Here is a 57671-nt window from a genome sequence, read left to right as displayed (position 1 = left end):
AGCTGACGGTCGCCTTCACCGGCGGCCAGACCGCCAAGCTCAAGGTCGCGGCGATCACCAGCGACGAGGGCAACCTCGACAAGGGCATGAAGTACGTCAGCACCGCCGTCGCCGAGGCGAACCTGCCGGCCGACAAGATGCCCCGGCCCTTCATGGTGCTGGCCACCGCGAAGGACGGCCAGGACGACGCCGCCTACGCGGCGGTCAAGTCGGCGCTGGCCGAGTACCCGCAGTACCAGGTGCTCAACCAGACGGACTACAAGCAGGCGCTGAAGGACCAGGTCGGCCAGCTCCTGAACGTGGTCTACGCCCTCCTCGCCCTCGCGATCATCGTCGCGGTGCTGGGCGTGGTGAACACCCTGGCCCTCTCGGTGGTCGAGCGGACCCGCGAGATCGGCCTGATGCGCGCCATCGGCCTCTCCCGCCGCCAGCTCCGCCGCATGATCCGCCTGGAGTCCGTGGTCATCGCCCTCTTCGGCGCCCTGCTGGGCCTCGGCCTGGGCATGGGCTGGGGCGCCACCGCCCACCAGCTCCTCGCACTGGAGGGCATGAAGATCCTCGAGATCCCGTGGCCCACCATCCTCGGCGTGTTCGCCGGATCCGCCCTGGTCGGCCTGCTGGCCGCCCTGGTCCCCGCCTTCCGGGCGGGCCGGATGAACGTACTGAACGCGATCGCCAGCGAGTAGTCGCCGGCCGGTCGTACGGGGGAAGAGCCCGGCCCCGCCTCACCCGAACGGGTGGGGCGGGGCCGGTGTCGTTCACACGCCCATGACGGGCACGTCGTAGAGCGGGATGTCCTTGTCCCGGGTCACGAGGGTGAGTCCCTCGGTCACTCCAGCGGGGGACCCGAATCCCACGCGCGGGTGTCGGACCCGCGTCGTAGGGTGGGAACCCCCGGCCCGTTCGACGTGTCGGGTCCTTCGCGTTGCCGCCTCGCGGGGACGCACCGCACCTCATCGGATGGAAAGCCGCCTTCATGAGCCTGCACGGACTGCTCGACGCCGTCACCCGGGACCCCGCACTCGCCGAGGCGGTCACCGCGGCCGGGGACGGCAACCGCATGCACGTGGACCTCGTCGGCCCGGCTGCCGCGCGGCCCTTCGCCATCGCCGCGCTGGCCGCCCGTACCGAGCGGACCGTGCTCGCGGTCACCGCCACCGGACGGGAGGCCGAGGACCTCGCCGCCGCACTGCGTTCCCTCCTGCCCCCCGACGAGGTGGCGGAGTACCCCTCCTGGGAGACGCTGCCGCACGAACGGCTGAGCCCGCGCAGCGACACCGTGGGCCGCCGGATCGCCGTACTGCGCAGGCTCGCGCACCCGAGCAAGGACGACCCCGCCGCGGGACCGGTCTCCGTGGTCGTCGCCCCGATCCGCTCCGTGCTCCAGCCGCAGGTCAAGGGGCTCGGCGACCTGGTCCCGGTGAGCCTGCGCCAGGGCGAGAGCGTGGACCTCGGCGCGGTGACGCAGGCGCTCGCCGCGGCCGCGTACGCCCGCGTGGAGCTCGTCGAGAAGCGCGGCGAGTTCGCGGTGCGCGGCGGGATCCTCGACGTGTTCCCGCCCACCGAGGAACACCCGCTGCGCGTGGAGTTCTGGGGTGACGAGGTCGAGGAGATCCGTTACTTCAAGGTCGCCGACCAGCGCTCCCTGGAGATCGCCGAGCACGGCCTGTGGGCCCCGCCCTGCCGGGAACTGCTCCTCACCGACCAGGTGCGCGAGCGCGCCGCGGCCCTCGCCGAGCTCCACCCCGAGCTCGGCGAACTGCTGCACAAGATCGCCGAAGGGATCGCCGTCGAGGGCATGGAGTCCCTGGCCCCGGTCCTGGTCGACGACATGGAGCTGCTGATCGACGTACTGCCCGCCGGGTCGATGGCCGTCGTGTGCGACCCGGAGCGGGTGCGGACGCGGGCCTCGGACCTGGTGGCGACCTCGCAGGAGTTCCTGATGGCCTCCTGGGCCGCCACCGCCGGCGGTGGCCAGGCCCCCATCGACGTGGGCGCGGCCTCGCTGCGCGGGATCGCCGACGTACGGGAGCACGCGCGCGAGCTCGGCATGATGTGGTGGTCGGTGTCCCCGTTCGCGGCGGACGAGGAGGGGGCCGTCGGCAGCGACACCCTCACCCTCGGCATGCACGCCCCCGAGGCCTACCGCGGGGACACCGCCCGCGCGCTCGCCGACACCAAGGCCTGGCTCGCCGACGGCTGGCGCACCGTCTACCTGACCGAGGGCCACGGCCCGGCCGCCCGTACCGTCGAGGTGCTCGGCGGCGAGGGCATCGCGGCCCGCCTGGAGGCGGACGTCACCGTCCTGGAGCCCTCGCTGGTCCACGTCTCGTGCGGCTCCCTCGACAACGGCTTCGTCGACCCGGTCCTCAAGCTCGCCGTCCTCACCGAGACCGACCTGACCGGCCAGCGCACCGCCACCAAGGACCTCGGCCGGATGCCGACCCGGCGCCGCAAGACGATCGACCCCCTCACCCTGGAGGTCGGCGACTACATCGTCCACGAGCAGCACGGCGTCGGCCGCTACATCGAGATGGTGCAGCGCACCGTGCAGGGCGCCACCCGCGAGTACCTGCTCGTCGAGTACGCGCCGGCCAAGCGCGGCCAGCCCGGCGACCGCCTCTACATCCCCACCGACCAGCTGGAGCAGGTCACCAAGTACGTCGGCGGCGAGGCCCCGACCCTGCACCGGCTCGGCGGCGCCGACTGGACCAAGACCAAGGCGCGCGCGAAGAAGGCGGTCAAGGAGATCGCCGCCGACCTGATCAAGCTCTACAGCGCCCGCATGGCGGCCCCCGGACACACCTTCGGGCCGGACACCCCCTGGCAGCGCGAGCTGGAGGACGCCTTCCCGTACGCGGAGACCCCCGACCAGCTCACCACCATCGCCGAGGTGAAGGAGGACATGGAGAAGTCGGTCCCCATGGACCGCCTGATCTGTGGCGACGTCGGCTACGGCAAGACCGAGATCGCGGTGCGCGCGGCCTTCAAGGCGGTCCAGGACGGCAAGCAGGTCGCCGTCCTCGTCCCGACCACGCTGCTGGTGCAGCAGCACTTCGGAACCTTCTCCGAGCGGTACGCGCAGTTCCCCGTCAAGGTGAAGGCGCTGTCCCGCTTCCAGAGCGACACCGAGTCCAAGGCGACGCTGGAGGGCCTGCGCGAGGGCTCCGTGGACATCGTCATCGGCACGCACCGGCTGTTCTCGCAGGAGACCAAGTTCAAGGACCTGGGCCTGGTCATCGTCGACGAGGAGCAGCGGTTCGGCGTCGAGCACAAGGAGCAGCTCAAGAAGCTGCGCGCCAACGTCGACGTGCTGACGATGTCCGCGACCCCCATCCCGCGCACCCTGGAGATGGCGGTGACCGGCATCCGCGAGATGTCCACCATCACCACCCCGCCCGAGGAGCGGCACCCGGTCCTGACCTTCGTCGGCCCGTACGAGGAGAAGCAGATCGGCGCCGCGATCCGCCGCGAGCTGCTCCGCGAGGGCCAGTGCTTCTACATCCACAACCGGGTCGAGTCCATCGACCGGGCGGCCGCCAAGCTCCGCGAGATCGTGCCCGAGGCGCGCATCGCGACGGCGCACGGCCAGATGTCGGAACAGGCCCTGGAACAGGTCGTGGTGGACTTCTGGGAGAAGAAGTTCGACGTGCTCGTCTCCACGACGATCGTGGAGTCGGGCATCGACATCTCCAACGCCAACACCCTCATCGTCGAGCGCGGCGACAACTTCGGCCTCTCCCAGCTCCACCAGCTGCGCGGTCGCGTGGGCCGTGGCCGCGAGCGCGGGTACGCGTACTTCCTGTACCCGCCGGAGAAGCCGCTGACCGAGACGGCGCACGAGCGGCTCGCGACGATCGCCCAGCACACCGAGATGGGCGCGGGCATGTACGTGGCGATGAAGGACCTGGAGATCCGCGGCGCGGGCAACCTGCTCGGCGGCGAGCAGTCCGGCCACATCGCGGGCGTCGGCTTCGACCTCTACATCCGGATGGTCGGCGAGGCCGTGGCCGACTACCGGGCGGCCGTGGACGGCGGGGTCGAGGAGGAGCCGCCGCTGGAGGTCAAGATCGAGCTGCCGGTCGACGCGCACGTTCCGCACGACTACGCGCCGGGCGAGCGGCTGCGCCTCCAGGCGTACCGGTCCATCGCGGCGGCCAACTCCGAGGAGGACGTCAAGGCGGTCCGCGAGGAGCTCACCGACCGCTACGGCAAGCTGCCGGAGCCGGTGGAGAACCTGCTGCTGGTGGCCGGACTGCGGATGCTCGCCCGTGCCTGCGGGGTCGGCGACATCACCCTCCAGGGGCCCAACATCCGCTTCGGGCCGGTGGAGTTGCGCGAATCGCAGGAGCTGCGGCTGAAGCGGCTCTACCCGGGCTCGGTGATCAAGCCGGCCGCCTCGCAGGTGCTGGTGCCGCGGCCGAAGACCGCCCGGGTGGGCGGGAAGCCGCTGGTCGGACGGGAACTGCTGGGCTGGACCGGGGAGTTCCTCGCCACGATCCTCGGCTCGTAGGCGCCGCGCCCGTAGAAGGCGTGGGCGCTGCGCGCGTGGACACGGCGACGGCCGCGGCGGGGACCTTCCGGTCCCCGGTCGCGGCCGTTCGCGTTCCCGCTGGGGTTACTTGTTCGGGTCGTCGTCGATGCCGAGCTTCTCTTCCATCTGCTGCTGTGCCTTGTCGACTTGGTCGGCGTACTTGTTGCCGGTCTTCTCGTTGACCTCTTGCTCGAGGTTGTCCGAGATGTCCTTGCCCTTGTCCTTGAACCTGTCGAAAATCCCCATGCTCGGGCTCCTTCCGCTCATCCCGTTTGCGACGCTACGCCCGTTTGGGGTGGTTCGCTCGCTGGAGCGTCGGAACGTCCCGTAAAGGCATGGAGTTTATGATCTTGTCCTATGCGTCCCCACCTGCTGTTTCCCGCCCTGCTGCTCGCCTCGGCCGTCGCGCTCTCCGGCTGTACGGTGCTCCCCGAGCCCGGCGCCGGAGCGGGTGCGAACGCCCCGGGACCGGCCAACGGCCCGGTGGCCCTGGCCTCGGTGGACGGGCTCGCGGTCAAGGGACGGGCGCCGAAGACGGGGTACGCGCGCGAGCGGTTCGGCAAGGGCTGGCTGGACACGGACGGCAGCGGCTGCGGGACCCGCGAGGACATCCTCAAGCGGGACCTCGCCCGGACCACCTTCAAGGACGGTTGCAAGGTGCTGACCGGGGTGCTGGAGAAGGACCCCTACACCGGGGCCCGCATCACGCACGAACGGGGCCGCACCGGCGTGGACATCGACCACATCGTGGCCCTCTCCGACGCCTGGCAGAAGGGAGCCGGCGGCTGGGACAAGGGCAAGCGGATCGCCTTCGCCAACGATCCGCTGAACCTCCTGGCGGTCGACGCCGCGGCCAACCGCAAGAAGGGGGACGGCGACGCGGCCACCTGGCTCCCGCCGGACCGCGGGTACCGCTGCCGTTACGTCGCGGCCCAGATCGCGGTCAAGCAGAAGTACGGTCTGTGGATCACGGCCGGTGAGCGCGACGCGATGAAGCGCGTGCTGACCGGCTGTCCCGGGGAGCGCCTGCCGACCGGTGGCAACCCCACCCGCCCGCCGGAGCGGCTGCGCTGATCCACCCCCGGATCGGGTCCCGGGCCGCCCTGTGGGCCGGGCCCGGAACACCCCCCTGCATCAGGTCCTGGGCCGCCCTGCGGGTCGGGCCCGGACCACCCCCTGCATCAGGCCCGTGATCAGGCCTTCTTCCAGTCCTGGCAGTCGACGGTCGTGAAGAAGCCGTCCCCGGCCTCGATCGTCACGACGGCCTGGCCCTCGGGGTTCTCGTTCGCGATGATCGTGTCGACGCTGCCGGACGCGTCCTTGGTGCGCTCCCAGTAGCAGCCGGTGCCGTCCTCGGTGGAGCCCGCGGACTTGTAGGTGCCCGGGGCGACGTCGACGCCGACCTTGAGCATGCCGGCCTTGCCGGACATCTCGGCCTTCGGGGTGCCCGTGGCCTTCGGGTCCACGAGCTCCCAGCCCTTGCAGCCCTCGGTCTTGAAGATCTTGTCGGTGGCGGCGATGGCCACGTACGTGGAGCCCACGGCGTTGGCGTTGTCGATGAGCGATTCCGCCTCGCCCTTGGAGTCCTTGGCGCGCTCCCAGTAGCAGTTGTCGTCGGCCTTGTTGTCCGTCGAGCGGTAGAGGCCCGGCTGGACGTCGGAGCCGACCTGGAAGGTGCCGCTGCCCTTGATGGCCGACTTGGCCTTGCCGGCGTCGGGGGCCGGGGCGCTGCTCGCCGCCGCCGGCTTCGAGGCGGCTGCGTCGGCGCCCTTGTCGGCGGTGGTGTCCGCGCCGCTGCACGCGCTGAGCGTCACGAGGGCGAGGGCCGCGCCGCAGCCCGTCAGGACCTTCATGCGGGCGGTGCGGGCGATCCAACTGGTGCGCGTGGTCTGGGACATGGGGGAGGCTCCTGCCTGATCTGACGGTCTGTTCGACGTGATCATCACAGCAGAGCCTGTGAACCGAGTCAACGAGTTTTTGAGGGATTGTTAAATTCACGCTGTGAATGGGTCTCTCCTCTTTGCAGCGGTATGCTCGCGCACATGCCGGAGCAGAAGCCCCCCACCGAGGCCCCAGCCACCCCCACAGCCCCTACCGCCCCCGAAGCCCGCGAATCACCCGAAGTCGCCCCCGAGGTCACCGCCGCGGAGATCGCCCGCCTCGCCGGAGTCGGCCGCGCCGCCGTGAGCAACTGGCGCCGCCGCCATGCCGACTTCCCCCGCCCCGTCGGCGGCACCGAGACCAGCCCCTCCTTCGCGCTCGCGCAGGTCACCGACTGGCTCCGGGCCCAAGGGAAACTCGCCGAAGTCCCGCTGCGCGAGCGCGTCTGGCAGTACGTGACCGCCCACCCCGGCGGCTCCGTGGCCGCGCTCGTCAAAGCCGGGAGCGCGCTGCTCCTCGTACGCGACCGGCCCAGGGAGTGGCTGGAGGCCGCGGCCGTCTCCGACGAGCGGATGGCCACCCTGCTGGCGCCCGCCCTCGACCGGGTGCTCGCCCTGCGGTTCGGGCCCGTGCACCCGCTCGGAGCCACCGCCCCGCTGTCGGCCGCCTCGATGCCCTTCCTGCGGGCCGCGGCCGAGCTCGCCGCCGAACTCGGCACCAGGGGAGCCTTCGAGTTCCTGCTCGGCCGCCACCTCGAGGCCAACCCCCGTCAGTACACGCTCACTCCGGACGGCCTCGCCCTCCTCATGGCCGCCCTGGCCGGCCCCGCCTCCGGCGCGAGCACCGGCTCCACCGGAGCGGCCGGCGCCGCGCCCTTCACCGTCCTGGACCCGGCCTGCGGCACCGGCACCCTGCTGCGGGCCGTCCCCGGGGCCACCACCCGCTATGCGCAGGACAGTTCGCCCGAGCTCGCCTCCCTCGCCGCCCTGCGCCTCGCCCTGCAGTCGGACGCCCCGGTCCGCGCCGCCGCCGCCGACAGCCTGCGCGCCGACGCCTTCGCGCGGCCCGCCGCCGAACCGGTCGACGCCGTGCTCTGCCACCCGCCGTTCAACGAACGCAACTGGGGCCACGAAGAGCTGGCCTACGACCCGCGCTGGGAGTACGGACTGCCGGCCCGCGCGGAATCCGAACTCGCCTGGGTCCAGCACGCCCTGGCCCATCTGCGCGAGGGCGGCACCGCCGTCCTGCTCATGCCGCCCGCCGCCGCGGCCCGCCGCTCCGGCCGCCGGATCCGGGCCGACCTGCTGCGCCGGGGCGCGCTGCGGGCCGTCGTCGCCCTCCCGGCCGGCGCCGCGCCCCCGTACGGGATCCCGCTGCACCTGTGGGTGCTGCGCAGGCCCTCCCCGCAGGTGGCGCCCCCCGCGGGGCTGCTCCTCGTGGACACCGCCGCACTCGCCGACGGGCCCGGGCCGGGACCGGGGCGGGCCGGGTGGGCCGCCGTGCACAGCGCGGTGGAGGAGGCCTGGACGGCGTACGAGCGCGGCGGCACGGCCCCGGACGTCCCGGGCGTGCGCCGCGTGGTGCCCGTCGTGGACCTGCTCGACGACGACGTGGACCTGACCCCGGCCCGCCACCTGCCGCCGCCCGCCGCGGGCGGCGGCCTGGCCGAGCTGACCGCCGTACGGGACCGGCTGGACTCGACGCTGACCCGCGCGGCCCGGCTCACCCCGCCCGCCCCGCCCGCCGACGCGGAGGACCGGCCCGCCGCCGCGCCCGCCCGGCTGCCGCTGACCACGGTCGGCGAACTCGCCCGCGCCGGGGCCCTGCTCCTGTACACGGGTACCGGCAGCGGGGCGGGCCGGGCCCCCGTCCTGACCGAGTACGACGTGAGCGCCGGCACCGGGCCCTCCGGCACCCTGGCCGCCGCCGCGGAGCAGCCCCTGCTGACCGCACCCGGTGACGTGGTCGTCCCCCTCACCGGGGGCGCCGGCGTGGCCCGCGTGGTCGACGCGGCCACCGCCGGGGCGGCGCTCGGCCGGGGCCTGCAGCTGCTGCGGCCCGATCAGGCCGCGCTGGACCCCTGGTTCCTGGCCGGGTTCCTGCGCGCCACCGCCAACAACCGCCGCGCCAGCAGCCACGCCTCCACCACGACCCGGCTCGACGTGCGCCGCCTCGAACTGCCCCGGCTGCCACGGACCGAGCAGGAGGTCTACGGGGCGCGGTTCCGGGCGCTGGCCGAGTTCGAGGACGCCCTGAGGCTGGCCGCCCGCCTCGGGGAGCAGCTCGTGCAAGGGCTGTACGACGGACTGTCGGACGGCACGGTCCGCCCCGACTGAGCCCGCGGCGCCCGGCCGGGCTGCGACCGTACAACGGTTGAGCGCATCCCCTCACTCCCGGCCGGGAACGCTGTATACCCTCAGACCCGGAATCCTTCACCCTTCCTCCGCACGGCCCGTCAGGAGCAGCGATGCACGGCCCCGGCACCCCGCCGCCCCACGGTCACCAGCCCAGCACCGGGGGCGTGGTGGCGCTCCGCGTGCTGTTCGCGCTGCTCCCCGTCCTGAGCTGCGGGCTTCTCGCCTGGGGGACGATGCTGCGGCTCGCGCTGGTCACCCGCAAGCCCCGGGACTGGTGGCTGCTGGGCGCCTCCGTGGGAGCCGAGTTCCTCTGGGTGCTGCTGAGCGGGCTCGACCCGACTCCCGACAACAGCGGCTGGCAGGCCAACACCGGCGCCGCCTGCACGATCCTGACCGGTCTGGGCGTCACCGTGTACTTCCTCGCGGCAGACATCCGCCACCACGCGGCCCGCCGGGCGGGGATGCCCAACGCCTGGTACCCGGCGCCGCCCGCGCCGTACGTACCGCAGCAGCAGCCGCCGGCTCCCGCGTACGGGTACCCGCCCGCACCCCAGCAGCCCGCGCCGCAGCAGGCCCCCGAGCCCGCGCCCGCCCCGACGCCGCCCCCGCGCATCGGGCAGGTCCGCGCCGAACTCGACGAGCTCAGCGAGCTCCTGCGCAAGCAGCAGCCGCCCCACAACGGGGACCCCCGCCCGTGACGGACCGGCTCATCGGGGACCGCTACCAGCTCGCCACCATCCTGGGCCAGGGCGGCATGGGCCAGGTGTGGACGGCGTACGACCGGCGCCTGGACCGCCGCGTCGCGGTCAAACTGCTGCGCCCCGACAAGGTGGCCGGCCCCGGCTCCGTGGCCGAGGAGCTGCGCCGCCGCTTCGTGCGCGAATGCCGGGTCACGGCCCAGGTCGACCACCCCGGGCTGGTCACCGTGCACGACGCGGGCAGCGACGGGGACGAGCTGTACCTCGTCATGCAGTACGTGGAGGGCGCCGACCTCGCCGACCACCTCGCCGAGCACGACCCCTATCCGTGGCCGTGGGCGGTCTCGGTGATCGCGCAGCTGTGCTCGGTGCTGTCGGCCGTGCACGCGGTGCCGATCGTGCACCGGGACCTGAAGCCGCGCAACGTCATGGTCCGCCCCGACGGGACCGTGCTGGTCCTCGACCTCGGTGTCGCCTCCGTGATGGACACCGACACCACCCGCCTCACCAGCACCGGTTCGCCGATCGGCAGCCCCGCGTACATGGCCCCCGAACAGGCCATGGGCGGGGCCGTCGGCCCGCACACCGACCTCTACGCGCTCGGCGTGGTCCTGTACGAGCTGCTGTCCGGCAACGTCCCCTTCGCCGGCTCCACGGCGCTCGGGGTGCTCCACCGGCACCTGTACGAACCCCCGCTCCCGGTGCGCCAGTTGCGCCCCGAGGTCCCGCAGCAGCTGGAAGCCGTACTCCTGAAGCTGCTGGCCAAGGACCCGCAGGACCGGCCCGCCTCCGCGCAGGCGGTGTACGCGGCCCTCGCGCCGCTGCTGCCCCACCACGGCTCGGGCGCCCCCACCGGCCCCCTCGACCCGACCCGCCCCTTCCTGCGCCCGCAGGCCCCCTGGCCCGACCGCGCCACCGTGATCCCGCCCCGGCCCGCGACCCCGCCCCCGCCGCCGAGGCCGGACGTCCCGGCGGCCGTCGAGGAGGCCAAGAAGCTCCTCGACCAGGGCATGCTCACCCAGGCCGTGGACATCCTCGGCGGCATCCTCCCGGCGGCTGCCGAACAGCACGGCGCGCACTCGCCGGTGGTCCGCTCCCTGCGCAAGCAGTACGCGGCCACGCTGATGGACGACGGCCAGTACCGCCGGGCCCTGCCCGAACTGCGCCGGCTCGCGGAGGAGTTCCCGGCCGGCGACCCGCAGTCCCTGCGCTTCCGCTACGACGCGGCCCAGTGCCTGGAACAGCTCGGCGAACCGGCGGCCGCCCTCGCCGAGTACCGCGCGCTGCTGCCGCTCTTCGAGAACCACTACGCGAACCCGGACCCGGGCCTCCCGCTGGAGGTCCGCCGCCGCATAGCGCACCTGCTGCTCTCGCTCGGCGACCGCCCGGCGGCCCACGACACCCTGGCCCGTCTCCTCTTCGACGCGGAACGCCTGCACGGCCCGGCGCACCCGTTCTCGGCGGAGGTCCGCCGGACCCTCCAGTGGCTCGGACAAGTGCGCTGACGGTGAGCGACGTCGCGATCAAGGACCCGGGAATGAGGGCTTCCGGTTCGCGGTGTACCGTACGGCGTCCTGTCCGCATCCGTATGCGTCACCGCGTTCCCGAGAGGTAGTCGATCGTGAAGGACACCGTCGCCGTCGAGAGTGCGCCCCCGCCGCGCGCGAGGGCTCTTCCCGGACTGCTCCCCAGGGTCCTGCTGGCGGCCGTGCCGGTGCTGAGCCTCGGGGTCCTGGGTGCGGTGCCCTCGCTGGTCATCGCGTGGCGCCGGGGCGCGCGCGCCGACCGGGCGGCCGCCCTCCTCTTCGGCTGCGTGACCGTCGCCTGGTGGTTCCAGATAGCCCTCACGCCGGAGGAGACCCACGGCTGGCAGTTCGGCGCCGACGCCCTGCTGCTGTTCCTCTCCACGGCGGGAGCCGCGCTGCACTGCCTGTTCGCCAAGAGACTGGCGGTGGAGCCGAGATGAAGACCCGACGTACATGGAGGAACCGGACGGATCACCCTGAATCCGGGAGCGGGACGCTCCTCGGAAGGGTGCTGGCCGGGGTGAGCGGCGCGCTGCGCGGCCGTGCGGGATGGACGCTGGGCGGCATCGCCGTGCTGGTGCTCGCCCTGGTGGGCGTGTGGGTGTTCGCCGGAGGCGGGCAGGACGGCCCGCCCGACTCGAGGGCGCGCCAGTACAAGGATTTCGACGCCTGCCTGCTGACGGACGAAAAGGGCATCGTGGGCGGTGCGCCTGCCGCTCCGGTGTGGGAGGGGATGCAGGCGGCTTCCACGGAAACCCGGGCGCGCGTCACGTACGTTCCGGTCGTGGGGGAGCCGTCGGTCGACAACGCCCGGCCGTTCTTCAACAGCCTGATGCAGCGCAAGTGCGATGTGGTGCTGGCCGTCGGTGCCCCTCAGGTGGAGGCGGTGCAGGCGGGGGCGAAAGAGCATCAGAAGGCCCGTTTCGTCGTGGTCGACGGTGCGAAGGCGGCCGGGAACGTCACGGTGCTGAAGTCCGGTGACGGGCTCAAGGAGGCCGTTGCGGAGGCGGTCGAACAAGCCGTTAAGGCATCGGGTGCGTAACGTCGAAGCATCGGTTCCGCGTGTCGGGTAAAGGTCAGATAAAGTGACGGATCTCGGCTAACACTTATGTTCGGGAATCGGGCAGTCTCGCGAAGATTTTATTGGTTTTCGCGTAAGTAAAGGCTCGCCCATGCGTGTTCGCCGGGTTCGTAGCTCTCGCCTCTTTCCACCGGGTCGTACCGGTAGGCGAAGAGCGAGGGCAACTGCTCTGTCTGTCCTGATTTTCTTCACCTGCATGCTGACCACCGAGACGGCGGCGGCCAGTGGCGCCACGCTGCCGGCGCTGAGCATGCCCCGACTGTCCCTTTCCAGCCTGATCGGCTGGGCCACCAAGTCCCCGCTGGACACCCCCGACCAGCAGGGCGGTACGGCCCGGGGCAAGGACCACAAGGCCTCGGCCGACGCCACCAGCGCCGACGGCGGCGCCGGCCGTGCGCCCGGCAAGGGCAAGGGCGAACTCGATTCGTACAAGCGGTTCACCGATGAGCCCGGCACGGCCACGACCGGCACGGCCAAGGCGACGGCCAACAGCTTCGACGCCCGGACCAGCAAGCGGGACGCCAAGAAGTCCACGGCCACGTCGGACCACTACGTCAACGCCGACGGCTCCACCACCGTCCGTCACTTCGCCGGCCGCGCCAACTTCAAGGCCGACGACGGAACCTGGAAGCAGATCGACACCGCGCTGGTCGCGGACACGGACGGCCGGCTCCAGGAGCGTTCCAACTCGCTCGACGTCGAGTTCGCTCCGAACGCCGCCGACCAGCAGCTGGCCTCCATCGACTTCGGCTCGGGCCGTTCCCTCGCGTACGCCCTGAGCGGCGCCGCGAAGGCCGCGCCCACCGTGGCGGCCAACGGCACCGCGACCTACGCCGGAGTGCTGCCCGACACCGACGTACAGCTGGTGCCGCTGAGCGAGGGCTTCAAGGAGAACCTCGTCCTGCGCTCCGCGAAGGCGGCGAACTCCTGGACCTTCCTCCTGGACGGCAAGGGACTGACGCCGCGGATCGCTGCCGACGGCGACGTGGAGTTCACCGACGCCGAGGGCAAGGTGACCGCCACCATCCCGCACGCGTTCATGGAAGACTCCAAGATCGACCCGCGCTCAGGCGACGCCGCGCAGTCCCGGGCCGTCACCTACGAGCTGACCACCGTGGACGGCAAGCAGGCGCTGCGGATGACCGCGGACCGCGCCTGGCTGGACGCCCCCGAGCGGGTCTACCCGGTGACCGTCGACCCGACCGTCACCTCCAGCAACTCCACGTACAGCCAGAACACGATCGCCGGTGACCACTCCACCGAGAACCAGATCAAGGTCGGCTCGTACGACTCCGGCACCAACAAGGCGAACTCCTTCCTGCAGTTCTCCTCGCTGGGCAGCACGCTCGCCGGGCAGCGGGTCACCGCCGCCACCCTGAACGTGTACGCGCTCTGGTCCTCGACCTGCACCCCGGAATCGTTCTCCGTCAACCACATCACGCAGTCGTGGACCCCCTCCGGCGTCACGAGCTACCCGGGTCCGAGCTTCGGCGCGGCCATCGGGTCGACCACTCCCGCGCCGGGCGCGTCCTGCACCAACACCACCGGCGCCACCAACGTCGGCGTGAAGATGCCGGTGACGCTCCAGACCGCCTGGTTCGACCAGGTGGCCCTCGGCGGAGCCAACTACGGCCTGGCGCTGACCGCGCCGACCGGCGACGCGCTGCACTGGAAGAAGTTCCACTCCGACAACTCGGCGACCGCCGCCTGGCGCCCCGCCCTGGACCTGACCTACTCGCCCAACACCAAGCCGCAGGTCGACGCCCAGTACCCGCCGGAGAACTTCCAGGCGCACACCCTCCAGCCGGAGCTGCTCGTCAACGCGAGCGACGCCGACAACTGGCCGGGGGCGCTGTCGTACTCCTTCGAGGTGTACGACGCCGACAGCACGAGCACGACCGCCGTCGCCACGTCCGGCCTCACGGCCGACCGTGCGTGGAAGGTCCCCGCGGGCAAGCTCAGCTGGAGCAAGAACTACAACTGGTACGTGAGCGTCACCGACGGATACGACTCGGTGATGTACTCGGCGAGCCGCTTCTCCACCGCGGTGCCGCAGCCGCCCGTCACCTCGCGCCTGGCCCAGAACAACGACGGCCACGAGTTCGACCCGTCGGACGGCAACTACACCACCGACGACACCGACGCGGACGTACCCGTCGTCGGCCCGTCGCTCCAGATCGACCGCTCGTACAACAGCATCGACCCGCGGATCGACAGCGCCTTCGGTGCCGGCTGGTCCACGGTCGTCGACATGAAGGCGGCCGAGACCAAGGACGGCGCCGGTACGGTCACCAGCGTCGTGATCACCTACCCGGGCGGTGAGCAGGTCGCCTTCGGCCGCAACACCGACGGCACCTTCGTACCCCCGCTGGGCCGCTACGCGCGCCTGGAGACGGTCAGCGGCGGCTACAAGCTGACCGACAAGGACTTCACGGCCTACTCCTTCACGCAGGCGACCGCGAAGACCGGCGTCTACGCGATATCCGGCATCGTGGACTTCGCCGGCCGCGCCGAGACGTTCACGTACAACGCGTCCAAGCAGCTGACGAAGATCAGCAACACCACCGCCGGCCGTTCGCTGGGGCTGACCTGGGCCACTCCGGCCGGCGCCACCGTCCCGCACGTGGACACCGTGTACACCGACCCGTCGGTGCTGATCGACCCGAACACCGCCCAGACGTGGAAGTACACCTACACGGGCGACCAGCTCGCCACGGTGTGCCCGCCCGCGGACTGGTCCAAGTGCACGCAGTACACGTACGCCACCGGCAACCACCACCGCACGACGGTGCTCGACGCCGACCCGTACGCGTACTGGCGGCTCGGCGAGGCCTCGGGCGCGACCGTCACCAAGGACACGGTCGACACCAACCAGGGCAAGTACAACGCCCTCTACCGCAACGTGACCCTGGGCAGCAGCGGCCTGCTGGCCGGTTCCACCCAGAAGACGGCCACGTTCAACGGCACCACGTCGTACGTCGAGATGCCGAGCGCCCCCGGCGCCACGCCCTCGTACACGACGATCTCGCTGTGGTTCAAGACCACGCAGGCCGGCGGCGTCCTCTTCTACTACGGTGACAAGCCGCTGAGCATCACCGACCCGGTGCCCAACACCTGGTACAACACCCCGGCGCTCTACGTGGGCACCGACGGCAAGCTGCGCGGCTGCCTGGCCACCGGCTCCTGCACCACGACGATCACCTCGGCCGCCTCCGTCAACGACGGACAGTGGCACCAGGCGACCCTCACCGGTGCGGGCACCATCCAGACCCTCTACCTGGACGGCGTCTCGCAGGGCACCAAGACCGGCCAGATCAAGGACTGGAACACCCCGTACATCGCACTGGGCGCGGGCGTGAACAACCGCGGCTGGCCCGCGATGAACGCGAGCGACCAGCTCGGCCACTTCTCCGGCCAGCTGGCCGAGGCCGCGATCTACACCGAGCCGCTCACCCCCGAGGTCATCGGGGCGCAGTACCAGGCCGCCAAGCGGTCCGCCGGTCTGCTGCAGAAGATCACCACGCCGGGCAGCAAGACCCAGGCGTCGGTCACCTACGGCACCACCGACGACCTGGTCCAGCAGGCCACCGACGGCAACGGCGGCACCTGGAAGCTCAACCCGGCCACCGTCACCGGCTCCTCGCAGGTCTACCGCTCGGCCGTGATGGGCTCCGCCCCCGGCGGCTACTGGCGGCTGGACGACACGCAGGGCGCGGCGCAGGCGGCCAACGAGCTGCACACCGGCTTCGGCACGTACAACACCGTCACGCAGGGCGTGGCGGGACCGTTCGGTGCCGGTGACGTGAGCGCGGCGCAGTTCAACGGCACCAGCTCCTTCGTGGAAGTGCCCTACGGGCCGCTGCACACGAAGGCGGACCGCTCGGTCGAGCTGTGGTTCAAGACCACCAAGCCCGGCGTCATCATGAGCGACCAGTCCAAGGCGCCCAACGATCCGACCGGCGTCGGCGGCGACTGGAGCGACCTGCTCTACGTCGGCGCGGACAACAAGCTGCGCGGCCACTGGTGGACCGCCACCTGCAACGGCAATGCGAACGTCGCCTCCACGGCGACCGTCACCGACAACGCCTGGCACCACGCGGTCCTCTCGGCCACCGGCACCACGCAGACGCTCTACCTCGACGGCGCCAAGCAGGGCTCCTGCACCGGCGCACCGGACGACCAGCGCACGAACCGGACCTTCATCGGCGCCGGCTTCAGCAAGTGGTACAGCTCCCCGGCCGACGTCAGCTTCTTCAACGGCTCCATCGCCGAGGTCGCCGTCCACGCCAAGGGCCTGAGCGACGCCGAGGTCGGGCAGCACTGGTCCGCGTACAAGGCGTCCTCGGGCGTCGCCCCGGTGCGTACGGTCACACTGACCGACCCCACCGACAAGACGCTGACCTACGTGTACGACGCCGAGCTGGGCAACCGCATGCTCGCCACCGTCGGCACCGACGGCAAGCGGACCACGTACGGCTACGACACGGCGGGCTTCCTGCACACCGTGACCGACGCCAACGGCAACCGCAGCGTCACCGGCCACGACATCCGCGGCAACACGGTCTCCCAGACCGTCTGCCAGGACACGGCCGCCAACAAGTGCTCGACGTCCTACTACAGCTACTACCCGGACGCCACCACGGCGTTCCCGCCGATGGACCTGCGCAACGACCTGCTCCTCACCGAGCGCGACGGCCGTTCCTCGGGCCCGACGGACAACACCTATCTCACCAGCTACGCCTACGACACGGGCGGCAAGCTCACCGCGGTGACCACCCCGCCGGTGCCCGGTTTCCCGAACGGCCGCACGGCCAGCACCACCTACACCACGGCCACCACCCCGGCGGCCGAGGGCGGCGCCGCCGTGACACCGGCCGGCCTGGTCAACCAGGTGACGACGGCCGGCGGCAAGAAGACCTCGTACAGCTACTTCGCCAACGGTGACCTCGCGGAGATCACCGATGCCAACGGCGCCAAGGCGAAGGTCACGTACGACAACCTCGGCCGGCAGCTGACCCGGACCGAGATATCCGACGCGAACCCGGCCGGTCTCGTCACGTCGCAGACGTACGACAAGAACGACCAGGTCGTCACCGAAACCGGCCCCGCGGTCACCAACCGGGTCACCGGTGCGGTGCACCAGGCCAGGACGACCACCGGGTTCGACGCGGACGGCAACATCCTGTCCCAGACGGTCTCGGACGTCACCGGCGGCGACGCGGCGCGTACGACGACCATGACGTACGACCCGTACAACCGTCTCGCGGGCCGCACGGACCCGGGCGGCGACACCACGTCGTTCGAGTACGACGGCTACGGCAACAAGGTCAAGGAGACGGACCCCGCGGGGAACGTCAACACCTACACCTTCGACGGCGAGAACCGCCCGCTCACCACCAGCCTCCTGAACCACGTCGGCGACCCGAACAACCCGTCGTCGCCGAGCACCCTGGTCCAGGAGTCGCGGGCCTACGACCCCGCCGGCCGCCTCGCGTCGATCACCGACTCGATGGGCTGGGTGACGGCGTACACCTACACCGACGACGGCCTGTCGGCCACCGTGGTCCGCAAGGACCCGCAGACCGGCAAGTCCTTCACCCAGCAGGCCAACACCTACGACGCCGCCGGAAACCTCATCCAGCAGGTGACCAACGACGGCAAGACCACGACCGCCTTCACGGTGGACGCGGCCGACCGCACGACGAAGTCCGTACTGGACCCGGCCGGGCTCGCCCGGACGACGAACGTCTCCTACGACCCGGACGACAACGTCGTGACGGAGACGGAGACGGACCCGGCGACGGGTGACGTCAGCACGAAGGACACCCTGTACGACCAGCTCGGCAACGTCACCGGGAACACCGCCCACGACGGGACGACCGCTCCCGTGGCCCGCTGGAAGCTCGACGAGGCGAGCGGCACCACAGCCGCCGACTCCTCCGGCGGATCCGCCAAGGCCACTCTGACCGGCACGGTCACCCGCTCCACCGAGCACGGTGGTGCGGCGGTCTTCGACGGCACGTCGGCAAGCTACGGCAAGACGGCGGGGCCGGTGGTCAACACCAACGGCAGCTTCACGGCCGCGACCTGGGTCCGCATGGACGACACGGCCGCGAACCACTCGTTCCTGGCCCAGGACGGTGCCTACGGCAGCTCCTTCCAGCTGTACTACTCCACCGCGTACGGCTGGACCTTCAACCGGCTCTCGAAGGACGAGGCCGGAGCCACCATCGTCCGCGCCTCCTCCGGCACCGCCGCGGTGACCGCCGGAGCCTGGACCCACCTGGCCGGCGTCTACGACGCGGCAGCCGGGAAGATCCGGCTGTACGTCAACGGCGCACTCGCCCAGGAGACCGACTACAGCAGTTCCTGGGCGGCCAACGGCCCGGTCCAGATCGGCCGCCGCAAGGGCGGCGGGACCTACGGCGAGTACCACAAGGGCGCCCTCAGCGACGCCCAGGTCTACCAGGAGGCCCTGAGCGCCTCCCAGGTCTCCGGGGTCAAGGGCGGCACGTTCCCGGCAGCGGGCAGCTCCGTCCGCACCAACTCCTGGAAGCTGGACCAGCGCGGTCTGCCGCTGTCGATGACCGATGCCAACGGCAGCACCACCGACTACGGCTACGACGAGGCGGGCCAGCAGACCACGGTCACCGAGCCGACCGTCAACACGGAGCAGAACGGCGGGACCCCGGTCTCCGTCCGTCCCGTTTCGATGACCGGCTACAACACCTTCGGCGAGCCGACCGAGTCCTCGGACCCGCTCGGCAACGTCGTGGTCACCGCGTACGACGCCGAGGGCCAGGAATCCTCGACGACCTCGCCGAACTACACCGCACCGGGAGCCTCGACCCCGATCACGGCCACGAGCTGGAACGAGTACAACAAGCTCGGCCAGGTCACGGCGGAGGTCGACTCCTTGGGCGCCCGCAGGACCTACACGTACACCCAGCTCGGCGACCTGGCCTCGGTCACGGACCCGGGCGGCGGTACGACGAAGTACGTCTACGACACCAACGGCGACCAGCTGTCGGCCACCCGGCCGAACGGCGCCAGGCAGGAGACCACCTGGGACTTCATGGAGCGTCCACTCACCAGCACGGACATCGTCCGCCAGCCGACGCAGCGCGCGTTCACGGCGATCAACGAGTACGACGCCCCGGGCGGCAACCTGTCCCGGACCGTGAGCCCGACCGGCGTCACGCAGTCCTACAAGTACAACAACGTGGGTGAGGTCACGGAGGCGACCGACGCCGCCGGTGCCAAGTCCACCTTCACCTACAACATGGACGGCCAGGTCCTCACTTCGACGGACCCGGACGGCACCAGCACCAAGAACACGTACGACGGGTTCGGCCAGCTCACCACGACGAGCGACCTGGACACGAACGGAGCGGTGCTGCGCACCAGCAGCTCCGCGTACGACCGTGCGGGTCGTCCGCAGTCGATCACCGACTACCGCGGCCACACCAGCACCTTCACCAACGACGCGAGCGGCCTGATCACCAAGGTGGTCCAGCCGGTCTCGGCGACCGAGTCGATCACCACGACCTTCGGCTACGACGCCGCGGGCCACCGGACGCGTTTCACCGACGGGCGGGGCAACCCCTTCCTGACCACCTACAACACGTGGGGGCTGCCGGAATCGGTCATCGAGCCCTCCACCCCGACCCACCCGAACGCGGCGGACCGCACCTTCACCACGGTGTACGACGGCGCGGGACGTCCCAAGGAGCAGCGCTCCCCGGGTGGTGTGGTCGCCACCAACGAGTACGACGTCAAGGGCCGGCTGATCACCCAGGCCGGCACGGGCGCGGAAGCCACCACGGTCTCCCGCACCTACGACTACGACGCCGACGACCGGGTCACGGCCGTCGCGGGCACCGGCGAGGACAAGAACACCTTCGCCTATGACGACCGCGGTCTGCTGCTGTCCGCGGCGGGTCCCTCGGGTGCGTCCTCCTTCGCCTGGAACGGCGACGGGGCGATGACCTCCCGGACGGACGCGTCCGGCACGTCGAGCTTCGGCTACGACACCGCCGGCCGATTGAAGACGGTCAACGACGGTGCCACGGGCAGCACGCTGACCTACGGCTACAACGTCAACAGCAGCGTCACGTCGATCGACTACGGCGCCGGCAAGGCGAAGCGCTCGTACACGTACGACGCCCTGCAGCGGGTCACGAACGACAAGCTGACCTCGCCCTCGGGCGCGCAGCTGTCGTCCATCACCTACGGCTGGGACGAGAACGGCAACGAGACGTCGAAGACGACGGCAGGTCTCGCGGGTTCCTCCGCGAACACCTACACGTACGACTGGGCGAACCGTCTGTCCTCCTGGAACAACGGGACCGCGACGGAGGCCTACGGCTACGACGCTTCGGGCAACCGCACGCGCGTCGGCGGCGACACGTACACGTACGACGCCCGCAACCGTCTCACCTCGGACGGCCACAGCACGTACGCGTACACCACGCGCGGCACGATGAGCTCGGTGACGGACGAGGGCGGCAGGACGACCTCGATCAAGGCCGACGCCTTCAACCGCGTGATCAACGAGGGCGACCGTACCTACGCGTACGACGGCCTCGACCGCGTGCTGAGTGCGAGCGACCCGACCTCGGGTCCGCTGTTCCAGTTCCAGTACAGCGGCGCCGGCAACGACGTCGCCTCGGACGGGTCGACGACCTACAGCCGGGACGCGGACGGTTCGCTGCTCGGAGTGAAGTCGGGCCTGTCGGCGGTTCTGGCGCTGACGGACCTGCACGACGACGTGGTGGGGCAGTTCACCGCCACGGGCGAGGCACTGACCGGTTCGACGACGTACTCGCCGTTCGGCAAGGTCCTCTCGACCCAGGGCATGGTTGGCCAGCTGGGATACCAGTCGGGCTGGACCGACCCGCAGACCGCCAAGGTCAACATGGCCGCGCGGTGGTACTCGCCGCAGACCGGCCAGTTCAACAGCCGTGACACGGCCGACCAGAGCGCGCTGCCGGCTTCGGTCAACGCGAACAAGTACGCGTACGCGAACGACAACCCGATGACGGGCGTGGACCCGACGGGTCACTGGTTCGAGTGGGCGAAGAAGGCGGTCAAGAAGGTCGCGGCGAAGGTCACGCAGACCGTCTCGACGGCCTGGCACGCGACGGTCGCCACCGTTCAGCACGTCGCCGTGGTGGTCAAGCAGGCCGCGAGGCAGGTCAAGGCAGCGGTCAAGAAGACCGTCTACCGGACGTACCGGGCGGTCAAGAAGACCGTGCGCTACGTCAACGACAGCGTCCGGAAGGTCAAGAGATACGTCAAACGGACGTACAAGGCCGTAAAGAAGGTCGTCCACAAGGTCGTCAAGCACGTCAAGAAGCAGGTCCGCAAGGTCGCCAAGGCCGTCAAGCACGTGGCGAAGAAGGTGGTCAAGGCAGCCAAGAAGGTCGGCACGGCCGTCAAGAAGGCAGCCAAGGCCACAGCCAACTTCGTCAAGCAGCACGCTTCGACCATCGCCTCGGTGGCGGTCGGTGTCGCGGTCTTCGCCGGCTGCACCGCCATCACGGCAGGTGTAGGCGCGATCGGCTGCGCGGCCCTCGCGGGCGCGGCGGCCAATGGCGTCGGCTACATGATGAGCGACGGTCCGAAGACGCTGGGCGGCTTCGCCATGGCGGTCGGCGTGGGCGCTCTGACCGGAGCACTCGGCGGCGCGGCCGGCGGTCTCGCCTCCGGTGCGGTGAGCCGTCTGCTCGCGGGCGTCGGAGGGAAGGCGCTCCAGGGCGCTGCCATGGGCGCCGCGGGTGGTGCCGCGGAAGGCGCGGTCGGCTACGGCATCTCCTGCGTCAACAGCAAGGAGGGCTGCAGCGTCGGCGGCGCGGCCACGGCCACGGCCTTGGGCGCGGCTACGGGCGGCGTCTTCGGCGCTGCGGCGGGCCGGTTCGGTCCGAAGCAGAAGCGAGGGCAGGAGGACGGCCCCTCGGGCGGGCAGAGCCAGTCGGGCTGCCCCACCCGGCACAGTTTCACCGGGCTCACCGGCGTGCTGATGGCCAACGGAACGACCAAGCCGATCTCAGAGGTCAAGGTCGGCGACTACGTCCTGACGGCAGAGCCGGGCAAGAAGGAGAAGGAGAAGCATCGCGTCAAGGACGTGATCGTCACCAAGACCGACCGCGAATACGTCGACGTCGTCGTCGCCACGCAGTCCGGTCCGAAGACGATCCAGACCACCAAGCATCACCAGTTCTACGAGGCCACCACCAACACCTGGATCCAGGCTGGAGACCTCAAGGCAGGCCAGAAGCTGCAGGACGGCGACGGCGTCCCGGTCGAGGTCGTCGACACCCGTGCGTACACCGCGGAGCGGGTGACCTACGACCTGAGCGTCGAAGGTCTGCACACGTACCACGTGATGGCGGGCGAGGACACCGCAGTCCTCGTCCACAACATCAACACGCCCATCGCGTGCACGATCAACGGCCGGCACGACGTGTACGACATCCCGGCTGGTTCGTCGGGCGGCCAAGGGGCGGGAGAGACCATCCCGGCAGCCCTGCTCGGTTCCTACGACGTGGGAGTAAATGCCACTCCGGGTTCCACTCCGCCGATTTGCTCGTACTGCCGCGTGAATCCGGCCCAGGCGATCGACCACGTCGAGGCAAGGATCAACGGCGGAGACCTGACCGACGCGAACACGATTCCCGCGTGTAAGCGGTGCAATAGTTCGAAGCGTGAGCGCGTCGCACCGAAGACACCTCCGGGGAACTACAAGGGAGATTGGCCACCACCGTGGTGGCCCGTGAATATGAGAACCGGCTGGGCGACGACGTACGGTCTGACTCCGTACAAGGTTCCTTAGCCACGCAACGCCGGACGCCCCGATGGATGTCGGGGCGTCCGGCCCCTCTATGCTGCGCTCAGTCCTCTGGAAGTACGGTGATTTGGTGCCCAAGCAATACATTGTTCATGACGACCCCGCGATCATGTCCGATCGGCAGCGCATCGCCATGGCGGATCTTGCACCCTTCGGATTCCCGGATCAATGGGAGCAGATTTGGCTCGGACATCGCGAAGACGGTCTCTTCGTGATGCAGTGCATTCCGTTCCGTATCTACGGGATCTCCTTGTTCGACATCGTGCGGCTCGACGCGGACGACATGTTGGTGGAGGTGGCGGCGCGAGGTGGGCACCGAACCTTGCGCGCCCTGATCGTGCCGGGCCTGACGGACGCGGAAGTATCCGGGATCACCGGACGGGTGAACTCGATCGCAGAGACCGAGGGATTCGTCCTGGAGTGGAGCGGTGACCGGCACGTTGCCGTGAACATTCCGGATGATCGCGATCCGGCCCTGATGCTGGCATTCATGGCCGAACAGCGCGCAGCCCAGAAGTTGTTCTGGGAATGGAGCGATGCAAAGCCGTTCCAGACCCTCTGACGGCAGGGAGAGTGCAGAGAAGGACCGCGAGACCCCGGGAGGGTGTCGCGGTCCTTTGCCGTCTCTGGCCCGGCCACCCTCAGTGGGCCGGGCGCCGCACGGCCTTTGGTGCTCTGCTGCCGGTCCTGCGCAGCAGGGTCAGCAGGAGCACCAGCCCCGTCAGGCCCGTACCTGCGGCCGCCAGGCCCGGCGTCAGGCCCGGGGGGCGGAAGGTGCAGGTCACCGTCGTGGTGTGGCCGTTCAAGGGGATGGCGACCAGGCCCAGGCGGTCGGCCGCCGGGCGGTCGTTGCAGGTCCAGCCTGCGATCGCGGGGACGGAGAGGACCGCCGTGCCCGTGCTGCCCGGCGGGAGCTCCGCGCGGACGCCCGCGGAGGTGACCCGGATCGAGGTCGCCGCCGTGGCGCGCAGCTGCGCCACCGCCGCCTCCAGGCGGGGGCGGTCCAGGCAGGACAGCTGCCAGTGCGCCGGGGCGGGGGCGTCGAAGACCAGTTGCGAGGGCGGGCCGTGCGAGACGCCCATCGGCTGCAGGGCGGCCCTGTTGCGCGGCGGGTTGGCGTTCAGCCGGAAGGCCGGTCCGTCCGCGAGGCGGGCCGTCCCGTTGTACTCCGGCGCCGACAGGAAGGCCTCCGTCCCCGCCCGGCAGACCCCGGGGGAGAGCGGATCCTCGTACACCCGGGCGCCCAGCAGGAGCTCCTGGTTGGCGAAGGGGGACGGGCCGAAGACCGGCTCGGGCCCCGGCGGGCGGACGGTGACCAGCGGCGGGACCTCGGCCCGCGCGACCGTGCCGTCCGGCCGCAGCCGGGCGCCGACGGAGAACACGGCGTCCGTCACCGGGTTGTCGAGGCTCTGCACGTTGCGGCCGCGCGAGGTCCAGCCCGCCCCGAGGGCCACCATCGTCCGCGTGAACAGGTCCGGGGTGTGGCTGCTGTAGTACGCGCCGCCCTCCCCGCCCAGCAGCATCGGGTCGTTGCCGGTCAGCGCGGGCCGCCCGGCGTCCGTGCGGTACGCGGGCCAGCCCTCGGCGCCCTTCAGCGCATCGGCCCGCGCGGTGTGCGCCGCCCCCCACACCGGGTAGTCGTCCAGGCCCGCCAGTTTGCCCCGTTCCCCGTGGGCGGTGGTCGCCGCCGCCTGCGCCAGCAGGACCAGCGCCAGGACGGCCGCCGCCGGCAGCACCAGGCGCCGGTGGCGCAGCGCCCACCAGGCGGCGCCCGCCAGGGCCAGGCCGCCGCCGAAGAGGGCGAGCCCCCACGGGGTCGCGAGCCGGCTCCCGCTCGCCGCGAGCAGGACGGCCGCCAGCACCGCCGCACCGCCCGCGAGCGCCCACGGCCGGGGCGGGCCGGCCGACAGCCCCGCCCAGGCGGCCATCACCACGATCCCGGCCAGCACGAAGGTCTGCCGGTAGGGGCTGCCGTTGGGCGTCGCGAAGAGGTGCCAGGCCAGGTGCGTCGGCATCCACTGGAAGGACAGCAGCACCAGCAGGACGAGCCCCGTCCACACCAGCCGCTCCCGCCCCGGCACGGCCCGGTGGAAGGGCAGGGCCGCCACGAGCAGCAGGGTCCCGGTGCCGACGAAGAGAGCGGGGGAGGAGAAGGAGTAGGTGGCGGGCAGCAGCCGGGCCAGCAGATCCTCGGTCGCCACCGGCACGAAGGGCTTGAACCACCCCGGGTAGGCCTGCTTCGAGCTGAGGAAGAGGGGCAGCAGCACCGGCATCGACAGGGCGACGCCCAGGACGGTGGTCAGGGCCGCCCGCGCGAGGACCCGTAGCCGATCCTTCGAACCCTCCCGGGTGAGGAGCAGCCGGACCAGCAGCACCAGGACCGCGCCCAGCGTCGCCATGTAGGCGGTGTAGAAGTTCGCCGTCCAGCAGAGCGCCACCACCACGACGGCCGCCGCCGGCCGGCGCGAGCGCAGCGCCCACTCACCCGTCAGACACAGGAGCGGGAAGGCGATCATCCCGTCCAGCCACATCGGGTTGTACGAGGCCTCGATCACCGACCAGCCGCACAGCGCGTACGAGGCCCCGAGCAGCCCCGCCGCCCACACCGGCCCGCGCCGCTGGGTGCGCAGCAGCCAGGCCATCGCCGCCGCCGCGGCCGCCGTCTTGAGCACGGTGACCACGTACACCGCGAGGTCGATGTCCTGCCGCGGGAACAGCCCGACCAGGACCGCGAACGGGCTGGTCAGGTAGGTCCCGAAGTCGGGCAGGAAGCTGGTGCCGTAGCCGGACTGCCAGTTCAGCAGCAGCCCGCCCCCGGCGCGTCCGTGCAGCAGGTCCCACAGGTGCGCGTGGTAGGGCACGAACTGATTGCCGAGGTCGTTGATGCTGCGGTGGCGGGGCCCGTACGGGAAGACGCGCGCCACGGCGTCTCCGGCACCCACGGCCACCACCGTGACCAGGGCGGCGAGCGCCGAGCCGAGCAGACCGGGGCGGCGCGGGGAGCGGTGCGGTGTCGACATGGTGGGCCGACCCTGGCACCCCCGGTGGGCCGAAGGGTGGCCATCGGTGGACGCGAACCCCAACACCCCCGGAATCGTTGGTCGAACCAGTGGCTCTGATCACCTCGACTGCATAACATCGATCACCGCACGGCCCTTGTGCACCGAAGCACAATCTCCCGGCCCTGGAGGCTCCTTTGCACCGTCGCACAGCGCTCTCCGTTTCCGCCGCCCTGCTCCTGGCGGCCCCTCTGCTGTCCGCGTGCTCGGGCGAAGCCCGCCCCGGCACCGCGGCCGTGATCGGCGGCGAACGGATCACCACCTCCGCGCTCCAGGCCCAGGTGAACGACGTCCGCACCGCGCAGAACCGCTCCGAACACGCGGCCGAGCTCATCGCGGCCGTCCCCCAGCTCGACCGGGTCAAGCTCAGCACGATGCTGCAGAGCCGGATCCTCGACCGGATGGCGAAGGACGCCGGGATCACCGTCACCCCCAAGGAGCTCCAGGACGCCCGCAAGGCCTACGACGAGGGCAACCGCGGGGCCGCCGCCTTCGAGGAGGCGATCCTGCAGAAGGCCGCCGTCGCCCCCGACCAGATCGAGCGCTGGGTGCGCGACCAGGTGCTCTTCGAGAAGCTGAACGCCAAGTTCGGCGAGGGCAAGCTCGCCGAACCCGCCGCGAAGGCCGCGGCCGGGCTCGGCATCGAGGTCAACCCGCGGTACGGCGTCTGGGACCCCCAGCGGGTCACCCTCGGCGAGCACTCCACCCCGTGGATCACCCAGGTCACCCGCCCCGAGCAGCCCCCCACCGGCGCCTAGGCCGCCTCCCGGGGGAGGTAGGTTCGGAGGGTGACTGACGACGTGTCCTCCGAGCCCACCGGCCGCATCGTGCTGCTGACCACGAGCCACCGGGTGGCCCCCGGCGTGCTGTCCTGGCCTGCCTGGCAGACCCTGCAGACCGCCGACCGGGTGCTGTGCGCCGACCCGGCACACGTCCAGCTCCCCTACCTGCGCGAGGCGGGCGTCGAGGTCACCCTGGAGGCCCCCGACGCCCAGGCGCTGATCGAGGAGTGCGCCGGCGGGCACACGGTCGTCGTCCTGCTCAGCGGTGAGGGAGACCGGCGGCTCACCGACGGCCTGGCCCGGTTCGCCGGCTCCGGCCGGGTCGCCGTACCGGACCTGGAGCTGCTCCCGGGCTCGTACGACCTGCCCGGCGCACGCCTGCTCGACCTCGTCCAGGTCATGGACCGGGTCCGGCGCGAATGCCCCTGGACCTCGGAGCAGACCCACGAGGGGCTGGCGAAGTACGCCATCGAAGAGGCCTACGAGCTGGTCGAGGCCATCGAGGCCGGGGACCGCGAGGAACTGCGCGAGGAACTCGGGGACGTCCTGCTCCAGGTGGTCTTCCACGCGCGCATCGCGGAGGAGGGCGGTCCCGGTGAAGAGGACGAGCCGTTCTCCATCGACGACGTGGCCGGGGCCCTCGTCGAGAAGCTGATCCACCGGCACCCGCACGTCTTCGGCGACGCCACGGCCAAAACCCCGGAGGACGTGCACGCACACTGGCAGCGCACCAAGCAGGTGGAGAAGCAGCGGGAGTCGGTGACCGACGGGATCCCGCTCGGCCAGCCCGGTCTCGCGCTCGCGTCCAAGCTGGCGGGCCGCGCCCGCGCGGGGGCGGTGCCCGTGGAACTGCCCCGCGGAGAGGGCGTCGGGTACGAACTGCTGGAGCTGGCGGCGCGCGCCGAGGCGGCGGGGACCGACCCCGAGACCGCGCTGCGCGCTGCGGCCCGGACCTACCGGGACGCGATCCGTGCGGCCGAGGGCGTCGGCGAGTAGCCCTCAGCTGCGGGATGTCCCGCGACTGCGTCAGACAGCGCTGTTCTCAGTACTCTCTGGGCGCGCGGCCGGACGGGTTGTGCCAGTGCGGGTCGGGGCGGTTCAGGAACCACTCGCCGAAGCCCATCGGGCGGCTTCCGTCGTCCTGGCTCTTGCCACTGGCAGGTACGGAGTCGTAGAAAATCCGGTCGGCGCGCGCGCCGAGCTCCTCCAGGAGGTACGAGGTCTCCCGGATGAACTGCGGCGGACCGCTCAGGTAGACGTCCTGGTCGGGCCAGAGCCCGCGGTTGCTGAGCGCGGTCGCCAGCCGGCCGGTGGCCTGGTTGCGGTGCTGGCCGGGGGCGGGGGTGATGTAGGTGACGCTCAGCCAGCCCAGGGAGCCCGCGTACGCGTCGATGAGCGGGCGGTCGTAGAGGTGCGCGGCGTCCCGTGCGACCACGAAGAGCCGCACGTCCTGATCGGGAGGGTGTTCCGCCAGGTCCTCCAGCATGGCGCGGACCGGTGCCCAGCCGGTGCCGGCGGCTATGAAGCTGACCGGGCGGTCCTCGCGGCGGAAGGTCATCTGTCCGCCGGCCGCGCCGAGCCGCAGCACGTCTCCGGGCTGCGTCTCACGGATCAGCGCGGTGCTGAGGCGGCCGCCCTCGATCCGGCTGATGTGCAGGTCGAGCGTCCCGTCGGCGCGGGGGGCGTTCCCCAGGGAGTACGTGCGCCAGGTGGTCGGCACCCGGTCGCTGCTCACGCTCGTGTACTGGCCGGGGAGATGGGGGAAGTGCGCGTGCGGGCGGAGGGTGAGGACGCCGATGTCCTCCCCGTACAGCAGGTGGCGTACGACTTCCGCGTCCCACCAGGGCGGATCGTCGCTGGCGGCGGCGCCGGCCATCATGGCGTCAGCGATCACCTGATATGCCTCTGACCAGGCCTTTTCGGCCTGGGGGTGCCAGGCGGACCCGGAGGCCTCGGCGAGCGCGGCGATGAGGCTGGTGCCCACGGCCGCGTAGTGCTCGGGCCCCGCCAGGAACTTGCGGTGGTCGCGGCCGAGGTCGCGCAGATAGGGGACGAGCGTCTCGTTCTCCAGGTGGGCGATCACATGGGTGAGCGCGGCGAAGAGCCGGTCTCGCTGTCGCTCCATGTCTTCGAAGGAGGCCGGGAAGAGATCACGGACTCCGGGGTTGTGCCAGAAGAGGTGGGAGTAGAAGAACTTGACCGCGTGCTCGGCCCGTCTCTCCACCACCGCGAAGCTGCTTTTCAAGATCCTCACATCCACAAAACCGAAAGTAGGAACGCCGGGGAAGGTGAGGTCAAGCCAGAGCCGATCTACGGACAGCCGCGACAACCGACCCATATGGGGTGACGGGTGGGGGGCGGGATACGGTCTCCGGGTGCACGAGCAGACCCCCGCAGTCCCCGAAGAGCCCGCCGCCGACCAGTCCGTGGACGGGTCCACGGGCGGATCCGCAGACGCCGCAGACGGCTCCGCCCCACCGCCGACCCTGTTCGACTGGGAGTTCGCGACCGACCCGTACCCGGCGTACGCCTGGCTGCGCGAGCACGCGCCCGTGCACCGCACCACGCTCCCCAGCGGGGTCGAGGCCTGGCTCGTCACCCGGTACTCCGACGCCCGCCAGGCCCTCGCCGACCAGCGGCTCAGCAAGAACCCGGCCCACCACGAGGGCTCCGCGCACGCCAAGGGCCGGACCGGGATCCCCGGGGAGCGCAAGGCGGAGCTGATGACCCACCTCCTCAACATCGACCCGCCGGACCACACCCGGCTGCGCCGGCTGGTGTCGAAGGCGTTCACCCCGCGCAGGGTCGCCGAGTTCACTCCGAGGGTGCAGGAACTGACCGACCACCTCATCGACCAGTTCTGTGAGAAGGGGGAGGCCGACCTCATCCACGAGTTCGCCTTCCCGCTCCCCATCTACGCCATCTGCGAGATGCTCGGTGTACCGCGAGAGGACCAGGACGACTTCCGCGACTGGGCGGGCATGATGATCCGGCACGGCGGCGGGCCGCGCGGCGGGGTGGCCCGGTCGGTGAAGCAGATGCGCACCTATCTCGGGGAGCTCATCCACCGCAAGCGCGACGACCTCGGCGACGACCTGATCTCCGATCTGATCCGGGCCAGCGACCACGGTGACCACCTGACGGAGGCCGAGGCCACCGCGATGGCCTTCATCCTCTTGTTCGCGGGGTTCGAAACCACGGTCAACCTCATCGGCAACGGGATCCACTCCCTCTTCATGAACCCGGAGCAGCGCGAACGCCTCCAGCTCTCCCTCGCCGCCGGCGAGAGCGGGCTGCTGGCCACCGGCGTGGAGGAGCTGCTGCGCTACGACGGCCCCGTGGAGCTGGCCACCTGGCGGTTCGCCACCGAACCCTTCGCCCTCGGCGGCCAGGACATCGCGGCCGGGGATCCGGTGCTGGTGGTCCTGGCGGCTGCCGACCGGGACCCCGAACGGTTCGACGAGCCGGACACCCTGGACCTCTCCCGGACCGACAACCAGCACCTCGGATACGGGCACGGCATCCACTACTGCCTGGGCGCCCCGCTCGCCCGGCTCGAAGGGCAGACCGCGCTCGCGACCCTGCTGACGCGGCTTCCCGATCTGGAGCTGGCCGTGGACCCCGGGGAGCTGCGCTGGCGTGGTGGGCTCATCATGCGGGGGCTGCGGACGCTGCCGGTCCGCTTCTCGGCCGAATCCATCGCCCAAAACACCTGAAACCGGCCTGACCTGAAGTCAGTTGGCTGCCCAAACTTGTGACAGGCGTTCGAAGGCCGCTAGGTTCTGCCGTTACCCCGCCGTTATGCGAAAGGTGCAGCCTCATGCGTTCCGGGAACGGCCGCCACAGACGCCCCCGACAAGTGCCCGCACTTGTCGTCACCGCCGGAGTCACCGGCACCGCACTCGCCCTGCCGCTGCTCGCGGCCACCGGCGCGAGCGCCGCGGAGACCTCCACATGGGACAAGGTCGCCGAGTGCGAGAGCGGTGGCACGTGGAGTGCCAACTTCGGCGGCGGCACCTACGGCGGGCTGCAGTTCAGCCAGGAGCAGTGGAAGAACGCGGGCGGGCTCGACTTCGCCGAGCGCGCCGACCTCGCCAGCCGCTCCCAGCAGATCGCCGTGGCCGAACGGGTCCTGGCTTCCCAGGGCCCCCAGGCATGGCCGCTGTGCGGCGTGCCGGCCGGTCTGACGCAGGACGCGCCCGCCGCCGTGGTCGACCCGGGTCTGCCCAGCGGTTCCGGATCCGCCGCCCCCGCCCCGTCCCGCCCGGACGACTCCGTGCCCCACACCGGCTCGGGCAAGCCGTCCACGGACTTCGGTGCGCCGACGCCGAACAGCCCGTCTCCGGCGGCCCCGTCGGAGACGCCGCTGCCCGACTATCCGATCGGCGTGCCCGGCGAACTGCCCGTCATGCCCGCGCCGGACCTCCAGACGCCGCCTCCCGGCCTCCCGGGCGACCCGACGGCCCCCACGAACCCCCTGGACCCCACTGCCCCGGTGGGCCCCATCACCCCGGTGGACCCCACGACTCCGGCACCGCCGTCCGTGGACCCGACCGTGCCGGTGGACCCGACGGCTCCCGTGACCCCGTCGGGTCCGGGGGACGCCACGAACCCGATAAACCCGGGCAATCCAGTGAGCCCCGGCAATTCGGCGAACCCGGTCATTCCGGCCAACCCGGTTGATCCCGCGGCCCCGACGGCTCCGGCCGCACCCGGCGATTCCGCTTCCCCGAGCGCTCCGGCGACCCCCGGTGCGACCGAGGGCAGCGGCAAGCACCGCGGCCAGGCCGCGGTCGAGACGCCCGCCACACCTGATGCCGCGTCGGACCCGACGTACACCGTGAAGGAAGGCGACAGCCTCATCGCGATCGCGGACGCCAACGGAGTGAAGGGCGGCTGGAAGGGTCTCTACGAGGCCAACGAGCAGGTCATCGGCGGAGATGCAGACCTGATCAAGCCCGGTCAGAACCTGGATCTAACGCATCAATAGGGGCACTTAAGGCGTCCGGAACCAGCTGATTGTCCGTTTTCTGTAAGTGAGACATGTGTCTCTTCAGGTCAACTGGCGTGTCCGGCCCGGACGGTTCCGCAAACCCCGCCCTCACCTGCGCAAACGTCCTTCCGGAGAGCGCAAGTAGGCACCGTTTCCCCCCGATGTCCCTCGTTGAACATCGGGGGGAGACCTGTCTACCTTCTGAATCGCTCGCCACCGCGGGCTCCTTCGACCGCATCGCCGAATCCTGCCGGCGGACGAAGGGAACACTCGTCGCGTAAAGCGCCGAAGGCAGGAGCGGGGGAACCAAGGTAGGCGCCGGAACCGGCCGTTGAGAGACGGTCACGGAACCGGCTAGGGGTTAAGCCAAGCGCTAGGTCGCTCGGCCGGGCACTCACTCGCCCGAACCCGACAGCTCACCTCGTAGGCGTCGGTGAGGAGAACTCCATGCTGCTTTCGGGCAAGGGCAAGCACCGTCGCGGCTCCAAGGCCGTCCGCATCGTCACGCTCGCCGGTGTCGCCGGTGTCGCCGTGGCCGCGCCGCTGATGGCCGCGGGCACCGCTTCCGCCGCGACCGCCGGTGAATGGGACCGCGTCGCCGCGTGCGAGTCCGGTGGCAACTGGTCCATCAACACGGGCAACGGCTACTACGGCGGCCTGCAGTTCTCGTCCTCCACGTGGGCCGCGTACGGCGGCAAGGCGTACGCCGCGCAGGCCAACCAGGCCTCCAAGTCGCAGCAGATAGCCATCGCCGAGAAGGTCCTCAAGGGCCAGGGCAAGGGCGCCTGGCCGTCCTGTGGCGTGGGCCTGTCGAACTCCTCCTACAACGGTGGCTCGGCGGAGACCCCCTCCAAGCCGAAGACCCAGCCGAAGCCGGCGCCGAAGCAGGAGAAGAAGGCCGAGCCGAAGAAGGAGTCCAAGCGCGTCGAGGCTCCGACCACCCGCTCCGAGCGTCCGGCCGCCGCTGCCGCGCCGAAGATCGAGGCCCCCAAGACGGGCAACGGCTCCTACGAGGTCAAGTCCGGCGACACGCTGGGTGCGATCGCCGACGCGAACAAGGTGTCCGGCGGCTGGGAGAAGCTCTTCGAGCTGAACAAGGACATCGTCTCGGACGCCGACCTGATCTACCCGGGTCAGAAGCTGAACCTCGGCTGAATCCCGGTCGAAAGCTCTGAGAACGGCCGCGGCCGTTTTCGCGACGCGCAGTAGTTCCGGCGCGTAGTTCCACCACGCAAATCCACCGCCCGGCGCGCAACCCCCTTCGCGCCGGGCGGTGCTGTGTGCGGGTGCTTCCGGCCTGACGGACCCTCCGAATCACTGATGATCAAGGGCCCTATGTCCTGTAAGAGGGGCATTCAGGCCCTTTTTCGTCCCAGGACCCGGGCGGTCGGCTGGCCGAGTGCCCGGAGGCGGTTAGGCTCTAAGCGGCAAGGCCATCCCACGGCCTGACATGCCACCGCACACCCAGCGTCACATCCCAGAAGGAGATGCTCGTGCCGTCCATCGACGTCGTCGTAGCCCGGGAAATCCTGGACTCCCGAGGCAACCCCACGGTCGAGGTCGAGGTGGGCCTCGACGATGGCAGCACCGGCCGTGCTGCAGTCCCGTCCGGCGCCTCCACCGGAGCGTTCGAAGCCGTAGAGCTCCGCGACGGTGACCCCAACCGCTACATGGGCAAGGGCGTCGAGAAGGCGGTCCTCGCCGTCATCGAGCAGCTCGGCCCGGAGCTCGTCGGCTACGACGCCACCGAGCAGCGCCTGATCGACCAGGCGATGATCGACCTGGACGCCACCGAGAACAAGGGTTCCCTCGGCGCCAACGCCATCCTCGGTGTCTCCCTCGCCGTCGCGCACGCCGCGTCCGAGGCCTCCGACCTCCCGCTCTTCCGCTACCTCGGCGGTCCGAACGCGCACCTGCTGCCCGTTCCGATGATGAACATCCTGAACGGTGGGTCGCACGCCGACTCCAACGTCGACATCCAGGAGTTCATGATCGCCCCGATCGGCGCGGAGTCCTTCTCCGAGGCCCTTCGCTGGGGTGCCGAGGTCTACCACACCCTCAAGAAGGTCCTGCACACCAAGGGCCTCTCCACCGGTCTGGGCGACGAGGGCGGCTTCGCGCCGAACCTCGAGTCGAACCGCGCCGCGCTCGACCTCATCGTCGAGGCCATCAAGCAGGCCGGCTACGTCCCGGGCACCCAGATCGCGCTCGCGCTCGACGTCGCCGCGTCCGAGTTCTACAAGGACGGCAACTACGAGTTCGAGGGCAAGTCCCGCTCGGCCGCCGAGATGACCGACTACTACGCCGAGCTCGTCGAGGCGTACCCGCTGGTCTCCATCGAGGACCCGCTGTTCGAGGACGACTGGGAGGGCTGGAAGACCCTCACCGACCGTCTGGGCTCCAAGGTCCAGATCGTCGGCGACGACCTCTTCGTCACCAACCCCGAGCGTCTCGCCCGCGGCATCGAAGAGGGCTCGGCGAACGCCCTGCTCGTCAAGGTGAACCAGATCGGTTCGCTGACCGAGACCCTGGACGCCGTCGAGATGGCCCAGCGCAACGGCTTCAAGTGCATGATGTCGCACCGTTCCGGTGAGACCGAGGACGTCACCATCGCCGACCTCGCGGTCGCCGTGAACTGCGGCCAGATCAAGACCGGCGCCCCGGCCCGCTCGGACCGCGTCGCCAAGTACAACCAGCTGCTGCGCATCGAGGAGATCCTCGACGACGCCGCGGTGTACGCGGGCCGCAGCGCGTTCCCGCGCTTCAAGGGCTGATCAGTCCTTTAGGGCGCAAGCCTCCCTACGTCCCCGCACTCGGTCCCGTACCGTGTGCGGGGACGTAGTGCGTCGTGTGCATATAGGGGAGGCGGATCAATGGCCGGGAACCGGGACCGGTTCGCCACGTTCTCGACCGCGACCAGGCTCAAGCAGCTCGGTGAGCGGACCGCGGCGCACGTGTACCGCTCGCAGTCCCGCCGGCAGGTCCGCCGCAGCCGGCTCACCGGCCGGGCCGCCCTGCTCGTCCTCGTCCTCTGTACCCTGGTCGTCGCGCTCGCGTATCCGATGCGCCAGTACGTCTCCCAGCGCTCGGAGATCGCGAAGCAGCAGAAGGACGCCGTCTCCGCACGGGACCGGCTGGAACGGCTGCGCGACGAGAAGGCCCGCTGGCAGGACAACGCGTACGCCGAGCAGCAGGCGCGCAAGCACCTGCACTTCGTCCGGCCGGGGGAGATCAGCTACATCATGACCGACCCCGGAGCCGCCGCGGGAGAGCAGCGCCGCAGCGGACAGGCCGCCACCGACCGGCCCTGGTACTCCAACGTCTGGGACGGCGTCGACAAGGCCGACCGCCCGGGCGACTGAGTCCCACCCATCCACGAGAACGAAAAGACTTCCTCCAGGCATGCAGACGCCCCCGCCCCAGACCGACCGGACCGAGCCGACCGCCGCCGACATCGAGGCGTTCGAACAGCAGCTCGGCCGCCCCCCGCGCGGGCTCCGCGCCATCGCGCACCGCTGCCCCTGCGGGCAGCCGGACGTGGTGGAGACCGCCCCGCGGCTCCCCGACGGCACCCCCTTCCCGACGCTGTACTACTTGACCTGCCCGCGGGCCGCCGGTGCGATCGGCACGCTGGAGGCCAACGGCGTGATGAAGGAGATGCAGGCCCGCCTCGCCGTGGACCCGGAGCTGGCCGCCGCCTACCGGGCCGCGCACGAGGACTACATCACCCGCCGCGACGCCATCGAGGTGCTCCAGGGCTTCCCGAGCGCCGGCGGCATGCCGGACCGGGTGAAGTGCCTGCACGTGCTGGTCGGCCACTCCCTGGCCGCGGGCCCGGGCGTGAACCCGTTCGGCGACGAGGCCCTGGCGATGCTGCCCGAGTGGTGGGCCAAGGGCGCCTGCGTCACCCCGTGCGGGGAGAAGAAGGCCGAGGCGACGAAGGCCGAGGAGACGAAGGCCGAAGAGAAGAAGGCCGAAGGGGACGCCGCGGCGGAGGCGGGCGCGTGACCCGCGTCGCGGCCGTCGACTGCGGTACGAACTCCATCCGGCTCCTCGTCGCCGACCTCGACCCCGCCACCGGCGAGCTGATCGAGCTGGACCGCCGGATGATCGTCGTCCGGCTCGGCCAGGGCGTCGACAAGACCGGCCGGCTGGCTCCGGAGGCGCTCGAGCGCACCTTCGCGGCCTGCCGCGAGTACGCGGCGGTCATCAAGGAGCTCGGCGCCGAGCGGGTGCGCTTCGTGGCGACCTCGGCCTCCCGGGACGCCGAGAACCGCGACGACTTCGTCCGGGGGGTCCTGGACATCCTGGGCGTCGAGCCCGAGGTGATCAGCGGGGACCAGGAGGCCGAGTTCTCCTTCACCGGTGCCACCGGCGAGCTGACCGGCCGCACCGACCTGGAGCGGCCCTTCCTGGTGGTGGACATCGGCGGCGGCTCCACGGAGTTCGTGGTCGGCACCGAACACGTCCGGGCGGCCCGCTCCGTCGACGTGGGCTGTGTCCGGATGACCGAGCGCCACCTGACGGTGGACGGGGTCGTCACCGACCCGCCGACCGCGGAGCAGATCGCCGCGATACGGGCCGACATCGAGGCCGGGCTGGACCTGGCCTCCGAGACGGTTCCGCTGGCCGAGGCGCGCACCCTGGTGGGCCTGGCCGGGTCGGTGACCACGGTCGCAGCGATCGCGCTGGGCCTGGAGGCGTACGACTCGTCGCGGATCCACCACTCCCGGATCCCGTACGAGACGGTCCGCGAGGTCAGCGAGCGGATGCTGACGCTGACGCACGCCGAGCGCGCGGCCATCCCGGTGATGCACCCGGGACGGGTCGACGTGATCGGCGCGGGCGCCCTGGTCCTGCTGGCGATCATGGAGCGGGTCGGCGCCTCGGAGGTCGTGGTCTCGGAGCACGACATCCTCGACGGAATCGCCTGGTCCATCGCCTGACGGCCCACGCGCACGCACGGCACGGTGCCCCCGGCGGATCCATCCCGCCGGGGGCACCGTCCTGTGCGCGGGCTCCTACGCGTCCAGCCGGACCGGCATCAGGAGCGAGAAGGTCTCCTCGTCGTCGGGGCGGCGGACCACCACGGGGGCCTTGGGGGCGCCGAGCTCCAGGACCAGCCGGTCGCGGTTCCCGGCGGCGAGGGCGTCCAGCAGGAACGCGCGGTTCAGGCCGACGTTGGCCGGGTCGTCGTCCTCGTCGCCGCAGAGGGACACCTGCGACGCCTGAGACGCCTGCGACACCTCGTCCGCGCCGGTCACCTTGAGCACGCTGACGTCGCCGGTCGCGCCGTCCTGCTCGCGTTCGGCCGGGCGGACGGGACCCGTTTCCAGGGCCTCGCGCAAGGCCGGCACGTCGACGAGGACCCGGCGCCCCGCGGGCAGGCTGACGAGGCGGCGGTAGTCGGGGAACTCGTGGCCCAGGCAGCGGCCGGCCGCCTGGCGGTCCGCCGTCTCCGTCTCCAGGGCCACGCGGTCGCCGTCCACGGTGAGCAGGACCGGTGCGTCCTCGCTCAGCAGCGCCCGCATCGCGTCCGCGAGCGGGGCGGGTACGAGGAGCTGCAGGCGGGGGCCGGTGTGTCCGGTGGCCCCGGCGCGCGCGACGGCCAGGCGGTACCGGTCGGTGGCCACCACGCGCAGCGCCCCGCCCTCGATGTCGAACAGGATGCCGCCGAGGACCGGCAGCTCGGGGTCGGCGGAGACGGCGAACCGGACCGCGTCCAGGGCGGCGGCCAGCTCGGGTCCGGACACGGTGAGCCGGGCCGTCGGGGTGGTGGCGCGGGGCGTGCTCGCGGACGCGCCGTTGGACGCGCCGATGGACGTGATCATGGGGTTCTCCCTGCGTTCGAGTAGTGCGCGGACCGCGGAGAGCTCGCTGCGTGCATCGGACAGGCCCCGTTCGAGCCGGTGCAGGTGCGCCCGGAGCAGGCCGCGCACCAGATCGGTGTCCTGGCCGGCCCAGCCGGCCAGGACGAGCCGGATGTCCGCCAGGGGCATCCCGGTCCGCCGGAGCCGGGCCAGCAGCCGGGCCTCCTCGACCTGCTCGGGCCCGTACCAGCGGTACCCGCTCGCCGGGTCGACCAGGACGGGCACCAGCACGCCGGCCCCGTCGTAGAACCGCAGGGCACTCACGCTCAGGCCGCTGTCGCCGGCGGTCTCGCCGATACTGCGCATCTCGTTCTCCACGCCCCGCACACTGGTCCCTCGACCAGGTCGAGGGTCAACAGCAGGGGTCGACAGTAGGGGTCCACGGGGCTCTCGGAGGGTCGTTCGGGGGCCTTAGGTCCCGTCGTCCACATGAACTTCGTGAAGTTCTTCACAAGGAAAAGATGCCTATGAGGGGTCTGGAGGAGCCTTTTGGGCGAGTCCGGAGCCTCCGGGGCCTTCTTTTTGCTCGCGTTCGTGCGATTGCCGGACCTCGCGCACCTCTGGCGGTAGGTATCCACGAAGGCGGTGGTCTACTCCGGTTAAGGGCTTGGAGGCCAGTTCAGGACTGGTGTTCAACGACTCCCGTTACACCCTGGTTCCCGCTCCGCGCCATGACCTCGATCACGTGGGCGGCGGAGTGTAGCAGAGGGGCCCGAGGTCCTTGTGAAGGGGCTCACGAGCGTCACCCCTGAGGGTGCTGGATACTCGTTCCATGAGCACCACGGAGCGTCCCAGGATCCTCGTTGTAGGAGGTGGGTACGTAGGCCTGTACGCAGCCAAGCGCATCATGAAGAAGATGCGTTACGGCGAGGCGACCGTCACGGTCGTCGACCCGCGCTCGTACATGACCTACCAGCCCTTCCTCCCCGAAGTGGCCGCAGGCAGCATCTCGCCTCGGCACGTCGTCGTACCTCTGCGACGCGTGCTTCCGAAGGCTGAGGTCCTCACCGGCCGTGTCACGAACATCGACCAGGACCGCAAGGTCGCCGTCGTCACGCCGCTGGTCGGCGAGGCGTACGAGCTGCCCTTCGACTACCTGGTGATCGCGCTCGGCGCCATCTCCCGCACCTTCCCGATCCCCGGCCTCGCCGAACAGGGCATCGGCATGAAGGGCGTGGAAGAGGGCATCGGCCTGCGCAACCACGTACTCGAGCAGCTCGACAAGGCCGAGTCCACGACGGACGAGGACGTCCGCCGCAAGGCGCTCACCTTCGTCTTCGTCGGCGGCGGCTTCGCCGGCGCCGAGACGATCGGCGAGGTCGAGGACATGGCCCGCGACGCCGCGAAGTACTACACCAGCATCAAGCGCGAGGACATGCGCTTCATCCTGGTCGACGCGGCCGACAAGATCCTCCCCGAGGTCGGGCCCAAGCTCGGCACCTGGGGCAAGGAGCACCTCGAGTCGCGCGGCATCGAGATCTACCTGAACACCTCCATGGACTCCTGCGTGGACGGCCACGTGGTGCTGAAGAACGGCCTCGAGGTCGACTCCAACACCCTCGTGTGGACCGCCGGCGTCAAGCCCAACCCGGTGCTGGCCCGCTACGGCCTGCCGCTGGGCCCCCGCGGCCACGTGGACGCCGAGCCGACCCTCCAGGTCAAGGGCACGGACTACATCTGGACCGCCGGCGACAACGCCCAGGTGCCCGACCTCGCCGCCCGCAAGGCCGGCGTGGAGAACGCCTGGTGCCCGCCGAACGCCCAGCACGCGCTGCGCCAGGCCAAGGTCCTCGGCGACAACGTCATCTCGGGCATGCGGGGCTTCCCGCAGACCGAGTACTCGCACTCCAACAAGGGTGCGGTGGCGGGCCTCGGCCTCCACAAGGGCGTGGCGATGATCGTCATGGGCGGGATGAAGATCAAGCTCAAGGGCCGGCTCGCCTGGTACATGCACCGTGGCTACCACGGCATGGCCATGCCGACCTGGAACCGCAAGATCCGCGTCATCGCCGACTGGACCCTCGGCATGTTCCTCAAGCGCGAGGTCGTCTCCCTCGGTGCGCTGGAGACCCCCCGCGAGGAGTTCTACGAGGCCGCCAAGCCGGCGCCGGCTCCGGCCGTCGCGGCCCCGGCCGAGAAGGCCAAGGCCTCCTGACCCCGTAGGGGCCGGCAGGACCAGTTCGACCAGCAGGGCCAGTACGACCAGCAGGACCAGTTCGACCCGTACGACCCAGTGCGTCCCGAAGGGGCTGCCCGCCATCCGTGGTGCGGGCGGCCCCTTCGGCATATTCGGGACCGGATCCGGGTATGCCGTGCGGTCGGAACTTATCGGAGCTCGTCGGAGCCTGTTGGAGGGTCCCGCATGAACGACGCCGCGCCGCGGCTGGCCGCTTTAGCCGAAACCCTGTTGGGAGCCCCTCTCCCCGTCCGGATCCGGGCCTGGGACGGCAGCGAGGCCGGCCCGCTCGGCGGTCCCATCCTGGTCCTGAACAACCGCCGCGCCCTGCGCCGGATCCTGTGGAAGCCGGGCGAGCTCGGCCTGGCCCGCGCCTGGGTGGCCGGGGACCTCACCGTCGACGGTGACCTGTTCGAGCTGCTGGACCGGGTCGGCGGGCTGCTCTGGGAGCGGGACCGCGAGCCCGCCGCGGAGGCGGCAGCCAAGGCTGCCAAGGCCGCCGGGAACAAGGCCGCCGGGAACAAGGCCGCCGGTCCCGCCGCCCTGCTGCGCGATCCGCACGCCCGGGCCGCCGTACGGGGCCTCGTGGGCCTGGCGCGGCCGTGGACCAAGCCGGCCCCGCCGCCCGAGGAGGCCCTCCGCCGCGGCGGCGGCCCCCGGCACACCAAGGGGAGCGACCGGCAGGCCATCAGCCACCACTACGACGTGGGCAACGCCTTCTACGAGCGGGTGCTCGGCCCGTCGATGGTGTACTCCTGCGCCTACTGGACCCCCGGCGGGAGCCTGGAGGACGCCCAGCGGGACAAGCTGGACCTGGTCTGCCGCAAGCTCGCCCTGGGCCCGGGGGACCGGCTCCTGGACGTCGGCTGCGGCTGGGGCTCGATGGCCCTGCACGCGGCCCGGGAGTACGGGGCGAAGGTCACCGGGATCACGCTCTCGCGCGAACAGGCCGCCTACGCCCGCAAGCGGGTCGCGGAGGAGGGCCTGGCCGACCTCGTCGAGATCCGGGTTCAGGACTACCGGGACGTCAAGGACGGCCCGTACGACGCCGTTTCCTCCATCGGGATGGCCGAACACGTGGGCGCCGACCGCTACCGCACGTACGCCCGCACGCTGTACGGCCTGCTGCGACCGGGCGGGCGGCTGCTGAACCACCAGATCGCGCGGCGCCCCGAGCCGGACGAGGAGGCGTACCGGATCAACGCGTTCATAGACGCCTACGTCTTCCCCGACGGGGAGCTGTCCCCGCTGGGCACCACCGTCGGCGAACTGGAACGGGCCGGCTTCGAGGTCCGCGACGTGGAGGCGCTGCGCGAGCACTACGCGCTCACCCTGCGGGCCTGGGTGGCCCGGCTGGAGGAGCACTGGGAGGAGGCGCAGCGGCTCACCTCGCCCGGGCGGGCCCGGGTCTGGCAGCTGTACATGGCCGCCTCGGCGCTCGCCTTCGAGCACAACCGGCTCGGCGTCAACCAGGTGCTCGCGGTGCACACCGGTACCCGGTCGGCCTCAGGGATGCCGCTCCGCGCCCGGGAGTGGCCGGCGTAGCCCGTACGGGCCGGTCCGCGGCCCTGAGAAGCGGCGCAGGGCCCCGCGACGGGATGTCGCGGGGCCCTGCGGCTTCGTACGGGTGCGCTCGTACGGCTACTCCGTCTTGATCGCGGTCAACATGTTCAGCCGGGCCGCGCTGCGGGCGGGCCACATGGCCGCCAGGGCGCCCACGATGCCGGCCAGCAGCATGAAGATCGCGATCCGGTCGAAGGGGATCACCAGGGCGTAGTTCGGGATCGAGCCCTTGATGGTCTCGCCCACGGCCCAGGCGATGAAGGTGCCGAGGGCCACGCCGATCACCGCGCCGAAGAGCGAGATCACGATGGCTTCCAGTCGGATCATGTTCTTGACCCGGCCGCGGTCCAGGCCGATGGCCCGCAGCATGCCGATCTCCTGCGTCCGCTCGTACACGGACATCGCCAGGGTGTTGACGACGCCGAGGACCGAGATGATCAGCGCCATGGCGAGCAGGCCGTACATGATGTTCAGGGCGGTGTTGATCATGCCGCCCATCTCGTTGCGGATGTCCTGCTGGGTGGCGAAGGTGATCGCCGGGTTCTTGCCGAGGGCGTCGACCAGGGCCTGCTCGCCCTTGGCGGAGGGGCCGCCGTCCATCTTGACGAGGACCTCGCGCAGGTACGGCTTCTCGTCGTGCCGGTCGAGGATCCGGGAGTCGATCACGTAGGGGGAGAGCATGCCCTCCATGTCCTTGTAGACCGCGCCGACCTTCAGGTTCTCCTGCTTCTTGTCCGGGAAGGTGACCTTCAGCGGGGAGCCGACCGACAGGCCGTCCGACTTCGCGGTCTTCTCGGAGACCGCCACCTCGCCCTTGGCCAGGCTGGTCAGCTGGCCGCTGACCACGTCGAAGTTGAGGAGCTGGCCGATGGTCGCCGGGTTGACCCCGGAGACCGAGCGGTAGGTGTCGCCGTCGCCGACCTTGAAGTCACCGGCCTGCTGCGGGGAGACCGCCTTGACGCCCGGGGCCTTCTCCAGGGCCGGGATCACGGAGGGGTCCAGGCTGCCGAAGCTCTCGCCCATCGAGACCTTGTAGTCGGCCTTGAGGTTGTCCGTCGTCATCTTGTCGATGGCCTTGCCCATCGTGATGCCGAGCACCGACAGGGCGGTGACCAGGGTCAGGCCGATCGCCAGCGAGGCGGCGGTGACCGCGGTGCGGCGCGGGTTGCGGACCGCGTTCTGCGCGGCCAGCTTGCCGGCGACGCCGAAGACCTTCTCCAGCAGCGGGCGGACCGCCGCGATGACCGGGCGGGAGAGGGCCGGCAGCAGGATGATGATGCCGATCATCGTGAGGAAGGCACCGGCGCCGATGAGCATCTTGCCGTCCTTCCCGCTCATCGCGCCGCCGAGGATGCCCAGCAGGCCGAGGAGGGTGACGGCGCCGCCGATGCTGTTGCGCAGCACCAGGGACTTCGCGGAGGCCGGCAGGTGGGCGCTGCCCATGGCGGCGACCGGGGAGATCTTGGCGGTGCGGCGGGCGGGCAGCCAGGCGGCGAGCATCGTGACGACGACGCCGATGACGATCGCGGCGGCGATGGTGACGGGGGCGACGACCAGCGGGCCGGCCGGGATCTTGACGTCGAAGGCGTTCATCGCGGAGCGCATGCCGATGGCGAGCCCGACGCCGGCGATCAGGCCGATGGCGGAGGAGATCACCCCGACGACCAGGGCCTCGGCCAGGACCGAGCGCTTGACCTGGCCGCGGTTGGCGCCGACGGCGCGCAGCAGGGCCAGCTCCTTGGTGCGCTGGGCGACCAGCATGGTGAAGGTGTTGTAGATCAGGAAGATGCCCACGAAGAGCGAGATCAGCGCGAACGTGAGCAGCATCTGGTTCATGCTGTTCATGCCGGCTTCGATGTCCTTGGCCTGCTCGGCGGCGAGGGCCGCGCCGGTCTGGGCCTTGGCGTCCTTGCCGACGATCGGCTTGATCTCGGACAGGAGCTGGTCGGCGGAGACGCCGGCCTTGGCGCCGACCGCGAGCTCGTCGTAGTAGCCCGGCTCCAGGTAGAGCTGCTGGGCGGTCGGGGTGTCGAACAGGACGAGCGAGCCGCCCGCGTTGACCGCGCCGTCCTCGGTGGTGAAGACGCCGGTGAGCGTGTACTCCTTGGCCGGGCCGTTGTCGGCCACCCGGACCTTGTCGCCCACCTTGTACGCGCCGCGCTTGGCCGTCTCCTGGTCGAGGGCGATCTCGCCGGCCTTGGCCGGGCCGTTGCCCTCGGTGAAGGCGTAGCGCGGGTCCTTGCCGTCCTTGAGGGGGACGAAGTTGGCGCCGGTGTTGGCCCAGCCGGTGCCGATCAGCTTGCCGTCCTGGTCGCCCACGGCGGCGAAGCCGTGGACGCGTCCGGACGCGGAGTCGACGCCGCCGAGGGCCTTGACCTTGTCGAGGGTCTGCTGGCTGATGCCCGGCTCGCCCTCCTTGACGCCCTCGTCGTTGCGGGGGACGCCCTGGGAGGTGACCGAGACGGCGACGCCGTCGAAGCTCTTGGCGGACTGGTTCGACATCGCCTTGCCGACGGTGTCGGTGAAGACGAGCGTGCCGGAGACGAAGGCGACGCCGAGAACGACGGCGAGGACCGTCATCAGCAGCCGGGCCTTGTGCGCGAGCACGTTGCGCAGGGCGGTACGGAACATGGTGGAGGAATCCAGGTCTGTGGGGTCAGCGGGGACGGGGTCGAGGGGCGTCCCTCAGCTGGTGCGGCCCTTGGCGTCGAAGGCCTTCATGCGGTCGAGCACGCCGTCCGCGGTGGGCTGGATCATCTCGTCGACGATGCGGCCGTCGGCGAGGAAGATGACGCGGTCCGCGTAGGAGGCGGCGACCGGGTCGTGGGTGACCATGACGACGGTCTGGCCGAGCTCGCGCACGGAGTTGCGCAGGAAGCCGAGGACCTCGGCGCCGGAGCGCGAGTCGAGGTTTCCGGTGGGCTCGTCGCCGAAGATGATCTCGGGGCGGGAGGCCAGGGCGCGGGCCACGGCCACGCGCTGCTGCTGGCCGCCGGAGAGCTGGGTGGGGCGGTGGGAGAGGCGCTCGGAGAGGCCGACCATGGTGATCACCGCGTCGAGCCACTGCCGGTCGGGCTTGCGGCCGGCGATGTCCATGGGGAGCGTGATGTTCTCCAGGGCCGTCAGGGTCGGCAGCAGGTTGAAGGCCTGGAAGATGAAGCCGATCTTGTCCCGGCGCAGCTGCGTGAGCTGCTTGTCCTTCAGCGTGGACAGCTCGGTCTCGCCGATGCGGACGGATCCGGCGGAGAAGGTGTCCAGGCCGGCGACGCAGTGCATCAGCGTGGACTTGCCGGAGCCGGAGGGGCCCATGATCGCGGTGAACTGGCCCGCCGCGAAGTCCACGGAGACGTTGTCCAGAGCGACCACCTGGGTCTCGCCCTGGCCGTACACCTTGGAGAGGCCGGTGGCGCGCGCAGCGACGGCCTGGGTGGTGTGCGGGGCGTAGTTCATGGTGGTCACGGGGGCGACTCCTCGGGGGGCGGACCGGGCTCACGGTCCGCGGTTGGCGGGACTCCTCCATCGTCGCGGCGCCCACCCCCGCTCCGGATCAGCCGTGATGCCCGTTCTCCGGTCCACCGGAGACTGACCGCGGAGGGCTGCGCCTCCTCCTTTGGTATGACGGCAGCCCGGAGGAGGCACGGGGAGGCCTCCCGGCGGGCGGCGCCGGGAGCGGGAGCGCGAGCCGGGGCGCGCGGCGGAGCGGAGCCGGAAGCGGAGCCGGAAACGCGGCAGACCCGGCGGCGGAAACGGGCCGGAAGCGGAGCCGGGCCGAGGGGGTGGCGCACGGGGTGGCGTGCGGGGTGGCGCGGGCCATCGAAATCCCGTCAATCCCGTGGCGGCCATGATCGACGCCCGGAACGTACCGACCGTGGCTTCTGTCCCCTGACGCGCCATCAAGCGCCAATAAAATCAGACAACATCGGCGAGACGCCCAGGTGGGGGCGTAAGTGTTCCGGATAGGCTCGGCGTAGCGTTCAAGGCTTTTCCTAGGGGGCCGCTACGCCCTGCCCGGATGGTGGAATGCAGACACGGCGAGCTTAAACCTCGCTGACCCTCGGGTCGTGCCGGTTCAAGTCCGGCTTCGGGCACGCTGATGGTGATGACGTTCCGTTTCAGGCCGGAACGTGCGGGGGGCGGGGGCGCCACGAGTGCCCCCGCTCGTCCCGCGGAGCGGGCCCGTACCAGTCCCGTACCAGGGTGGAAAGATCCTCCTCCAGCAGTAGGGCGATTTCTTTGCGTTCGCATTACTCTTGATTCCAAGGCCGCGCACGGTGGCCATGGAGGAGTGAGATGAGGAGCAGCAACCCGGTCTTCTCGCGACGGGGGTTCAGCCGCGACAACGGTGCTTATGCGGGCTTCGGCACGCAGCAGCCCCAGGCCCAGGCCGGGACCGCCACCAACCCGTACGCGACCAACCCCTACGCGACCGACCCGGCCACGGGTATGCCGCAGGCGCCGGTCCGCGGCAACGCGATGACCATCGACGACGTCGTGAGCCGTACGGCCCTGACGCTCGGCACGGTCATCCTGACGGCGGCCGTCTCCTGGATCGCGCTTCCGGTCGACCCGGCCAACATCAACAAGTCGTACGGCATCGCCTTCGTCGCCGCGCTCATCGCGTTCGTCTTCGCGATGGTCCAGTCGTTCAAGGCCAAGCCGGTCCCCGCGCTGATCCTGGCCTACGCGGCCTTCGAGGGCGTCTTCCTCGGCGTCATCAGCTCGGCCGTCAGCACCTACGTCGGCCCCGGCACGGTCGTCCAGGCCGTCATGGGCACGATGTGCGTCTTCGCCGGCGTGCTGATCGCCTACAAGATGCGCTGGATCACCGTGAACCGGCGCTTCGTCGGCTTCGTGACGGCGGCCGCCATCGGCTTCATGCTCCTGATGGTCGTCAACATGCTGTTCTCGGTCTTCGCGGGCGGCGACGGCCTCGGCTTCCGCAGCGGCGGCCTCGGCATCCTCTTCGGCGTCATCGGCATCATCCTCGGTGCCGCCTTCCTCGCCATGGACTTCAAGATGGTCGAGGACGGCGTGACCTACGGCGCCCCCCGCGAGGAGTCCTGGCTGGCGGCCTTCGGCCTCACCATGACCCTGGTGTGGATCTACATGGAGATGCTGCGCCTGATCTCCATCCTCAAGGGCGACTAGTACCAGTAGGCACTGCTTGACCTGAGGAAGGCCCCGCGAGCACACGCTCGCGGGGCCTTCCCGCATGTCGGGGGTCAGCAGATCGAGTGACCGGGCGGTTCGGACGTCGGGGGCTACGGACGGGGGCAGGGGCCGGCTCAGCCGAACTTGCGGGCGGCCCTGCGCAGGTCGTACTCGTGGATGATCGCCTTGGCCTGGCCGTACGACAGCTCGTGCGCGCCGAGCAGCCAGCTGACCTTCTCTTCGAACCGGACGAGGGAGGGGCCGTCGTCCACGGCCCGGAGCCAGTCGGAAAGTTCACGACCGGTGGTCTGGGGGATTCTGTCGATCATGTTGCGGTGGGTCTGTTCGGAGAACTCGACGGACATGGGCGCCTCCGGGGGTATCGCCGTGCTGTGCTGTTCTCTTCACGCCACCGTGCCGGAGAGTTCGCCCGTTGGCAATGGCGCCGCGGCGGCGCGTAAGGTCGGCCGGGTGCTCGATACCTCACCCCTGACCGCCGCCGTGGAACGTTTCGCCGACCGGCTGCGGGCGGCGCCGCAGAGCCGGCTCCAGCAGGGCGCCGCCGAGGTGGCGCTGGACCTGGCCCGGGAGCTCTCGCTGAGGGCGCAGCGGCTGGAGGCGGCCTCCGCGGACGGTACGGCCGCCGGGGACGCAGCGGGGGCGGCTCCGGCGCGGACGATGCCCGACGCCGGCATCTTCGTCGTCGGCGACCAGCTGGCCGTGGCCGGGCTGGACCTCGCCGAGGCCCTGCACGCCGCGGTGGCGGACCCCGCGGGTGCCCCGGGTCCGGATGGTCCGGATACGGCGAAGGCCCCGTCCGAGGTGCTGGACGAGGCCGTTCGGCTGGTGGATCAGGCGGAAGCCAGGGCGCTGCGGTGACGCGGACCGGTGCGGGGACTCAGAGCGAGGCGATGACGCGGTCGGCGAGGATGTAGACGTTGCTGTCCGGGTCCTCGGAGTCGCCGCAGGAGAAGGTCAGGGCGTAGGCGCCGGAGATGCCCGAGCCGCCCAGCAGGACCGGTGCGCTGCCCGAACGCAGGGCGTCGGCGAGCCGCTCGGCGGTCTCCCGGTGGCCCGGGGTCATGCAGAGCGTGGTGCCGTCGGTGAAGACGTACACGTCCAGGGTGCCCAGCGGGCCGGGGCGGACGTCCGCGAGGGCCGTACGGGCCTCCGCGAGCTCCTCCAGGCGGTTGACCGTGCGCTCGTGGTCGGCTCCGGGGTGCGAGGCCTGCACGGGGACGAAGTCGGGGTGCGAGGGGTGGCGCCGGCGGGCCGCGGCCAGCTCGGCCGAGTCCTCCGGGTAGCTCTGGTAGTCCTCGGCGTCGTCGCCCGGGAGCGGCTCCAGGCCGACCAGGTCCGCCTGCCGGGGCAGGAAGACGGGGCTCTCCTCGCCGAGGCCGGACAGGCCGCCCAGCAGTGAGGGGGCGTCGGCGGCGTCGCGGGCTTCCTGGGCGGCCCAGAAGGCGCGCGCCTCGGCGAGCTCGCGCTCGCGCTCCTCGGCCAGGGCCTCGGCGACGGCGGCTCGTATCTCGGCGGCGGGGGACTCCACGGCGCTGCGGGCGTGCGGGACGGTGGCACCACGGGGGTGCGAAACCGTCAGCTCACCGCGCAGTGCGGTGACCTGCTTGCGCAGGCCGTGGACGGCGTGCAGCGCAGCAGCGCCGACGGCCGTGGCAGCGGCCGTGGTCAGCAGTAGGGCAAGAGACATGGCGCTCACTGACTAACTCCTGATTGATTCGATCCCCCGACTTCCTACATCAGCTTGTCCTGCCCTGGGAATGGCTTGCAGTGCATTACGTCATGAATTGGACAGGCCTTTCGTCCCGACGGCCCCAACCGAACCAGGCCTGACCTGGGAAAACAATGATCCCCCAGGACTAAGGTCACATCCTGGGGGACATTTGGTCACAGAATGGCCGCGAGAGGATTAGATTCGGTGTCAGTACGACCTATGGGATCAAGCGGATCCCGTACGGCGTCTGGCCTCGGCTCTTGATCCCGACGGCCCCGCTCGCTCGGGACTAGCTGAGACGCTCGATGATCATGGCCATGCCCTGGCCGCCGCCGACGCACATGGTTTCGAGGCCGAACTGCTTGTCGTGGAACTGCAGGCTGTTGATCAGCGTGCCCGTGATGCGCGCGCCGGTCATCCCGAAGGGGTGACCGATGGCGATGGCCCCGCCGTTGACGTTCAGCTTCTCCAGCGGGATCTCGAGGTCCCGGTAGGAGGGGATCACCTGGGCCGCGAAGGCCTCGTTGATCTCGAACAGGTCGATGTCGCCGACGGTCAGGCCCGCCCGCTTCAGCGCCTGCTTGGAGGCCTCGACCGGGCCCAGGCCCATGATCTCGGGGGAGAGGCCGGTGACGCCGGTGGAGACGATGCGGGCCAGCGGGGTCAGGCCCAGCTCGCGCGCCTTGGTGTCGCTCATGACGACCAGCGCCGCGGCGCCGTCGTTCAGCGGACAGCAGTTGCCGGCCGTGATCAGCCCGTCGGGGCGGAAGACGGGCTTGAGGCCCTGGACGGCCTCCAGGGTGACCCCGGCGCGCGGGCCGTCGTCCTGCGAGACGACCGTGCCGTCCGGGGTGGTGACCGGGGTGATCTCGCGGGCCCAGAAGCCGTTCTTGATGGCTTCCTCGGCCAGGTTCTGCGAGCGCACGCCGAACTCGTCCATGTCGGCGCGGGTCACGCCCTTGAGGCGGGCCAGGTTCTCCGCGGTCTGCCCCATCCCGATGTACGCGTCGGGGGTGCGGCCGTCCTCGCGCGGGTCGTGCCAGGTGGAGCCGGTGGACTCGGCGACCTCCTTGGTACGGGTCTCGGACTCGGCGAAGAGCGGGTTGTGGGTGCCCGGGATGCCGTCGGAGGAGCCGTTCACGGACCGGGAGACCATCTCCACGCCCGCGGAGATGAAGACGTCGCCCTCGCCCGCCTTGATGGCGTGCAGCGCCATCCGGGAGGTCTGGAGCGAGGAGGCGCAGTAGCGGGTGATCGTGGTGGCGGGCAGGTGGTCCATGCCCATCTGCACCGCGACGATCCGGCCGAGGTTGTGGCCCTGCTCGCCGCCCGGGAGGCCGCAGCCCAGCATCAGGTCGTCGATCTCGCGCGGGTCCAGCCCGGGAACCTTGGCGAGGGCGGCCTGGATGACCGTGGCGGTCAGATCGTCCGGGCGGACGTCCTTGAGGGATCCCTTGAAGGCGCGACCGATCGGCGAACGGGCGGTGGAAACGATGACGGCTTCGGGCATCGGGGCTCCAAGGGAGGTGGTGTCGTACCGGGACCGCATGCGAAGTTACCGCCCCGTACCGTCGAGGTCACTGCCCTTGCGATGTGACTCCGGTCGCTCTGGGCTCATCCGCAGCACCGCCCGACGGGGCGTCCGGCGCGCCGTCCGGCCCGGCTCCTCCAGTCTGCTCCGTTCCGGTCCGCTCCGTGAGGTCCTCGCCCGGCACCCGGCGCCTGCGCCGGTACTTGAGCAGCGCCCACGCGCCGCGGGCCCCGGTCACCTCGGTGCCGGCCTGGCCCGCCGCGGCCGAGGCGGCCTTGGCCAGCGGGAGCATGTCCTCGTTGCGCGAGACGTCCAGCCGGTCCGACTCGGGCCAGACGCCCAGGGCCGCGCACAGGGTCGGCAGTATGGCCATCGCCGCGGTCGCGTACCCCTCCGCCGACGGGTGGTAGGAGTCCGGTCCGAACATCTCGCGGGGGTTCGCCGCGAACTCCGTCCCCATCAGGTCGCCGATCGAGACGGTACGGGCGCCCAGCGCGAGCACCCCGATCGTCTGGGCCGCCGCGAGCTGGCGCGAGACCCGGCGGGCCAGCCACCGCAGCGGCTGGTAGACCGGCTCGATGGTGCCGAGGTCCGGGCAGGTGCCGACCACCACCTCGGAGCCCGCGAGCCGCAGCCGGCGTACGGCCGCGGTCAGCAGCCGCACCGACTGGGTGGGCGGCATCCGCCGGGTCACGTCATTGGCGCCGATCATGATCACGCACACGTCGGGGGGCGGGCCGTCGCCGTCCAGCAGCAGCCCCGTCTGGCGGTCCAGATCGTCCGACATGGCACCCGAGAGCGCCACGTTGCGCAGCTCGACCGGCCGCTCCGCCACCGCCGCCAGCCCCGACGCCAGCAGGGCTCCCGGAGTCTGCCGAGCCCGGCGCACCCCGAGCCCGGCGGCCGTGGAATCACCCAGTACGCCGAACCGCAGCGGGCCCGGACTCAGCTCCGGGCCGCCGAACTCGCTCCCGTACAGCCCGTCCGCGCGCGGCGGATCCGGCAGGCCTGTGCCGACCGTCCGCTTCGCGAACTGCATCTCCGCGACCACCAGCCCTACCGCGGCGGCTCCGACGAGCCCGAGCCCGCCACCGCCGTACGCCGCTCCCGCCGCGATGCGGCGGGCCGTCCTCGCCCTGGACACCCTTCAAGCCACCTTCTCGGTCCCTTTGGCCGGATCCCTGTGCCGTCCTTGCGGACCCCGCCGTCCTGTTGACCTTCCTGCCCCGTACGGACGGTCGGCCAATCCCTTTCCGCATAGTCTGGCGGTGCCTCCCGGAGAACCCGCGGAGTCCCCTCCTTGGAGAACATGGTGCAATTCCACGACTCGATGATCAGCCTCGTCGGCAACACCCCGCTGGTGAAGCTCAACCGTGTGACCGAAGGCCTCCAGGCCACCGTCCTTGCCAAGGTCGAGTACTTCAATCCCGGCGGATCCGCGAAGGACCGGATCGCCGTCAGGATGATCGAGGCCGCCGAGCAGAGCGGAGCACTCAAGCCCGGCGGCACCATCGTGGAGCCCACGAGCGGCAACACGGGTGTAGGACTCGCCATCGTGGCCCAGCAGAAGGGCTACAAGTGCATCTTCGTCTGCCCCGACAAGGTCTCCACTGACAAGATCAACGTCATGCGCGCGTACGGCGCCGAGGTCGTGGTCTGCCCGACCGCCGTCGACCCCGAGCACCCGGACTCGTACTACAACGTGTCCGACCGCCTCGTGCGCGAGACCCCGGGGGCCTGGAAGCCGGACCAGTACAGCAACCCGAACAACCCGCGCTCGCACTACGAGACCACCGGCCCCGAGCTCTGGGAGCAGACGGACGGGAAGATCACCCACTTCGTCGCGGGCGTCGGCACGGGCGGCACGATCTCGGGCACCGGCCGGTACCTCAAGGAGGCGTCCGGAGGCAGCGTGAAGGTCATCGGCGCCGACCCCGAGGGCTCGGTCTACTCCGGAGGCTCCGGCCGTCCGTACCTCGTCGAGGGCGTCGGCGAGGACTTCTGGCCGACCGCCTACGACGCGGAGGTGGCCGACGAGATCATCGCGGTGTCCGACAAGGACTCCTTCCAGATGACCCGCCGCCTCGCGAAGGAGGAGGGCCTGCTGGTCGGCGGCTCCTGCGGCATGGCGGTCGTCGCCGCGCTGAAGGCGGCCGAGGGCCTCGGCCCGGACGACGTGGTCGTCGTCCTGCTCCCGGACAGCGGGCGCGGCTACATCAGCAAGATCTTCAACGACGAGTGGATGGCCGGACACGGCTTCCTCGAGGACGCGGGCCCCTCGGCCCGCATCCGCGACGTGCTCGCGGACAAGTCGGGCGGCATCCCCTCCCTGGTCCACATGCACCCCGAGGAGACCGTCGGCGAGGCCATCGAGGTGCTGCGCGAGTACGGCGTCTCGCAGATGCCGATCGTCAAGCCGGGCGCGGGCCACCCCGACGTGATGGCCGCCGAGGTCATCGGCTCGGTGGTCGAGAAGGAGCTCCTCTCCGCGCTGTTCGCGGGCGGCGCCTCGCTCGGCGACCCGCTGGAGAAGCACATGAGCGCGCCGCTGCCGCAGGTCGGATCGGGCGAGCCCGTCTCCGAGCTGATGGCGGTGCTCGGCGAGGCCGACGCGGCGATCGTGCTGGTCGAAGGCAAGCCGACCGGTGTGGTGAGCCGTCAGGACCTGCTGGCGTTCCTGGCCAAGGGCGCCAAGTAGCCCGTAGCGGCCCGGAGTAGCCCGTACGGGTGCGTGCGCGCGGACGACGCGCAAACGGTACGGGCCCGTCACGTGACGGCAGCACCCGCTTAACAAGGCTCCGGCACAGTGGTGGTTGTCGGCAGGGAAGCCCGGGAAACCGGGACCCGGCCGGCACCACGAACGGCGTCGGCGCACCTCCGGAGCGGCTCCCGGACCGCGTAGGACGCCACGGACGCGCGGACGGCCCTGACCCGGCCCGTGTCCTGCGCGGGGACCGCCGTCGTCCCGCCCCCGGGAAACCGGGGTGCGGCGGTCCCCGCGCATAAACATGTGCGCGGGCTGTTGCGGCCGCCGCCCCTGCTGCCTGCCCGTCAGTCCAGCACGTCGGTACCGCGCTCGCCGTGGTGACGGCGGCGGAACTTCGCCGCGTGGACGTGGTTGACGCCCAGGATGCCGAGCCAGGCGACGATCAGGCCGCTGAGATGGGCCTGGGCGGCGCCGATCGCGGAGAGCGGGATCGCCAGCACCAGGGTGATGATCGCGAAGCCGAAGCGCTCGCCGAAGTTGCCGTCCGCGGAGTCCGCCGCGCCCGGATGGGTACCGCGGGCCGCGGAGAGCCGCTCCTCCGCGAGGCGCCGGCGCACCTGCGTGTCGACCTTCTCCACGAACGAGTCCACCAGCGCGGCCTCGTACTCCGACCCCAGCTCCCGCCGGGCGTCGAGCGTGGCGGAGAGTTCCTTCTTCAGCTCCTGCGACTCCATCCCGTCACCCTAGGAGCCGCCGGCCTTGCCGGCACTGGGGCTAGCCCCCGTATCGCGGGACGGCCCCGCATCGCGCCGCACGAGCCCGCGGACGGGGCGGACGACGACGAGGGCGAGGGCGCAGCCGAGGCTGATCGCGGCGCCGGCCAGCAGGAGCGGGCGGACGCCGACGAGGCTGCTCGCCGGGCCCGAGAGGACCTGGCCGAGCGGGATGGCGAGGATCGAACCGCCCACCTCGTACGCCGTCACGCGGTTGAGCCGGTCCTCCGGGATCTGGGTCTGCACCGTGGTGGACCACTGCACGCCCCAGAACGCCCAGCCCACACCGCTGATCGCGTAGCCGAGCATGAGCAGCGGCAGGGCCGGGACCAGGGCCGCGGCCAGCGGCATCATCGGGAACAGGAACATCGCGAAGCCGCCGCCGAGCAGCGGGCGGACCGGGCGGATCCGGATCGCGACGAGCCCGCCGAGGACGCAGCCGGCCCCGAAGGCGCCCTCCGCGTACCCGAAGGCGGCCTTGCCGTGCTCGGCGATGATCGAGGCCGCGCCGAGCGGGGTGAGCGGCCCCCAGACGAAGACCCCGAGCACCCACCAGATCAGGATCACCGCCCACAGCCAGGACCTGGAGCGGAACTCGTCCCAGCCCTCCCGCAGGTTCGTGAGGGTGGACTGCGAGCGGTCCGGTGCGAAGCGGGGGAGCCGCAGCGCGAGCAGGCAGACCCCGCTGATCGCGAAGGTGGCGGCGTCGATCACGAAGACCCAGGCCGTCGAGGTGGCGGCGACCAGCACGCCGGCGAGCGCGGGCCCGGCCATCGTGGCCATCCCCTGGCTCACCCGCAGCACCCCGTTGGCCTGGGTGGGGTCGGTGGAGACCTGGGGGACGAGGCTGGAGGTGCCCGGCTGGAACATCGCGGTCGCGATGCCGCCGAGGACCGATCCGCCGATGACGAACCACAGGGTGGGGTGGCCGATCCAGAGGTAGACGGCCAAGGAGCCCTGCGCCACGCACCGGACCGCGTCGGCGCCGATCAGCTGCGGCAGGGGGTGGAAACGGTCAGCGATCACCCCGCCGAAGACGATGAAGAGGGCGAAGGACCCCATCCAGGCGCCCAGCGCGTACCCGATGCCGCTCACCCCGTAACCGAGGGAGATCATGGCGACGGCCAGCGCGACCGGCATCATCATGTCGCCCAGCATCGACACGATGCGGGCGGTGAAGAACAGGCCGAAGTTCCGGGTCCACAGGCGGGTTGCGGGCAGGGGTGGGGCGGAGACGGACGAAGACACCATGGGGGCCAATTCGCTTGAATTCGGTGGGGGGTTGACCGGGTGGATCTCGGCGGCCGGCCCTTGAGGATCAAGCGGCGACGGTGGGCCGGTCAAGCGAATTCGGCCAGGGTCCGCGGCGGCACCGGAGGGCTCGGACGAAGGTCTCGGATGACGGGATCGGGTTGCCGTCCTGCATAGCCGCATGCAGAGTGCTCGGAGACTGAATATCCCGTCGGCGGCCGCCCGGCCGCCGGGTGGGCGGGACGGAGGGGAACGGGATGAGCGAGAGCCCTGCGGCTCGGCTGCAGAAGCTGTTCGAAGGGCACCGGCTGACGCCGACCCAGCGGCGGATCGCGCACTGCATGGTGCGCGGCGCGGCGGAGGTGCCGTTCCTGTCGAGCGTGGAGCTCGCCGAGCTGGCCGGGGTGAGCCAGCCGTCGGTGACCCGGTTCGCGGTGGCGCTGGGCTTCGACGGCTATCCCGCGCTGCGCCGGCACCTGCGCGAGGTGGCCCCCGCCGAGCGGGCCGCGGGTGGGGAAGAGGACGCGTACAACGAGTACCAGCAGGCCGTGCAGGGCGAGATCGAGAACCTGCGGCAGCTCTCCGCGATGCTCTCCGACCCGGCGCCGGTGCGGGAGGCGGGGCGGCTGCTGGCCGGGTCGAGCCCGTTGCCCGTACTGGGACTGCGCGCGGCCTCCTCGCAGGCGCGCGGGTTCGCGTACTTCGCCGCGAAGGTCCATCCGGACGTCCGGCTGCTCGACGAGGGCGGCTCGATGCTCGCCGACCGGATCGACGCGGCCGCGGGCGCCGGGGCCTCGGCCCTGCTGTGCTTCGCGCTGCCCCGCCATCCGAAGGAGGTCGCCGAGGCGCTGGCGCATGCGCGGGGGGCCGGGCTGACGGTGGTCACGGTCGCCGATTCGGCCTTCGCGCCGGTCGCCCGCCACTCCGACCTGCTGATCCCGGCACCCGTCGGCACCGGCCTGGCCTTCGACACGGCGTGCGCGCCGATGCTGCTGGGGCGGGTGCTGCTGGAGGCGATGGCGGACGCGCTGCCGGACGCGCAGGCCCGCCTGGAAGCCTTCGACGCGCGGGCCGCGGCGCGGGGGCTGTTCGTGGAGTAGCCCTGGGGGCGAGCGGGCCTGCGGTCGGGTGACCCCCTAGCGGTAGTTCAGCTCCGCCAGCTCGGTGGCCAGGCGCTTGTTCAGTGCCGGGACGCGGGCGAGGAGCGGGAGCAGGGTGTTGCGTACGGCGCGCAGGGCGGGGTTGCGGGTGGTGGCGATCCGGGTCATCCGGTCGGTGAGTGCGACCACGCGCAGGGCGACGGGGCGTCGGGTGGCCTCGTAGGCGTCGAGGGCCTCGTCGAGGGCGGTGGCGGTGGTGGGGGCGGCGGCGAGGGCGCGACTGAGGGCGCGGCCGAGGGCGTGGCCGTCCTGGATGCCGGTGTTCATGCCCTGGCCGCCGGCCGGGCTGTGGACGTGCGCGGCGTCGCCGGCGAGCAGCAGGCGGCCGGCGCGGTAGTGGTCCGCGACCCGGTGGTGGACCCGGAACCGCGAGGACCAGACGACGTCGGTGACGGTGGCCTGCCCGGGGGCGCGGGCGTCCAGCAAGGCCTGGACGAGGGGCAGGCCGGGCTCGGCGGGGGCGTCGTCGACGGTGGCGACCACGCGGTAGCGGCCTCCGGGGAGCGGGGCCACCACCGTGAGACCGGCGGCGCCGAAGGTGAGGGAGACCTCGCGGGGGCCCGGGGTCCAGGCCATGGTGACGTCGGCGAGGACGAAGGACTCCCCGTAGGCGCTGCCGGTGAAACCGATCCCGGCGGCCTCGCGGACCGTGCTGTGCATCCCGTCGGCGCCGACGGCGTAGGCGGCGCGCAGGGTTTCGCCGGTGGCGGTGGTGAGGGTGACCCCGGCGGCGTCCTGGCTGACGGCGGTGACCTCGTACGGGCGGTGGACCTCGTGGCCGAGGGCGTGCAGCCGGCCGAGGAGCACGGCTTCGGTCTGGTCCTGGGGAACCATCAGGGCGTACGAGTGGGCCGTGGGCAGGCCGTCGAAGTCGACGGTGGCGAGCGGGTCGGCGCCGTCGCGGATCCGGAACCGGGTGACGGCAGTGCCCCGCCGGACCAGCTCGGCGCAGGTGGCCGGGTCGAGCTCGTCGAGCACCTCCAGGGTGCGGGCGTGGACCACGGCGGCGCGGGAGGTGTTGGCGCCCTCGGCCTGCCGGTCCAGGAGCACGAAGTCGACGCCGGCCTCGGCGAGGGTCAGGGCGAGGGTGAGGCCGGTGGGGCCGGCTCCGACGATGGCGACGCGGGTGGTGGCGGGGAGCGACATCTTTGTTCTCCTCCGGGATGCCAACGGTTGTTGGCCAACGGCTGTTGACTTAAGGGTGCGGCGGTCGCGGTGGGATGTCAACGGTTGTTGGCCCACGGATGTTGGCCTACGGTTGTTGGCATGACGCGAAGTGGTGAGCAGACCAAGGCGGCGATCCTGCGGGCGGCGCGGGAGCGGTTCGCCGCGCAGGGGTACGAGCGGACGACGATCCGCGGCGTCGCGGGGGACGCGGGGATCGACCCGTCGATGGTGATGCGGTACTTCGGCAGCAAGGAGCAGCTCTTCGACGCGGCGCTCGCGGTGGACCTGCGGCTGCCTGATCTGGCGGGGGTTGCGGAGGGGGAGCTGGCGCAGGTGCTCGTGCGGCACTTCGTGGAGCGGTGGGAGGGGGATCCGGCGGATGATGCGCTGCTCGTGCTGTTGCGCTCCGCGGTGACCAATGAGGCGGCGGCGGCGCGCATGCGGGAGGTTTTCGCGACCCAGGTCGCGCCGGCGCTGGCGGCTGCGCTCGGGGCCGAGCGGGGGCTGCGGGTGGCGGGCCTGGTCTCCACGCACCTCCTGGGCCTGGCCCTGACCCGCTACCTGCTGCGGCTGCCCCCGATGGCGGCGCTCACGCCGGAGGCGGTGATCGCGTCCCTGACCCCGGCGCTGGAGGCGACCCTCCGCTCCGCCCCCTGAGGCGGTGCCGGGGGTTCGCCTCAAACGCCGGCGGGGCTGGGTTGTGGTGGTGTCGGGCGGGCTGCGCGGGCTGCGCGGGGTGGGTCGGGGCCGGGGCCGGGGTGGGGTGTTGGCCTGGACTGCATGATTTAGGCGCCCTGCCCCGAGCTTCGACAGGGCGCGGCGTGGTCTAG

General features: G+C 71.2%; 40 protein-coding genes, 1 tRNA gene and 1 riboswitch (1 of these 42 running past the window's edge). Of the genes, 27 read left to right on the top strand and 14 right to left on the bottom strand.

What is annotated here, in order from left to right; genetic code table 11:
* Positions 1–686 carry the final stretch of an ABC transporter permease gene (locus tag ACFRU2_RS37850; protein ID WP_382980840.1) on the top strand. The gene continues 1888 nt to the left of window position 1, outside the view, so only the last 686 of its 2574 coding nucleotides appear in the window; its start codon lies off the left edge, out of view; it ends in the stop codon at positions 684–686.
* A gap of 290 nt (positions 687–976) precedes the next feature.
* Complete coding sequence (gene mfd, locus ACFRU2_RS37845; protein ID WP_382980839.1) at positions 977–4513, top strand: transcription-repair coupling factor; 3537 nt, start codon at positions 977–979, stop codon at positions 4511–4513.
* Positions 4514–4618: 105 nt separating this feature from the next.
* On the opposite strand, the gene ACFRU2_RS37840 is transcribed toward mfd, so the two are convergent.
* Positions 4619–4780, bottom strand: a complete 162-nt coding sequence (locus ACFRU2_RS37840; RefSeq protein WP_250737350.1) for an Rv0909 family putative TA system antitoxin — start codon at positions 4778–4780, stop codon at positions 4619–4621.
* Positions 4781–4891: 111 nt separating this feature from the next.
* Here ACFRU2_RS37840 and ACFRU2_RS37835 point away from each other — a divergent pair, with 111 nt between their 5' ends.
* Positions 4892–5608, top strand: coding sequence for an HNH endonuclease family protein (locus ACFRU2_RS37835; protein ID WP_382980837.1), 717 nt, complete (start codon positions 4892–4894; stop codon positions 5606–5608).
* Positions 5609–5727: 119 nt separating this feature from the next.
* On the opposite strand, the gene ACFRU2_RS37830 is transcribed toward ACFRU2_RS37835, so the two are convergent.
* Complete coding sequence (locus tag ACFRU2_RS37830) at positions 5728–6432, bottom strand: hypothetical protein (RefSeq protein ID WP_382980835.1); 705 nt, start codon at positions 6430–6432, stop codon at positions 5728–5730.
* Between the two features lie 144 nt (positions 6433–6576).
* Between ACFRU2_RS37830 and ACFRU2_RS37825 the strand changes: the two genes are divergently transcribed.
* From ACFRU2_RS37825 to ACFRU2_RS37795, 7 genes are all read left to right on the top strand, one after another.
* Complete coding sequence (locus ACFRU2_RS37825) at positions 6577–8751, top strand: N-6 DNA methylase (protein WP_382980834.1); 2175 nt, start codon at positions 6577–6579, stop codon at positions 8749–8751.
* A 131-nt stretch (positions 8752–8882) separates the two neighbouring features.
* Positions 8883–9470 carry a hypothetical protein gene (locus ACFRU2_RS37820; protein WP_382980833.1) on the top strand — a complete coding sequence of 196 codons (588 nt, stop codon included), beginning with the start codon at positions 8883–8885 and terminating at the stop codon, positions 9468–9470.
* Positions 9467–10975, top strand: coding sequence for a protein kinase (locus ACFRU2_RS37815; RefSeq protein WP_382980832.1), 1509 nt, complete (start codon positions 9467–9469; stop codon positions 10973–10975). The genes ACFRU2_RS37820 and ACFRU2_RS37815 overlap by 4 nt, the downstream gene beginning before the upstream one ends.
* Positions 10976–11091: 116 nt before the next feature.
* Positions 11092–11436 (top strand): hypothetical protein, encoded by a 345-nt coding sequence (locus ACFRU2_RS37810; RefSeq protein WP_382980831.1) that lies wholly within the window; start codon positions 11092–11094, stop codon positions 11434–11436.
* An 80-nt stretch (positions 11437–11516) separates the two neighbouring features.
* Complete coding sequence (locus ACFRU2_RS37805; RefSeq protein ID WP_382980830.1) at positions 11517–12038, top strand: BMP family ABC transporter substrate-binding protein; 522 nt, start codon at positions 11517–11519, stop codon at positions 12036–12038.
* 235 nt (positions 12039–12273) lie between these two features.
* A complete protein-coding gene (locus ACFRU2_RS37800; RefSeq protein WP_382980829.1) occupies positions 12274–22911 on the top strand; it encodes a LamG-like jellyroll fold domain-containing protein in 10638 nt (3545 codons plus the stop codon).
* Positions 22912–22996: 85 nt separating this feature from the next.
* Positions 22997–23488 (top strand): DUF4265 domain-containing protein, encoded by a 492-nt coding sequence (locus tag ACFRU2_RS37795; protein ID WP_382980827.1) that lies wholly within the window; start codon positions 22997–22999, stop codon positions 23486–23488.
* Between the two features lie 79 nt (positions 23489–23567).
* On the opposite strand, the gene ACFRU2_RS37790 is transcribed toward ACFRU2_RS37795, so the two are convergent.
* Complete coding sequence (locus tag ACFRU2_RS37790; RefSeq protein ID WP_382980825.1) at positions 23568–25946, bottom strand: YfhO family protein; 2379 nt, start codon at positions 25944–25946, stop codon at positions 23568–23570.
* 176 nt (positions 25947–26122) lie between these two features.
* Here ACFRU2_RS37790 and ACFRU2_RS37785 point away from each other — a divergent pair, with 176 nt between their 5' ends.
* Together ACFRU2_RS37785 and ACFRU2_RS37780 are read left to right on the top strand one after the other, a co-directional pair.
* A complete protein-coding gene (locus ACFRU2_RS37785; RefSeq protein ID WP_382980823.1) occupies positions 26123–26743 on the top strand; it encodes a SurA N-terminal domain-containing protein in 621 nt (206 codons plus the stop codon).
* A gap of 30 nt (positions 26744–26773) precedes the next feature.
* Positions 26774–27763 (top strand): nucleoside triphosphate pyrophosphohydrolase, encoded by a 990-nt coding sequence (locus ACFRU2_RS37780; protein WP_382980821.1) that lies wholly within the window; start codon positions 26774–26776, stop codon positions 27761–27763.
* Between the two features lie 46 nt (positions 27764–27809).
* Here ACFRU2_RS37780 and ACFRU2_RS37775 read toward each other — a convergent pair whose 3' ends face one another.
* Positions 27810–28994, bottom strand: a complete 1185-nt coding sequence (locus ACFRU2_RS37775; protein ID WP_382980819.1) for a globin domain-containing protein — start codon at positions 28992–28994, stop codon at positions 27810–27812.
* A 199-nt stretch (positions 28995–29193) separates the two neighbouring features.
* On the opposite strand from ACFRU2_RS37775, the gene ACFRU2_RS37770 reads away from it, so the two are divergent.
* From ACFRU2_RS37770 to ACFRU2_RS37740, 7 genes are all read left to right on the top strand, one after another.
* On the top strand, positions 29194–30483 hold the full coding sequence (locus ACFRU2_RS37770) for a cytochrome P450 (RefSeq protein ID WP_382980883.1): 1290 nt from the start codon (positions 29194–29196) through the stop codon (positions 30481–30483).
* 143 nt (positions 30484–30626) lie between these two features.
* The gene (locus ACFRU2_RS37765) at positions 30627–31757 is read left to right on the top strand and encodes a transglycosylase family protein (RefSeq protein WP_382980817.1); all 1131 of its coding nucleotides are present in this window, start codon (positions 30627–30629) and stop codon (positions 31755–31757) included.
* Between the two features lie 276 nt (positions 31758–32033).
* A riboswitch (cyclic di-AMP (ydaO/yuaA leader) is annotated at positions 32034–32205 on the top strand.
* Between the two features lie 2 nt (positions 32206–32207).
* Positions 32208–32915 carry a transglycosylase family protein gene (locus tag ACFRU2_RS37760; RefSeq protein WP_382980815.1) on the top strand — a complete coding sequence of 236 codons (708 nt, stop codon included), beginning with the start codon at positions 32208–32210 and terminating at the stop codon, positions 32913–32915.
* A 332-nt stretch (positions 32916–33247) separates the two neighbouring features.
* Positions 33248–34534, top strand: coding sequence for a phosphopyruvate hydratase (eno, locus tag ACFRU2_RS37755; protein ID WP_382980813.1), 1287 nt, complete (start codon positions 33248–33250; stop codon positions 34532–34534).
* A 99-nt stretch (positions 34535–34633) separates the two neighbouring features.
* Entirely contained in the window at positions 34634–35122 is a 489-nt protein-coding gene (locus ACFRU2_RS37750) for a septum formation initiator family protein (RefSeq protein WP_250737322.1), read from the top strand.
* A 40-nt stretch (positions 35123–35162) separates the two neighbouring features.
* On the top strand, positions 35163–35768 hold the full coding sequence (locus ACFRU2_RS37745) for a DUF501 domain-containing protein (protein WP_382980811.1): 606 nt from the start codon (positions 35163–35165) through the stop codon (positions 35766–35768).
* Positions 35765–36706, top strand: coding sequence for an exopolyphosphatase (locus ACFRU2_RS37740; RefSeq protein ID WP_382980809.1), 942 nt, complete (start codon positions 35765–35767; stop codon positions 36704–36706). The genes ACFRU2_RS37745 and ACFRU2_RS37740 overlap by 4 nt, the downstream gene beginning before the upstream one ends.
* Before the next feature lie 75 nt (positions 36707–36781).
* Here ACFRU2_RS37740 and ACFRU2_RS37735 read toward each other — a convergent pair whose 3' ends face one another.
* Positions 36782–37936 carry a MerR family transcriptional regulator gene (locus ACFRU2_RS37735; RefSeq protein ID WP_382980807.1) on the bottom strand — a complete coding sequence of 385 codons (1155 nt, stop codon included), beginning with the start codon at positions 37934–37936 and terminating at the stop codon, positions 36782–36784.
* 466 nt (positions 37937–38402) lie between these two features.
* Here ACFRU2_RS37735 and ACFRU2_RS37730 point away from each other — a divergent pair, with 466 nt between their 5' ends.
* Together ACFRU2_RS37730 and ACFRU2_RS37725 are read left to right on the top strand one after the other, a co-directional pair.
* Complete coding sequence (locus ACFRU2_RS37730; RefSeq protein ID WP_382980805.1) at positions 38403–39785, top strand: NAD(P)/FAD-dependent oxidoreductase; 1383 nt, start codon at positions 38403–38405, stop codon at positions 39783–39785.
* Between the two features lie 207 nt (positions 39786–39992).
* Positions 39993–41351 (top strand): class I SAM-dependent methyltransferase, encoded by a 1359-nt coding sequence (locus ACFRU2_RS37725; RefSeq protein ID WP_382980803.1) that lies wholly within the window; start codon positions 39993–39995, stop codon positions 41349–41351.
* A 96-nt stretch (positions 41352–41447) separates the two neighbouring features.
* Here the strand turns inward: ACFRU2_RS37725 and ACFRU2_RS37720 are convergent, their stop codons facing one another.
* Positions 41448–44000, bottom strand: coding sequence for an ABC transporter permease (locus tag ACFRU2_RS37720; protein WP_382980801.1), 2553 nt, complete (start codon positions 43998–44000; stop codon positions 41448–41450).
* Positions 44001–44054: 54 nt separating this feature from the next.
* On the bottom strand, positions 44055–44819 hold the full coding sequence (locus ACFRU2_RS37715; RefSeq protein WP_382980881.1) for an ABC transporter ATP-binding protein: 765 nt from the start codon (positions 44817–44819) through the stop codon (positions 44055–44057).
* 556 nt (positions 44820–45375) lie between these two features.
* Here ACFRU2_RS37715 and ACFRU2_RS37710 point away from each other — a divergent pair.
* Both ACFRU2_RS37710 and ACFRU2_RS37705 read left to right on the top strand, forming a co-directional pair.
* Positions 45376–45457, top strand: a tRNA-Leu gene (locus tag ACFRU2_RS37710).
* A 202-nt stretch (positions 45458–45659) separates the two neighbouring features.
* The gene (locus ACFRU2_RS37705; RefSeq protein WP_382980799.1) at positions 45660–46517 is read left to right on the top strand and encodes a Bax inhibitor-1/YccA family protein; all 858 of its coding nucleotides are present in this window, start codon (positions 45660–45662) and stop codon (positions 46515–46517) included.
* Positions 46518–46654: 137 nt separating this feature from the next.
* Here ACFRU2_RS37705 and ACFRU2_RS37700 read toward each other — a convergent pair whose 3' ends face one another.
* A complete protein-coding gene (locus ACFRU2_RS37700) occupies positions 46655–46885 on the bottom strand; it encodes a DUF4287 domain-containing protein (RefSeq protein ID WP_250736957.1) in 231 nt (76 codons plus the stop codon).
* A gap of 106 nt (positions 46886–46991) precedes the next feature.
* Between ACFRU2_RS37700 and ACFRU2_RS37695 the strand changes: the two genes are divergently transcribed.
* Positions 46992–47399: a hypothetical protein gene (locus tag ACFRU2_RS37695; protein ID WP_382980797.1), complete on the top strand. Its 408-nt coding sequence runs from the start codon at positions 46992–46994 to the stop codon at positions 47397–47399.
* A 19-nt stretch (positions 47400–47418) separates the two neighbouring features.
* Here ACFRU2_RS37695 and ACFRU2_RS37690 read toward each other — a convergent pair whose 3' ends face one another.
* The 3 genes from ACFRU2_RS37690 to ACFRU2_RS37680 form a co-directional block, all read right to left on the bottom strand.
* On the bottom strand, positions 47419–48228 hold the full coding sequence (locus ACFRU2_RS37690; RefSeq protein WP_382980795.1) for a hypothetical protein: 810 nt from the start codon (positions 48226–48228) through the stop codon (positions 47419–47421).
* 313 nt (positions 48229–48541) lie between these two features.
* Entirely contained in the window at positions 48542–49762 is a 1221-nt protein-coding gene (locus ACFRU2_RS37685; RefSeq protein WP_382980793.1) for an acetyl-CoA C-acetyltransferase, read from the bottom strand.
* 67 nt (positions 49763–49829) lie between these two features.
* Positions 49830–50927, bottom strand: coding sequence for an SGNH/GDSL hydrolase family protein (locus ACFRU2_RS37680; RefSeq protein ID WP_382980791.1), 1098 nt, complete (start codon positions 50925–50927; stop codon positions 49830–49832).
* 168 nt (positions 50928–51095) lie between these two features.
* On the opposite strand from ACFRU2_RS37680, the gene ACFRU2_RS37675 reads away from it, so the two are divergent.
* Positions 51096–52481, top strand: coding sequence for a cystathionine beta-synthase (locus ACFRU2_RS37675; RefSeq protein WP_382980879.1), 1386 nt, complete (start codon positions 51096–51098; stop codon positions 52479–52481).
* Between the two features lie 353 nt (positions 52482–52834).
* Here the strand turns inward: ACFRU2_RS37675 and ACFRU2_RS37670 are convergent, their stop codons facing one another.
* Positions 52835–53224, bottom strand: a complete 390-nt coding sequence (locus ACFRU2_RS37670) for a hypothetical protein (protein ID WP_382980789.1) — start codon at positions 53222–53224, stop codon at positions 52835–52837.
* A gap of 9 nt (positions 53225–53233) precedes the next feature.
* On the bottom strand, positions 53234–54514 hold the full coding sequence (locus ACFRU2_RS37665; protein WP_382980787.1) for an MFS transporter: 1281 nt from the start codon (positions 54512–54514) through the stop codon (positions 53234–53236).
* Positions 54515–54771: 257 nt separating this feature from the next.
* On the opposite strand from ACFRU2_RS37665, the gene ACFRU2_RS37660 reads away from it, so the two are divergent.
* The gene (locus ACFRU2_RS37660) at positions 54772–55614 is read left to right on the top strand and encodes a MurR/RpiR family transcriptional regulator (protein ID WP_382980785.1); all 843 of its coding nucleotides are present in this window, start codon (positions 54772–54774) and stop codon (positions 55612–55614) included.
* A gap of 36 nt (positions 55615–55650) precedes the next feature.
* On the opposite strand, the gene ACFRU2_RS37655 is transcribed toward ACFRU2_RS37660, so the two are convergent.
* Positions 55651–56820, bottom strand: a complete 1170-nt coding sequence (locus ACFRU2_RS37655) for an FAD-dependent oxidoreductase (protein WP_382980783.1) — start codon at positions 56818–56820, stop codon at positions 55651–55653.
* 120 nt (positions 56821–56940) lie between these two features.
* Here ACFRU2_RS37655 and ACFRU2_RS37650 point away from each other — a divergent pair, with 120 nt between their 5' ends.
* Positions 56941–57498, top strand: coding sequence for a TetR/AcrR family transcriptional regulator (locus ACFRU2_RS37650; RefSeq protein ID WP_382980781.1), 558 nt, complete (start codon positions 56941–56943; stop codon positions 57496–57498).
* The last annotated feature ends 173 nt before the right edge of the window (positions 57499–57671 follow it).

This window comes from Streptomyces sp. NPDC056883, assembly GCF_042788835.1.
GTDB lineage: Bacteria > Actinomycetota > Actinomycetes > Streptomycetales > Streptomycetaceae > Streptomyces > Streptomyces stoeckheimensis.
This window is presented reverse-complemented; position numbering and strand designations above follow the sequence as displayed.

Bases quoted from the DNA above. Each gene is read 5' to 3' on its own strand.
- mfd (WP_382980839.1), top strand. From the start codon at position 977: ATGAGCCTGCACGGACTGCTCGACGCCGTCACCCGGGACCCCGCACTC.
- ACFRU2_RS37840 (WP_250737350.1), bottom strand. From the start codon at position 4,780: ATGGGGATTTTCGACAGGTTCAAGGACAAGGGCAAGGACATCTCGGAC.
- ACFRU2_RS37835 (WP_382980837.1), top strand. From the start codon at position 4,892: ATGCGTCCCCACCTGCTGTTTCCCGCCCTGCTGCTCGCCTCGGCCGTC.
- ACFRU2_RS37830 (WP_382980835.1), bottom strand. From the start codon at position 6,432: ATGTCCCAGACCACGCGCACCAGTTGGATCGCCCGCACCGCCCGCATG.
- ACFRU2_RS37825 (WP_382980834.1), top strand. From the start codon at position 6,577: ATGCCGGAGCAGAAGCCCCCCACCGAGGCCCCAGCCACCCCCACAGCC.
- ACFRU2_RS37820 (WP_382980833.1), top strand. From the start codon at position 8,883: ATGCACGGCCCCGGCACCCCGCCGCCCCACGGTCACCAGCCCAGCACC.
- ACFRU2_RS37800 (WP_382980829.1), top strand. From the start codon at position 12,274: ATGCTGACCACCGAGACGGCGGCGGCCAGTGGCGCCACGCTGCCGGCG.
- ACFRU2_RS37790 (WP_382980825.1), bottom strand. From the start codon at position 25,946: ATGTCGACACCGCACCGCTCCCCGCGCCGCCCCGGTCTGCTCGGCTCG.
- ACFRU2_RS37760 (WP_382980815.1), top strand. From the start codon at position 32,208: ATGCTGCTTTCGGGCAAGGGCAAGCACCGTCGCGGCTCCAAGGCCGTC.
- eno (WP_382980813.1), top strand. From the start codon at position 33,248: ATGCTCGTGCCGTCCATCGACGTCGTCGTAGCCCGGGAAATCCTGGAC.
- ACFRU2_RS37750 (WP_250737322.1), top strand. From the start codon at position 34,634: ATGGCCGGGAACCGGGACCGGTTCGCCACGTTCTCGACCGCGACCAGG.
- ACFRU2_RS37745 (WP_382980811.1), top strand. From the start codon at position 35,163: ATGCAGACGCCCCCGCCCCAGACCGACCGGACCGAGCCGACCGCCGCC.
- ACFRU2_RS37735 (WP_382980807.1), bottom strand. From the start codon at position 37,936: ATGCGCAGTATCGGCGAGACCGCCGGCGACAGCGGCCTGAGCGTGAGT.
- ACFRU2_RS37730 (WP_382980805.1), top strand. From the start codon at position 38,403: ATGAGCACCACGGAGCGTCCCAGGATCCTCGTTGTAGGAGGTGGGTAC.
- ACFRU2_RS37725 (WP_382980803.1), top strand. From the start codon at position 39,993: ATGAACGACGCCGCGCCGCGGCTGGCCGCTTTAGCCGAAACCCTGTTG.
- ACFRU2_RS37720 (WP_382980801.1), bottom strand. From the start codon at position 44,000: ATGTTCCGTACCGCCCTGCGCAACGTGCTCGCGCACAAGGCCCGGCTG.
- ACFRU2_RS37715 (WP_382980881.1), bottom strand. From the start codon at position 44,819: ATGAACTACGCCCCGCACACCACCCAGGCCGTCGCTGCGCGCGCCACC.
- ACFRU2_RS37705 (WP_382980799.1), top strand. From the start codon at position 45,660: ATGAGGAGCAGCAACCCGGTCTTCTCGCGACGGGGGTTCAGCCGCGAC.
- ACFRU2_RS37700 (WP_250736957.1), bottom strand. From the start codon at position 46,885: ATGTCCGTCGAGTTCTCCGAACAGACCCACCGCAACATGATCGACAGA.
- ACFRU2_RS37690 (WP_382980795.1), bottom strand. From the start codon at position 48,228: ATGTCTCTTGCCCTACTGCTGACCACGGCCGCTGCCACGGCCGTCGGC.
- ACFRU2_RS37685 (WP_382980793.1), bottom strand. From the start codon at position 49,762: ATGCCCGAAGCCGTCATCGTTTCCACCGCCCGTTCGCCGATCGGTCGC.
- ACFRU2_RS37670 (WP_382980789.1), bottom strand. From the start codon at position 53,224: ATGGAGTCGCAGGAGCTGAAGAAGGAACTCTCCGCCACGCTCGACGCC.
- ACFRU2_RS37665 (WP_382980787.1), bottom strand. From the start codon at position 54,514: ATGGTGTCTTCGTCCGTCTCCGCCCCACCCCTGCCCGCAACCCGCCTG.
- ACFRU2_RS37660 (WP_382980785.1), top strand. From the start codon at position 54,772: ATGAGCGAGAGCCCTGCGGCTCGGCTGCAGAAGCTGTTCGAAGGGCAC.
- ACFRU2_RS37655 (WP_382980783.1), bottom strand. From the start codon at position 56,820: ATGTCGCTCCCCGCCACCACCCGCGTCGCCATCGTCGGAGCCGGCCCC.
- ACFRU2_RS37650 (WP_382980781.1), top strand. From the start codon at position 56,941: ATGACGCGAAGTGGTGAGCAGACCAAGGCGGCGATCCTGCGGGCGGCG.